Origin of the sequence: Micromonospora sp. WMMD956, from assembly GCF_029626125.1 — a bacterium.
In the GTDB taxonomy this organism is placed as follows: domain Bacteria; phylum Actinomycetota; class Actinomycetes; order Mycobacteriales; family Micromonosporaceae; genus Micromonospora; species Micromonospora carbonacea.
This window is the reverse complement of sequence record NZ_JARUBI010000005.1, coordinates 5,336,438-5,394,108: the sequence shown is the minus strand read 5'-3', so window position 1 is coordinate 5,394,108 and position 57,671 is coordinate 5,336,438. Positions and strand designations below refer to the sequence as shown.

Sequence of the window (57,671 nt, the reverse complement as noted above, 5' to 3'; positions counted from 1 at the left end):
GGACGCCACCGCCCCCACCACCGACGCCGTTGCTGCTGCTGACAAGGACGAGGCCCGATGGACGAGCTGATCGCCGGCACCGCGCACGACCCGCACGCCGTGCTCGGCGCGCACCCCGCCGACGGGCGCACCACCATCCGCACCCTGCGCCGGGGCGCCCGGCGGGTGAGCGCCGTCGTCGGCGGTCAGCGCTACCCGATGACCCGCGTCCACGACGCGGGCGTGTTCGAGGTCGTGTTGCCGGGCACCGTGCTGGACTACCGGCTCGACGTCGACGGCGCGCTGCGCGACGACCCGTACCGGCACCTGCCCAGCCTCGGCGAGCTGGACCTGCACCTGATCGGCGAGGGCCGGCACGAGCGGCTGTGGGAGGCCCTCGGCGCGCGGGTGCTCGACGCGGGCGTCGCGTTCGCCGTGTGGGCGCCCAACGCGCGCGGCGTGCGGGTCGTCGGCGACTTCACCGGCTGGAACCCCGACGACGGCTGGCCGATGCGGTCGCTGGGCTCCAGCGGCGTGTGGGAGATCCTGGTGCCCGACGTGCCGGCCGGCGCGAAGTACAAGTACCGGGTGCTGGGCGCCGACGGGCGGTGGCGGGACAAGGCCGACCCCCTCGCCGCGTACGCGGAGGTGCCGCCGGCCACCGCCTCGGTGGTGCACCGTTCGGCGTACGAGTGGACCGACGCCGACTGGCTCGCCCGCCGGGCGCGGCGGCAGCCCCACCAGGAGCCGATGAGCGTGTACGAGGTGCACCTCGGCTCGTGGCGGCCCGGCCTCGGCTACCGGGAGCTGGCCGAGCAGCTCACCGCGTACGTGACGGAGCTGGGCTTCACCCACGTGGAGTTCCTGCCCGTGATGGAGCACCCGTTCGGCGGCTCGTGGGGCTACCAGGTCACCGGCTACTACGCGCCGACGTCCCGGTTCGGCGACCCCGACGACTTCCGGCACCTCGTGGACACGCTGCACAACGCCGGCGTCGGGGTGATCCTGGACTGGGTGCCCGCGCACTTCCCCAAGGACGAGTGGGCCCTCGCCCGCTTCGACGGCACCCCGCTCTACGAGCACCCCGACCCGCGCCGCGGCGAGCACCCCGACTGGGGCACGTACGTCTTCGACTTCGGCCGCCGCGAGGTGCGCAACTTCCTGGTCGCCAACGCGCTGTACTGGTGCGACGAGTTCCACGTCGACGGGCTGCGGGTCGACGCGGTGGCGTCGATGCTCTATCTCGACTACTCCCGGCCGGAGGGGCAGTGGGCCCCCAACGTGCACGGCGGCCGGGAGAACCTGGAGGCGATCGCCTTCATGCAGGAGGTCAACGCCACCGTCTACAAGCACCACGCCGGGGTGGTGATGATCGCCGAGGAGTCGACGGCGTGGCCCGGGGTGACCCGGTCCACCGCCGACGGCGGGCTCGGCTTCGGGTTCAAGTGGAACATGGGCTGGATGCACGACACCCTGCTCTACACGTCGAAGGACCCGGTCTACCGCCAGCACCACCACCACCAGCTCACCTTCTCCCTGGCGTACGCGTGGAGCGAGAACTACGTGCTGCCGATCAGCCACGACGAGGTGGTGCACGGCAAGGGCTCCCTGGTGGCGAAGATGCCCAGGGACACCTGGCAGCGGCTGGCCAACACGCGGGCGCTGCTGGCGTACATGTGGGCCCACCCGGGCAAGCAACTGCTGTTCATGGGCTGCGAGCTGGGCGACGACCGGGAGTGGAGCGAGGAGCGCGGCCTCGACTGGTACCTGCTGCACGACCCGGCGCGGGCCGGCGTGCAGCGCCTCGTCGGCGACCTCAACCGCGTCTACCGGGACACCCCGGCGCTGTGGGCGCAGGACACCACGCCGGCCGGGTTCCGCTGGATCGCCGGCGACGACGTCGCCCACAACACGGTGTCGTTCGTGCGGATCGCCCCCGACGGCGCGACGCTGGTGTGCGTGGCGAACTTCTCGGCCCTGCCGCTGGAGGACTACCGGGTCGGGCTGCCCGCCGCCGGGACGTGGACGGAGGTGCTCAACACCGACGCCCACCACTACGGGGGCTCCGGGGTGGGCAACCTCGGCGAGGTGCACGCGCAGGGCGTGCCGTGGCACGGGCTGCCGGCGTCGGTGGCGCTGCGGGTGCCGCCGCTGGGCGTGCTCTGGCTGCGCCGCGACTGATCCCGCGCTCAGCCAGAGCGGCGGGCGGGCCGCGGCCCGGCGGGGATCTGGCCGCGTCCGCCCGGGGCGCGAACGTGACGTCCAGTCTCATGTTCAGCGCCTGGCGGCGATTCCGGTGCGACCCGTCACGCGGATCCTGCCCGAGAGGCCGAGCACCGTCGGGGCCACGTACTCCAGGTCGATGGTCTCGCCCACGCCGACCGTGACCTCGTGTTCGGCCACGGCGAAGTCGTCGGTGCCGCCGAAGGGCACGACGACCCGCACGCTGCTCGGGCCGGCGGGCACCGCAAACTCGTGGCTGCCCCAGCCGGGCACGGGCACCTCGACACCGTCGAGCAGCAGCCGCGGCCCGGTCGACCGGTACACCTCCGCGAAGGGACCGTCGGGATAGGAGAAGGTGATCCGCAGGGATGGGCTCATCGGCCCAGGGTAGGGGTGGCTCGTCGGGCGGACCGGCAGCGGCCGGTTCGGGTTTCGCCGCGCCTCGCGGCGGTGCAGCCGGACGTAGTAGCGCGGAACGCCGAGGACCGATCGGAGCAGGGAGTACCAGACGCCGAAGATCAGCAAGATGGTCAGCCCAATCCGCACCATGCCCAGGCTCGTCACGGCCAGCGCCCACACCCGGGACACCGGCCGGCCGTACCGGCAGTCGGTGTTGCCCCTGCCAAAGCACGCCTCCCGGAAGTCGACCGGCCGACCCCGGTCGGCCGGGGTGACGACTGAGTTGCCGGTGACGATCCGCGCCTCGCGCCCGTCGCCGGTCCGGACGGTCACCGCGCAACGCCACCAGTAGCCGAAGCCGTCCCCGCTGACCGGCCCGACCCGCCGGCACTCCCCCACCGTGGCCTGCGCCGGACGCTCCTTCGAGGTGGGCTTCACCACCCCCGTGCCCGGATAGAAGCCCGCCACCGTGTCGAACACCAGCCACGAGACGACGATGGCCACGGCGCAGCCGACCGCCACCCCGAACTGCGTGAGGCGACCCCAGAACGGCCCGCGTCGCTCGTACGCGGCGATCTGCTCGCGCTGCCTCGCCGCGGTCTCCTCGGGAGAGGTCCGGCTCACCGTGGTCCCCCTGTCCGGCCGCCGCCATCGGACGGTCGACCCGCCGCCTTCCCCGCGACTGCCCGCGCGCTCTCACCCTCGTCGACGAAAACCGCCAGGAGCCAGGTGATAGCCGAGGACGGCCTCCCCCGACTGGGCACGCTCATACCTGCGACGCGAGCAGGTACGCGCCGCCAGTCAGGGCCACCACACCCAGCAGCACCATCAACATCCCGAACGCCCGGTCGAACAGGATGAAGCGATCCCGAGATTGCTCGTCGGCTCGACTCGTCCTGCCGCCGAGACCGATCGGGCGCACGAGGTGTTGGCAAGCTCGATGTGCCGGGCCGCGATGCCCCGGTAGTCGGCCGCGAGAGCCAGACCCGTCACGATCAGGAGCAGCCCGAAGGAGACTGCCACAACCGCTCGACCCACGATGACACCTCCGTGTACGTGGGCGGGCTCCGGTGCCGGCCCCACATCGATCGACTCGTCAGGTTGAGCACGGCACAAGGCACCCGTCGCTCTACCCGGCGGACCCGTCTGCTTTGCGGGGGAACAGGCAGCCGTGCAGCCGAAGGTAACTGGGCGCACCAAGGACAGCCCTGACGACGACGGCGCTCCCGCCAAGGATGATCACCAGAAACCAGCCCGGCTTGCCGACGGCCAGCAGCAGGCCCTCCAGCCACTGGTTGGCGGACCTGCCGTACCCGCAGTCGCCGTCGCGGCAGCTTTCCCTGATCGCCACAGTCCGGCCCAGGGCGTCAGGGGTCAGGACGGAGGGACCCACCCGGACCATGCGCGTTTTCTCCGTCACCGTCCCGCAGGATGGCATTGCAGTCCCACGAGTACCCGAAGCCGTACCCGCTGACCGGGCCGACCCGCGCGCACGCCCCGCCCGTGGCCTGCACGGCCCGGTCGCCCGGCCCGCGAACCACCGTCCCGGTGCCCGGATAGAGACTGACCAGGGCGGACAGCAGCAGGAGCGTTCCCGCCGCCGCCATCATCAGCAGGATCGAAACGACCACGTTCCGCACGCGATACCCGACAGGACCCAGACCCGCCGACATCCGCAGCTCGCACTCACGGATGTCGGCGCTCCAGAAGCTCGTGTCGAACACCGCCCGGATCAAGCGCACAGCACCCCGGACGCCCGCCGGCCACGCCGATCTCGTCGAACGAACGCGCCGCATGTCGACAGTCCGGATGTCAGCACTCGAGGAACCTCACGGTATAGCCCTCGTCGGGGTCGCTCTCGTACCCGAAGAGCCCGACCTCCCCTTCATCCGTCCGACGAACGATCAGCTCACCGGACGGCGGACGCACGGATGATCCGAGCTTGTCGAACTCCAGGCGGAGCCGGGGCGACGTCGCAGTCTCGCCGAAGGTCCAACTGCCATGACCTTCTTCGGGTTGCACGCCCCCGTAGTCCCGGTCAAGGAGGTAGCCCTCGACGAACTCGTCATCCTCGTGCAGGACCGCGAAGAAGTCACGCGACAACCTGACGAGATCGAATCTCCCGCCAGCCTCGACGGTCAGACGATCGCCACCGCCCGAGCACCATTCTCCGGTCACTTCCTCCACCAGGATCGGCGGCGACGCCTGGCTGCAGGCACTGGCAAGGGCACCCACGGCCAAACAAGCCACCGACATGAGTGAGAGAGCGTTTCGCATGTCTGTCAGTCGGGTGTGTTGAAGGTGCGGCGTTGTTGGCGGGTGGCGGGTCCGCCTCGGGTGAGACGGGCGAGCATGCCGGCGATCGCGGCCCAGCGGATCATGGCCTCCGAGGTCGCGGGGCGTGTTTCGTAGTCGCGGGCCAGGCGGCGGTGGGCGGTGAGCCAGGCCAGGGTCCTCTCCACCACCCAGCGGCGGCGGTGCACGACGAATCCTTGCTGGTCGGCGGGTTTGCGGACGATCTCCAGGGTGGTGCGCAGGATGTCGCGGGCCCAGTCGACCAGACGCCCGGCGAACCCGGAGTCGGCGAACACATGCCGGATCGGCGTCGCCGCATAGGTGGCGAGCAGGGCGCCCTTCGCGCCGTCGCGGTCCTGCCAGGATGCGGCCAGGACCCAGACGGTGACCAGCAGGCCCAGGGTGTCGGTCACGATGAACCGTTTACGACCGTTGACCTTCTTCCCGCTGTCGTAGCCGCGGGTGTCGGAGTGCACGGTGTCCGCGGCCCGCACGCTCTGGGAGTCGATGATCCCGGCGGTGGGCTGCGGCTGCCGGTCGTGGGCCAGGCGGACCTGCTCCCGCAGCTCGGTGAGGATCCGCTCGGTCACACCCCGGCGGTTCCACCGCTGGAAGTGGGAGTACACCGTCTGCCAGGGCGGGAAGTCGCTCGGCAGGTACCGCCACGCGCAGCCGGTACGCACCACGTACAGGATGCCGTCGACGATCGCCCGACGAGGATGCTTCTCCGGTCTACCCATCCACTGCGGCGACGGCAGCATCGGCTCAACGATCTCCCACTCGCCATCGGTCAGGTCAGACGGGTACCGCCGCACACGATCCACACCCGTCTACCGACCGAGCCCGGCCCATCGATCGCACCCACTGTGCGACACACCCGACGAGCACACATCCCAAACGCTCTCTGAGGCACTGATCTTGCCGTGGTCATCACCTGCTTCGCCCGCCGCGACGGTGCATCAGCCCTCGATCGCGCGGAAGCCAACCTCCGCCGCAAACTCGAATTAGTTGCATCTCAAACCTCGGATGTTTCTCTGATGCTCGGCTAAGTACGCCGGGCCCTCGAAACCGCAGGGACGATGGTGCGGGCCACCCTGGGGTGGCCCGCACCATCGTGTAGTGGTCAGTTCGTTACGTCCCCGGCCCGTGCACGGGCCTCCCTGGTCCGTCTTATTGCCTCGTCCCGAGCAGGCACGACCTGCTGCCGAGCCGACCAGACGAAGCCAGGCCCGTAGGGGGACAGGATCCGCACAGTCAAGCGGCCTCCGGACGTCGTCCTGACCTCGATTGTTCTCTCGCCAACCGGCTCCACATCGCCGATTTCCCGCAGCGCAACCGCCCTGCGGTGCAACGCAGGCTCCCCGAGCCCAGGAATGCCCAGGATCCGCCGAGGGGCGAAGAGCAGCCGGACGTCGATGAGGACGAAAGGCACCCCGGCTGCGGGCAGCCGGGGTGCCCGGAACGGGAGGTAGGCCCGCTGGGTATAGAGCAGCTTCTCGTCAGCGCCAGTCCCGGCACCGCGTACCTTCCCACGCGAGTCCATCTCCTTGGCAGCAGTCGCTGACAACGCTGTCACATCCGTGCCACTTCGACGCACTCCGGGTCGTCCAGATGCCCTTCCAAAGGTCCGCAAGAAACCAGATCCACCAATGCCCGGGTGACACGGCGCGAGGCACCAGAGACACCTCGCACCGCCTTCCCGGACCACCCAAGCGGGCCCCGAATATCGCCTTGACCTCAAGCCTGCTAGCACCGAGAACAGCACAAACTGACGATCGCAGCGGCGTTCCTGGTTAGCAGGCAGGAATGCGGATCAGACCCTTTCAAGAACAACCCGACGACCAAGGTCAGGGTCGCCAACGAACCAGAAGAGCACTACTTTCTCGTCGACATAGTCTGAGCGCAGGTTCACCGAATAGGGGGCCGGATACCCGTCAAGCATCTCAAAGACAAGGCCAACCTCAGTCATCCTCCCACTCGGATCATTTACCGCCGATCGAACGGACCACTTGCCAGCACCCGAAACGAAGGACGGCCCTAATGGCATCGACCCCAATAGGGACACGGGTATCCGCGTCGCCGCAAACGTCCCGTCAACATTGAAGACCAACTCGCCGGACCCTCGCCACACACCGACCACATCGTTATTGGATAGCGCGGGGCGGGAATCCTCGAACCATCTCGTCACTGCATGGATCGCGAACACCACCCCAAGGCCGAGAACGCAGGCAGCGCCAGCAGCAGCAAGCCAACTCCTCGCTCCTGCGGTCACTGGGGGCATGCCGAGTTGACGCATGTAGTAATTCTGAAGCGGTAACTTTGAATCATGTAGTTTTCGAGCGGATAGGCATCCGCCCCACTCCCCGCGTTCCCGTCACCCCGCGGTGGCGTCACGCCAGGAATGCGAGTACCGGAGTAGAGGGTCGTGGCGTTCTGCACATGATACTCAACGACAGGATTGTCATTCTCGTGCCCCACGACTTTCCAATCGACATCGTAGGAACCCGTGATCGCCATAAACCGACTACTACCCAAGGAGCCCTTGGTCGCGTTACTCAGCATATCCCCGAACAGATGCTTGTAGTTCTCACTCTTTGGCATGTCGGAATAGTGGAAATCCTGACGACCGCCCAGCTCACCAGCGGCAGCACGCCGGTCAATTTCAAGATAGATGTTGGCGAATTCGGAGGTCATCCAGAGCTCCCTGGTCATCCGATCTCCCCAGCGGAAGTACTCATAGGCAGCACACTGCTGCGTTGAGCCCACGATGCCACAGTCGAGATTAGGCGACTTGAACCCATTGACCATGTTCTGGAACCACTTCTTCACGATGTAATCCGGGGTTTCGTGACGAGTGCCTCCGACATGACAATATTCAGGGGTAGCGGGCATGCACTTCTCGGGCTGCGGCTTCGGCCTACCGCCACCTTTCCCCCCGCCCCCCTTGGGGTAAGTGGTCTTCTTTCCGCCCGGCTCATGGATCGTGACACCGCCGCCGGGCGCTGGCGTGGAATACGTGGTGCAGGCGTCGTCGGCACAGTCTTTCATCCCAGTCGGGTCGCTGTAGCGAACGGGACTGTTGTGTCCGTATGCGTAGGGGTTCCACTGTTGCGCGTCGGCCACATCGATGATCGGGTCAACGGAGATGAACCTACCGATGACGGGGTCGTAGGCGCGGGCGCCGACGATGGTGAGCCCGGTCGGGCTGATCGGCTTGTTGAGGAAGCCGCGGTTGTCGGGAACGGTGACCGCCGCGCCCCGGGCCGCCCCGTACGGCGTGTACTGCCGCCAGGTGGGGTTCTGCGCGGTGTTGTCGAGGTAGAGGGTGGGGGTGCCCTGGTGATCGGCGATGGCAAAGGTGTAGGCCGTGCCGTTGCCGGAGCGGATGCAACTGCCGCCGCCCGGCAGGTCGAGATAGCGGTTTCCGTCGATGGCGTTGGTGGCCGTGTTAAGGGTGAGCTGCTGCCCCGGCAGGTAGAGGGTGGTCTTGCCGGGTTCCTTCTGGAGCAACAGGTTGCCGTCGGCGTCGTAGGTGAAGGTGTTGTTGCCGCTGGTGCCGCCGGTCACGCTGGTCAGCTTGCCGGCGTCGTCCCAGGCGAGGGTCTGGTTGCCCTGGGCGGCGTTACGGCCGATGGTGTTGCCGGCGGCGTCGTACGTGTAGGAGGTGCTCCCGGTCGCCCCTCCGCTGGTGGCGGTGGAGGTCAGGGTGTGGGGCTTGTTCTGCCCGTTGCCGTCGTAGGTGTAGGTGGTGGTCGTGTCGGTGCCACCGGTCAGGTTGTGCTCGACCTGCTGGGTGCGGTTGCCGATCGGATCGATGGTCCAGGTGGTCCAGTAGGCGCTGCCGGCACCGATGGTGTTGCCGACCATGGTCTTGTCGGCGTTGGTCGGCGTGGTGGCGCAGGCGTCGGTGGCGGTCCACGCGTCGGTGAGGCGGGCGAGGCCGTCGTAGCCGTAGCACTGGGTCTCCGCCGGGGTGGTGACCCCGAGGCGCTTGCTGGTCTTGCGGGTGATGTTGCCGACCAGGTCGTACTTGTACTCCTGCTCGTCCACCGCCGCCGGGGTGGCCGTGGAGCGGGTGACGAGCTGGTTGGTCAGCCGGCTGGTGTGGGTGTCGTAGGTGTTGGTGACGTAGGCGGCGCTGGTGGCGGTGCCGATACTCTGCTGGTTGACCCGGCCCCAGGCGTCGTAGGTGACGCCGGTGGTGTAGGCGGCGAGGCCCGCGAGGGTGGTGGGCAGGTCCAGCACGCCGGAGTAGCCGTGCAGCACGGTCTCGGCGGGCAGGCTGCCCTTGGCCGGGTACGTGTCGGTCAGCGGCAGGCCCAGCACCGACGTGTACGAGTGCCCGAAGACGTACGAACCGGCGAGGGTGCCCTCGGTGGCGGGGATGGTGACGGTCTGCCCGAGGCTGGCGCCGAAGACGTTGAATGCCTTCTGCTGGGTCGTGACGGGCTGGCCGTCGCGGTAGGCGATGGTGGTGGTGAGCTTGCCGACGGCGTTGGTGACCCCGGCGACGGCGTTGCTGTTGTCGTACACCCAGGCGGCGCGCTGATTCGCCGACGACTGGCTGGCCACGGTGGCAGCGTACTCGCCGGTCTTACGGTCGAGGGCGTCGAAGGTGAACGACAGGGTCTTGGCACGGCCGTCGGTGGACTGGACGACGTTGCCGTTGGCGTCGTAGACCATGCTGCTGGTGCCGGCGTCGGGGTCGGACTTCGTCACGACCTGGCCGAGCAGGTTGTAGGTCGAGGTCCACACGTTGTTGTCGGCGTCGGTGAGCGTCGCCTGGTTGCCGCGGCTGTCGTAGCCGTACGTGCTGGTCGTGGCGGTGCCGCCGGTGACGGTGAAGTCGCCGGTGAAGGTGTCCGCCGGGGTGGTCACCGTCGGGCGGGCCTGGTATTCGTGCAGCTCCTTCTTCCGGCCCAGCGGGTCGGTGACGGTGGTCGTGACCACGCCACCCGCGGGCGGCACGACCGTGGTGCGGTCCCCGGCGTGGACCGTCGTGGTGGTGGAGACGGTGACGCCGTTCTTCGCCGCCGTGGTGACGATGGCGCGGCCGAGGCCGTCGTAGGTGGTGAAGGTCTGGTTGGGCACCTGCTTGCCGAGGGTCGCCGCCGACACCGGCGTGGTGACCGTGGGCGTGGTCGCGTCGTCCCACCACCCGTTGTACGACGCCCTGGTCCAGCCCCGGGTGTCGTAGAACGTGTCGGTGATCATCCGGCCGCCCTGCGGGGTGACCGTCTGCGTCTGCCGGCTCCGCAGCAGGGCGTCGTAGAGCGTCACCGAGGTCTGGTAGCCGTTGGAGTTGTTGAGCTTCTGACTGGTCACCGCCGTGACGCCGGTCTTGGACACCGTGTAGGTGAACTTCTGGTTGGCGTTGCTGCTGGTCGCCCGGTTGTACAACCAGACGGCGGAGGCGCGGCCCAGGGCGTCGTAGTGCTGCCGGGTCACCACGTTGTTGGCGTCGGTGCTGGTGAGCATGCCGCCGCGCTTCGGGTTGATCGTGGCCGACGACGTCTGGAGCAGCGCGTTGGTCGTCGACGTCCCGGTGACCAGGTTCGCGGCGTTCATGGTGTAGCCGGTGCTGGTCTTGTTGTTCTTGGCGTCGTACTCGTCGACGACGCGGCCGTACGTGTCGTAGGTGGTCTTCCCGCTGGTCTGCCAGACGTAGGCGCCGGCGGTGTGGTCCCTGGCGACCTGGGTGAGGGTGACGTCGCCCTTGGTCGGGGCGGCGGCCTGCGGGAACGTGGTGGCGAACGTCGGGTCGTCGTAGAAGTTCCGCTCGACCTTGACCACCTGCGCCGGCCGGCTCACCGTCGCCGGGGCGGTCAGCGTGTTGACGCTGCCCGGTTCGGAGACGGGGCTGCCCTGGGTGAACCCGCCGCACGCCACCGACACCGTCTCGGTCTGGCTGACCAGCCCGGCCAGGTTCGCGCCGGCGTTGACCGGGGCGTACGTGTAGCTGGTGCACTGGTCGTACGCGGTGTTGACCGGCACCGTGTAGGTGTAGCTGTGCTTCAGCTCGCCGAAGGTGGCGCTGGCGGTGTTCGCGTCGTAGCTGTTGTCGCTGGCCGTGTAGCGCCAGGTCAGCGACGCGCCGCTGGTCACCGCCTGCCGCGCGTACGTCTTGATCGGCGCGACCCACTGCGCGGTCAGGGCCGACAGGCCGGTGCGCGAGCGGGTGGCGGTGGCCCCGGACACCCAGTAGGAGGTGATGGTGGAGGAGTCGACCCGGCCGCCCTCACCGAGATACTGGGTCGTCTCCAGCTCCCTGCCGGCGAGTTCGTCGACGTCCTCGTGCACGCCGCCGGCCGAGTCGGTCAGGTTGACCACGGTGGTGGAGTTGTTCTTGCTCATGCCGCGGTGGTAGGCGACCTCGGACTGGGTGCGGCGGTCGTTGACGCCGTCGCCGCTGAAGGTGCGCACCTTGGCGTAGCCACGGAACTGCCCGTAGGTGCGGTACTTGGCCTTGACGACCTCGTTCTCGTCGTAGCGCCAGGCCGCCCCGCCGAGGTAGCTGTAGCTGGTCGACAGCGCCGGTGCCCCGCCGGTCGGGTCGGTGGACGTGACCCGGGTGACCGCGTACTTGTGGAACCAGTCCAGCTTCGGGTTCACGAACCCGTCGGGGGTCCAGTAGACCGGGTAGCACGACTTGGTGTTGGTGGCCGGGGCGGTCGTCACCGGGGCGGTGCACGGCACCGGCAGCTCGTAGCTCGGGGAGATCACCGAGCCGGTCTCGGTGGTGATCGTGGCGATGCGCTGCCGGTAGAAGTTCGGCAGCCCGCCGGTGGTGTCGACCCGGTTGGCCAGCTTGACCCCGGTGAACGACACCGACGGCAGGGTGATCGCCGCCGTCGAGCCGCCCGCGCCCGTGTCGTGGCCGGTGCGGGCGACCGACGTCAGCCACAGCGTCGGCGACGTGCCGTCGCCGGTGGCCGGCATGGTGTGCGACAGGTCGTACGAGTCGACCGGCTCGTACGCCGACGTGGCCGTGTCGTACTGCTGCGCCTCGATCGACGTCAGCCGGACCGTCGAGAAGAACGACGGGCTCCAGTCGTCGCAGTCGGTGCCGGAGTTGCAGATCAGGTCGAACGGCACGTCCGGCCAGTTCGCCTTGTTCGCCGAGTTCAGCGGCTGGCAGGTGCCCGACAGGCAGCGGTCGCCGGTGGTGAACACCACCCGGTTCGGCACGGTGCCGTAGGCGTTGCCGTCGGTGAAGCCGTAGTCGATGCGCGCCAGGTTGCTGTCCCGCACGTACGACACGTCGGTGGCGCCCTTGTTGCGGCCGTAGAAGTTGGTGGCCTGCTGGTAGTAGTAGGCCATCGCGTTGCCGTGGACGTCCTTGACGTAGTCGAGGTTCCACCGGTAGGCCATCGTGCATACCGACGAGGAGAACCCGGCCGAGTTGTAGCACGGGTCGCCCGAGTGCGGCGAGTAGACGGGGGTGTGGTCGACCGACTTCGTCTCGGCCTTGCCCGACGTCCAGCCCGGCAGGCGGTTACGGCCGAACTCGTACATCGTGCCGTCGCGCAGCGTCACCCGCCAGTAGTCGGTGTTGTAGGTTTCGGTGCCATTGTTCGAGTCGACCACGTGGGTGACCACCTCGCCGTTGTCCGACTCCGGCTTCCACTTGCTGCTGCCCGCGTCCCACACCAGCGACGTCGACGACCCGTTGAGCGACAGGGTCAGGATCGGCCCGTCGTAGCACCGGTCGTAGGTCTTGACCGGCGAGGCGCTGCCGCCCGGGTCGTCCATGCAGGAGGCGAAGGTCTGCTCCACGTACGACCGGGGCGTCGACCACCCGTCGCCCACCCACGACGACTGGGCGTTGGTCGAGGCGGTCTGCCCGTCGACGCTGCCCGAGTCGTAGGACAGCGCCACCGTGGGCACCAGGTCCGACGCCGCCGGCGGCACCGTCACCGGATACGAGTACGTGAACGAGCCGGTGCTCCCGCCGCCGGTCCACGAGCCGGACGGCTTGAGGTCGGTGGCCGCGTAGGTGCCGCCGTTACCGCCCTCCTCGCCGGCCGAGGCCACCGCCGCCAGCACCACGCGCGCGCCGGACGCCGACGCGGTCATCGGCACCTCGGCCGAGACGGTCCGCGCCGCCGGGTCGTTGGTGGACGCCAGCGGCTGCGCCGTGCGGCATTCCGCCGCCTTCGGCGTGGTCAGTGCGCACTCGGGCAGTCGGACCAGCCGCAGCCGCGACCCGTAGTTGCCGCCGTACGCCTCGGCGAAGCCCGCGTAGTCCACGCCGATCCGCGCCGCGCCCGACGCCCGGTCCGGCGTCACCGACAGCAGCACGCCGTCGACGCCGGCGGCTTCGGCGGCCTTGCGGTCGGCCACCGTCACCGCGAGCCGCTTCGGCCCGGCGGGTTGTCCGCTTTTGACCAACACCGGCTGCGCCCACACCGGGGTGCCCGCCGCCCGCGCCTTCGGCGACCCCGCCGACAGTGCCTGCGGCGCACCCAGCTCGACCTGCGCCGACGCGGCGCTGGGCCACACCGTCCTCGACGGCCGGTGGATCGACTTCGCGTCGTCGCGCGGCGTCACGAACCGTGTCGGCAACGGCTTGACGCCCTTTACCGACGGACCCGGTGACGGCACGGGAGGCCTTGCCGGCTCCGCGCCCCTGGGCTTCGCCGATGCCGGCGCGCCCGACCACAATCCCGCTACCAGAGCCGCCGACGCGATCGCCGCGACCAACCGTCTCGGACGTGCCGACAGACGTGTTCCCCCGTGCCCGAACATGCCCACCCCGTTTCGTGAGACAACCGGAACGACACGCAGGGTGGTGGGATGCGCACCCCCGTGACGCGCCGTCAATGTTTCACGTCCCGGGACGCAAAAGGTCACGCATCGATAACGATGGCGAAGGTCACGACGGCCATATGGGCCGCACTGAGTCCGAAAGGGACAAGGCGACGCGGCCTACGGCACCCCTGTCGCCGCGCGGGCTGATTCACTGTGGCCGCCCACCGGACGCGAAACCGCGTCCGCCGGACACGAACACGGGGGAGATACCACTCCATGTCCAGGAACAGCCCTCCTGTCAGGACAATCAGGTCGAGGGCCCTCGGCTCGGTCGTCGCGCTGAGCCTCGCCGCGGCGGGCGCCGCGACCGGCCTGACGCCCGCGCCTGCCGCCGAGGCGGCGTCGTCGGCACCCGCCGCGAAGCCGGCCACCGGCCCGCTCGGCGTGGACCGCGCCATGACCGAGGCCCGCCGCACCGGCCGACCCGTCGAGGCCACCGCCGCCGGCACCTCCACCTCCACCATGACCGCCCGACCCGACGGCACCGTCGAGCTGACCCAGACCGCCGTGCCCACCCGCACCCGCGTCGACGGGAAGTGGCGCAGCCTCGACCCGACCCTGGTCCGCCACGCCGACGGGAGCATCACCCCGACCGTCACCACCAACCAGGTCCGGCTCTCCCCCGGCGGCACCGGCCCCCTCGCCCAACTGACGAGCGGCGACCGCGCGCTGTCGCTCACCGCGCCGATGGCGCTGCCCGCGCCCACGTTGTCCGGGCCCACCGCCACCTACCCCGAGGTGCTGCCCGGCGTCGACCTCACCGTCCGCGTCACCGGCGAGGGCGGCTTCTCCCACGTCTTCGTCGTCAAGAACCGCCAGGCCGCCCGACACCCGAAGCTGGCCACCCTCGACCTGACCACGTCGACCAGTGGCGTCACCCTCACCGCCGACACCACCGGCAACATCACCGGCCGCGACCGCGCCGGACAGGCCGTCCTCACCGCACCCGCCCCGACCATGTGGGATTCCGCCACCGGCCGCAACGAGCGGCCCACCGCCGCATCGAGTGCCGCCGCGCCGGGCCGGACCGCGAGGAGCGCCCCCATCGGCGTGCGGATGGCCCCCGGCACGCTGCGCCTGTCCCCCGACCGGAAGCTGTTCGACGACCCGAAGACCGTCTACCCCGTCTACGTCGACCCCACGTTCAACTGGACCCCCGTCGGGCCCAAGATGTCCGGCTGGGCCACCATCTCCTACCAGCACCAGTCCACCAACTTCTGGAAGGACACCCCCGACCCGGTCGGGCGGATGCAGGTCGGCAACTCCGGCGTCCAACGCTCCCAGACCCTGGTCAACTTCCCGGTGCCGTACAGCACCCTGACCGGGGCCGAGATCTACGACGCCATCTTCAAGATCACCAACACCCGGTCCTGGAACTGCACCGCCAAGACGGTCAACATCTACGCCCCCGCAACCACCCTGAGCTCGTCCAACGCCACCTGGAACCACTGGGAGGTCGTCACCAAGGGCAGCGTCGTGGCCGCCAAGAGCTTCGCCTACGGCTACAGCGGCTGCGACGCCGACGCCGCCTCCTTCGACGTCACCAACCAGATCGAAGCCGACGTCACCGCCAAGAAGCCCACCCGCACCCTGTGGATGGTCGCCGCCAACGAGGCCAGCGACACCCAGAGCTGGAAGGAGTTCCTCGAAACCAGCCCCACCCTCACCATCCGCTACAACCACAAGCCCAACACCCCGACGGGGATGACCACCTCGCCCACCACGTCCTGCGCGGCCGCCAGCCCCACCGTCGTCGGCGACACCTCGGTCTCGCTCTACGCCCCGGTCTCCGACACCAACCGCGGCACCCTCGGCGTGACCTTCAAGCTGTGGAAGGCCAGCGCCCCCGGGACGCTGCTGGTCAACACCAACCCGAACCTGCTGACGTACTCGTCCGGCAGCACCGCCGTGTACGTCGTGCCCCGCGCGACCCTCGCCGCCGCCGCCGGCGTCACCGGGAGCAGCAACGGCGCGCCGACCACCTTCGCCTGGCAGGTCCAGGCCACCGACTTCCGCACCCCGAGCAACTGGTCGGCCACCTGCCGGTTCACCTTCGACGCGACCCGCGCCGGACCGCCGCGGATCACGCCGCCCGCCCAGACCACCGTCGGCGTCCAGGCCAGCTTCACCGTCGCGCCGCCGGAGAGCGGCACGCTGCCCACCGCCTACAACTACCAGCTGAACGCCGCGCCGCCGGTGACCGTCACCGCCGACGCCAGCGGCAACGCGACGATCCCCGTCCGGCCCACCCGGCTGACGAACACGCTCTCCGTCACCAGCGTCACGGCGGCGGGCCAGAACTTCGGCGAGACGGACACCCTGACCTTCAACGCCGTCCCCCCGGCCACTCCGGCCGCCGACGGCGACCTCACCGGTGACGGCCGGGCCGACCTGCTGAACGTGGGCTCCACCAACAACCTCGCGGCGGGGATCTGGCTGGCGGAGAACAACGGCGCGGCCGGCGTCAACCCGAACATCAGCAACATCGGCGCCCGCGGCAACGGCGTCTCCGGGACGAACTCGCCGTCCGACTTCGACAACACCCAGGTCGTCAGCGGTCGCTTCCTCGGCGGCAGCTTCCAGGACGTCCTGGTCTACTACCCGGCCGCCGACCCCGTCCGCGCGGAGCTCATCGCCGGCAACGGCGACGGCTCGGTGCTGCGCCCGGAGCGGGTCGAGAACCAGTTCGCCATCGAGGGTTCGCTGCTCAACGACCCGAACGGCACACCGCCGATCCAGCTCGCCAACGCCGGCGACAGCCGGCAGGCCGGCACCGGCTACCCCGACCTGATCGGCACCAGCGGGGACGCCGCCAACGGCTACTTCCTCACCTACTATCCCAACTTCGGCATCCCCGGCGGCTACCTCGGCACCCAGCACACCACCGCGTCGACCCCGACGGGTGGCACGGACTGGAACAACTGGCGCATCGCCACCGCCGAGGCGTCGGACGGCACCGCCATGTTCCTGTGGAACCGGACCACCGGCGCGCTGCACCTGTGGACCGGCCTCGCGTTCAGCCAGGACATCGGGCAGCTCACCTACACCGCCCGTACCCTCGCGGCGTCCGGCTGGAACACCGGCGGCAACCTGAGCCTGCGCGCGGGTGACATCAACGGCGACGGCACCGTGGACCTGTGGACCGTGGGCGCCGACGCCACCACGACCGCCTGGCTGGTGACCGGCCTCCAGGCCGGCAGCGCCACCGTCACGGCGCAGCCGAAGCAGACCCTGATCACCTCGGACCACACCTGGAAGTTCGACGACACCGGCGACGGGGCGGTCACGACCGCGACGGACGTCACCGGCGGCAGCACGCTGACCGCCTCCGGCGGCGACGCCTACTGGCGCAGCGACGACCTGTTCAGCCCGGCCCTCATCATGAACACCGACGCGACCGGCACCGCCGTGAACCCCACGGGCGACGGGGCGCTCACGGTCAACAGCCCGCTGATCGACACCACGAAGTCGTTCAGCATCTCGGTCTGGGCCAAGCCGACCGCGGCGGGCGGGGTCATCGCCAGCGAGGACGGCGCCAACGCGTCGCGCTTCCTGCTGTGGAACAACACGAGCGACAACACGTGGCGCTTCGGCATGGGCAACGCCGACAGCGGCTGGTCGTACACCCAGGTGGTGACCCCGGCCGGGACGGCGCTCGGCGTCTGGACGCACCTGGTGGCGACCTTCAACGCCAAGACCCGGACGATCTCGCTGTACGTCAACGGGGTGCTCAAGGGCAGCGCCCAGTTCACCGCGACGCCGACGTGGCCCAGCGGCGGCAAGTTCGTCGTCGGCCGCTACCTCTACCAGGGTCAGCCCACCGCCTACTACGCCGGGATGATCAGCAACCTCCAGGTGTGGAAGCGGGCGCTCACCCCGACCCAGGTGGGGGCCACCAACACCGTGCCGGCGACCGGGGCACGCACCCCGTTCGGCGCGACCACCTGGACGCCGCCCGGCACCGGGACCACCGAGACGGACATCTACACGGCCGACACCGACGGCAACCTGTGGCGGCACCGCAAGCAGAACGCGCAGTTGGGCGCCCCTCGGCTGATGTCGACCGGGTGGAACCAGTTCACCGTCTTCGGCATCGCCGACTGGGACCACGACGGCAACCAGGACATCGTGGTCCGCGACAACAGCTCCTGCGAGCTCCAGGTCTTCCTCGGCACGGCCGACGACCTGAGCGCCACGCCGACGTTCCTCGGCAACCAGTGGTGCAACTACCGCCCGTACGGGGTGGCCGACTGGAACCGCGACGGGTTCCAGGACGTGATCACGGCGGGGTCCACCAACGACCTGTGGGTGTATCCGGGCGACCTGGCCGGCGGCACGAGCGCCCGGGTGGACGTCGGCGACGGCTGGTCGACCGACTACGCCCCGTACGGCATCGCCAACGTCGTCGGCGATGCCACGCCGGACGTCTACGCCCGGGTGGCGAGCACCGGCCTCCTGCGGTTGTACGACTTCCCGGCGGCCAGCATCACCCAGGTCGGCGTGGGTTGGGCCGGCTACACCTCGTTCGGCCTGACCGACTTCAACCGCGACGGCAAGCCCGACGTCGTCGCCCGGGAGAACTCGACGGGGATTCTGTGGCTGTATCCCGGCGCGTCGGCGGGCATGCTGAGCGCCCGCAGCCAGCTCACCACCGGCTGGTGACGTAGGGCGACCGGCTGGCCCGGCCCACGGGCCGGGCCAGCCGCTGTCGGGTGGAGACGGTCGGACCAGCCCCGCGACGGTCAGACCAGGCCCGCGTCGCGCAGCAGCTTCCACAGGCCCGCGCCGTCCGGCGCGGAGAGCCACTTCTGCCCCACCGGGCCCGACGAGGAGCTGCCCGACGGGGTGGGCAGGCTGCCGGCGAGCACCGACTGGGTGGGCGACAGCCGGCGGATCGCCACGCCGGCCACGTTGTCGGGATGCCCGGCGGCGAACTCGCGGTAGATCTCCGGGTCGTGCTGGCCGTCGTCGCCGATGAGCAGCCAGCGCACGTCGGGGAACTCCCGGGACAGCCGGGCCAGGGTGGCCCGCTTGTGTTCCCGGCCGCTGCGGAACCACCGGTCGGCCGTCGGCCCCCAGTCGGTGAGCAGCAGCGGCCCGGCCGGGTAGAGGTGCCGGGACAGGAACCGGGTCAGCGTCGGCGCGACGTTCCACGCGCCGGTGGAGAGGTAGAACACGGGCGCGCCGGGGTGGGCGGTGACGAGGCGCTCGTAGAGCACCGCCATGCCGGGGACGGCGGCGCGGGCGTGCTCGTCGAGGACGAAGGTGTTCCACGCGGCGAGCAGCGGACGCGGCAGGGCCGTCACCATGACCGTGTCGTCGATGTCGGAGAGGATGCCGAACCGGACGGTCGGGTCGAGGACGCGGATCAGCGCCTCCACCGGCTCGGCGTCGGCCACGCCGAGGCGCACCGACGCCCAGCCGGGGGTCAGGTCGGCCTCGACGACGGTGTCGACGAAGCCGCTGCGGTCGGCCTTCGCCTCGTGCGTCACCCCGCCGGCCTCGATGGTGACCGTCACGTGCTTGGCGGGCAGGGTGGCGAAGCTGCGCCAGCCGCGCACCTTCTCCAGCCGCTGCCGGGACCGGGTGTCGGGGCGGCCGAGCAGCACCCGGCACAGCACCCGCGCCCAGCCGGGGGCGCCGTAACCGGCGTACGCGATGATGTTGGTCTGCCACCCGGTGCGCCGCAGCCGGCGCTCGACCAGGTTGTGCACGGCGTCCTCGAACCGCGCGGCCCGGTGCAGGTTCGGTACGGCCAGTTCGCCGGCGGGTGTCGGTGGCACACGGCAACCCTGCCACACGGCGGCGAGGTCGGCCACGCGAGCCGGTGGCCGCCGCCCGCCGCCGGTCTGCGCCGATCCGGCCCGGCCCGCCCCGGGCGCGTGACACACTCCGGTCGGGGCGACGACGGGGGCGTTGGTCGTGTCGACAGCTGTGCGGGACCGTGGGCGGTGGCGTCCGGCGCTCGACCGGCCGGCGCTGGCGGCGCTGCTGCTCGGGCTGGCCGGGTTCGGCTACCGGCTGGTCCTCACGCTGCTCACCGTGCCCGTGTCGAACAGCGACGAGGCCACGTTCGGCCTGGCCGCGCTGCACATCGCCGCCGGCCGGGAGCACCCCGTGTTCCTCTACGGGCAGCGCTACATGGGCATGGCGGAGGCGTACCTGGCGGCCCCGCTGGTCGCCGTCGCCGGGCCGAGCTGGCCGGTGCTGCGGCTGCCGGTGCTGGCGCTGTGGGCGCTGTTCGTGTTCCTCGCGTACCGGTTGACCCGCCGGATCTGCGCGCCGTGGTGCGCCGTGCTGGTCGTCGGCCTGCTCGCGCTCGGCCCGGAGCGGGTGCTGCGCGACCAGTTGCAGGCGGTCGGCGGGCGGCCCGAGGTGAAGCCGGCGGTGCTGGCGATCCTGCTGGTGGCGGTGGGGCTGGCCGACGGGCGGGTGCGGTCCCGGCCGCTGGCGGCGGGGGCGGCGGGGCTGCTGGCCGGGTTTGCCGTCTGGTCGGACTGGCTGATCGTGCCGTACCTGACGGCGGCCGTCCTGCTGCTGGCCTGGGTGCTGCGCCGGGAGCTGTTCGGCCGGTGCGGGGCGGCGCTGGCGGCCGGGGTCGCCCTCGGGGCGGCCCCGCTTGTCGTCGACAGCCTGCGCGCGCCGCCGGGGCAGGACTCGCTGTCGGTCGTCCGGCGGATCAGCGGGGAGGCCGGCGCGTCGCCGCCGCTGGGCGAGCGGCTGCACGGCGGGCTGCTGGAGGGGGTGCCGCTGGCCACCGGGCTGTGCCCGGCCGGTGGCTGCGCCCGGTGGCAGCAGTGGTTCGGGCTGTGCTATCCCCTGCTGCTGGCCGCCGCCGCGGTGCTCGCGCTGGTCGCGTACCGGCAGGCCGCCGCCGGGCCGGCCGGCGACCGGGTCGGGCCGGCCGCGCAGCTCGCCCTGGTCGCGGGCGCGGGGTTGACCCTCGCGGCGTACGTGCGCAGCCCGCTGGCCGCCACCGATCCGCTGAACAACGCCCGCTACCTGTCGGTGCTCCAGCTGTCGCTGCCGGTGGCGCTGTGGCCGCTGTGGGTGGCGGCGCGGCACGCCTGGCGGGGCACGACGGGCGCGGCGGGGCGGCTCGCCGGCGCGTCGGCGACGGCGGCGCTGGCCGGGCTGGCCGCCACCGCGCTGGCCGTCACCGGCCTGTTCGTGGCGGGCCTGGGGCCGCTGCGCGTCGAGGAGCGGCAGGCCCGCCAGCTCGCCGACGTCGTGCGCCGGGCGGGGCTGCGCGCGGTGTACGGCGAGTACTGGACGTGCAACCGGCTGGTCTTCCAGACGGCGGAGGAGGTGCGGTGCGGGGTGCTCGACGGGCGGCTGATGCCGGGGCAGAACCGGTACCGGCCGTACTGGCGGCAGGTGGCCCTCGCCGACCGGCCCGGGTACGTGCTGGTGGCCGACGGCCCGGCCGACCGGCGGCTGCGGGAGCTGCTCGGCCCGCGCCGCGGGGCGGCGCTGCTCGCCGAGGTCGGCCGCTATCGCGTGTACCACCCGGAGACGGCCGTGCGGCCGTGGCGCTGAGCGGGGTGCGTACGCTGGCCCGACCGGCGTGCACGACGCCGGGTGCGCGAGGAGTCGTGAGGCGATGCTCATCCTGCTGCCGCCCTCGGAGGGCAAGGCCGACGCCGGGACGGGCCGGCGGCTGGACCTGGCCCGGCTGTCCCTGCCCGAGCTGACCGACGCCCGCGCGCGGGTCCTGGCGGCGCTGGTGGGGCTCTGCGCGGGCGTGGACGAGGCGGCGGCGCTGGCGGCGCTGGGGCTGACCCCGGGGCTGGCCGGCGAGCTGCGCCGCAACGCGCGGCTGGAGCGGGCGGCCACCGCCGAGGCGGGCCGGCTCTACACGGGGGTGCTCTACGAGGCCCTCGACCTGGCCACGCTGCCGGCGGCGGCGCAGCGGGCGGCCCGCCGGTCGGTGCTGATCAGCTCCGGGCTGTGGGGCGCGGTGCGGCTCACCGACCGCGTCCCGCCGTACCGGTGCCCGATCGGGGCGCGGCTGCCCGGCGTGGGCGCGCTGTCGGCGTACTGGCGGCGGGAGCTGGGGCCGGCGCTGGAGGCGGCGGCCGGACGCGGCCCGGTGCTGGACCTGCGCTCCGGCGCGTACGCGGCGACGTGGACCCCGCGCGGCGAGCTGGCCGGGCGGACGGTGACCGTGCGGGTGCTGCACGAGCGGGACACCCCGGCCGGGCCGGTCCGCACGGTGGTGAGCCACTTCAACAAGGCGACGAAGGGGCGGCTGGTGCGCGACCTGCTCACCGCCGGGGCCCGCCCGCGCACCGCCGACGGGCTGGTGGCCGCCCTGCGCGAGGCGAAGTACACGGTGCTGGAGCAGCCGGTGGCGGCCGGGCGGCCCCGGGCGGTCGACGTCGTGGTGACGCAGCTGTGACGCTCCGAACTGTCGCAAGATTTCCTCAAGCCTGGCGGCCACGGGTACCACCGGGCCGTCCGGCGGGTCACGGTATGGGGTATCCGACGCCGACAAGGAGACCGTGGTGCCCCTCGAACCCATGTTGCTCGACCGGCCTCGTCTTCCGGCGGTCCCGGCCCCGCTGGACTGGGTGACCCTCGCCGACGCGTTCGAGGTGGCCTGCCTGTTGCGCTGCGTGTCCGCCCCGGCCGCCCCCGTCCGGGCCGGGCGGCGTCCGCCGGCACCCGCCCACCCGCACGCCGGCCCCGCCGCCGAGTTCAACCGGGAGGACGCGGCGCTGCGGATGCGTCAGCTCCTGGCCCGGCTGGAGATCCCGGTGCGGCACGAGGTGGCCACCGGTGGCCTGCGCCGCCGCTACGAGCTGCACCGCCTCCAGGTGGCCCGCGAGCACCGGGCGGCGTACGCGACGCTGGTGGAGGCCGGCTGGCGGCAGGGTCGCCGGGAGCTGCTCGGCGGGCCCGCGTCGGGGGCGTCGGCGCCGCGCCGCACGTGGCGGCCCCGGCTGGCCGCCGCGGCGTGGCGGGCGTCGCTGCTGGCCGGCGGCCGGCACGTGCGCCGGCACATCCTCGGGATCCGGCTGACCGACCGCGAGCTGGCCGCCGTGCTGGTCCGGGGGGCCGCCCTGCTGGAGGTGCCCGCCCTGCTCCGGCCCGGGGCCGGCTGCTTCGTGGTGAGCGTGGCCGACGGCCCGGACCGCGACCGCATCCTGCGCAGCGTCACCCTGGACCCGGCGACCGGGCCGGGGGTGGCCGCCGTCGGCTGATCCCCCGCGCACCGGCGCACGGCGCACCGGCGGCCGGCGGCGCACGACGGGCCGAGGCGGCCCGCGCGGGCGCGGACGGGCCCGGCCCGAGGGCTTGCGCGGGCGGTGGTGCACCCCGCAGAGTGCACCGGGTGAGCCGTAGCTGGACTGTGCCCCCGCGCGCCGCCGGCGTGGCCGCGCTGCTGCTGGTGCTGGTCGCGGCGGCACCCGGGCTCGCCGCCTGCCAGGACTCGCCGGGCGAACCCGTGCCGATCCGCATCGCCACCGGCAGCCCCACCGCCGTCTACCACGCGTTCGGCCGGTCGCTGGCCGGCATCCTCAACCGGGAGCTGCCCGGGGTGCGGGCGAGCGTGGTGGTGACGGCGGCCTCGGCGGAGAACATGCGCCTGGTGGGCGCGGGCCAGGCCGAGCTGGGCTTCACCCAGGCCGACGTGCTGCCCACCGACCGGGAGGAGCACCCGAGCGTCCTGGCGGTCGCGCGGGTCTACGACGACCTGCTGCACCTGGTGACCATGGCCGGCGGCCCGGTGCGCTCGGTGGCCGACCTGCGGGGCCGGCGGGTCTCCGTCGGCGCGCCCGGCTCCGGCACGGAGGTCACCGCCACCCGGCTGTTGGAGGTCGCCCACCTCGGCGGCGACGCCGTGCGCCGGGAACGGCTCGGCCTCGACGACTCGGTCGCCGCGCTGCGCGCCGGCCGCGTCGACGCGTTCTTCTTCTCCGGCGGGCTGCCGGTGCGCGGCGTCGGGGAGCTCGCCGCCGGCAGCGCCGTGCGGATCGTCGACCTGGGCGAGTGGACCGAGCCGCTGCGGCGCAGCTACCGCGAGGTCTACGTGTCCCGCGACATCCCCCGCTCCGTGTACGGGGTGGAGCCGGTCACGACCGTGGCGAACCCGAACTACCTGGTGGTCCGGGCGGACCTGCCGGAGCCGCTGGTGCGCGAGGTGACCCGGCTGCTGATGGAGCGCCGGGCGGAGCTGGCGGCGGCCCACCCGGCGGCCGGCCGGATGAGCCCCCGGTCGGCGATCGCCACCGCCCCGTTGCCGCTGCATCCGGGGGCCGCCGCCTGGTACCGGTCGGCCAAGCCCTGACCCCGGCCGGGGCGGTCGGCCGGCCGGGGGGCGGTCAGCCGGCACCCAGCGGGCCTCGGGCCGGTCAGCCGGCGTCGGCCGGGGCGGGCGCGGGTGCCGCGTCGGCGGCGTCGGCGGCGTCCGGGGCCGGAAACCACAGGCCGGCGACCAGCCCGCGCGGCCGCCCGGGCCGCATGGTGAGCCGGCCGTCGGAGGCGTCGACGAGGACCGCCACGATGGTCAGCCCGAGCCCCGCCCCGTCGACGTTCTGCACCTCCGGTGCCCGCCAGAACCGCTCGGTGGCCCGGTCGAGCTGGTCGAGGGTCATGCCCGGGCCGGTGTCCCGGACCTCCAGCGCGATGCCGCCGTCGGCGCGCCCGACGCTCACCGTCACCTCGCCGCCCGGGCCGCTGAACTTCACCGCGTTGTCGATCAGGGCGTCGAGCGCCTGGTCGACGGCGGTCGGCACGGTCCGGGCGTGCGCCGGGCCGTCGGCGCCGGCCAGGCGGAGGGTGACCGACCGGTGCCGGGCCAGCGGCTGCCAGGCGGCGACCCGGGACGCGGCCACGGCCGCCGCGTCGACGGTGACCCGCTGGTTCTCCTCGCGCTCGGCGCGGGCCAGGGTGAGCAGGGCGTCGAGCAGCAGCGCCAGCCGGTCGGTCTCCTCCAGCGCGAGCCGGTGCTCGGCCCGGCCCTGCGGATCGGCCAGGCTCGGCCCCAGCTCCTCCACCCGCAGCCGCAGGGCGGTCAGCGGGTTGCGCAGCTGGTGGCTGGCGTGCGCGACGAACGCCCGCTGCCGGTCCATCACGTCGGACACCACGTCGGCCATGTTGTTGAAGCTCGCCGCCAGGCGGCGCAGCTCCGGCGGGCCCAGCCGGTGCTGGACCCGGGCCCCCCGGTCCCCCTCGGCGATCTCGTGGGTGACGGCGTCCAGCTCGGTGACCGGGCGCAGCACCCACCCGGCCAGCCCGAACGCGGTGAGCACGCAGGCCAGCACGGCGACGGTGCCGATCGCCGCGAGCAGCAGCCACCACGCGGTGACGGTCCGGCGCAGCGCGCCGGCCGGGGTGGTGATGACGACCGCGCCGAGCACCTCGCCGCCGTCGTTGATCGGCACCGCCACCACGACGGGCCCGTCCGCCCACGGCCACACCGAGCCCGGGGCGCTGAACTGCTGCCCGGCCAGCGCGTTGTCCAGCGCCGACTCGGTGCCGGCCCCGGAGCGCCAGCTGCGCGACGCCACCACCGTGCGGCGGTCCCGGTCGACCACCGCCGCGCCGATGCCGTACAGCTCGTCGTAGCTGCCCAGCTCGCCGCCGATGGGCCCAGGCACGCCGCCGCGCAGCGCCGGCCCGGCGAGCGAGGCGAACCGGGTCGCGTCGGCGAGCCGGTCGGCGCGCACCAGGTCGGTCTCCCGGGTGGCCAGGGTCGCCGCGAGCGGGGTCTCCAGGGCGACGAGCACGAGCACCATCAGCAGCAGGTAGCTGATGACCAGCCGACGACGCACGGGGCTCCCCTCACTCCCCGCGCAGCCGGTAGCCGACCCCGCGCACCGTCTCCACCAGCCGGGGGTCGCCCAGCTTGCCGCGCAGCGACCCGACGTGCACCTCCACGGTGTGCCGGTCGGCCCAGGTGGTGCCCCACACGTCCAGCAGGATCCGGTCGCGGGACACCGCCACCCCGTGCTGCCGGGCCAGCGACACCAGGATGTCGAACTCCTTGCGGGTGAGGGTGACCTCCCGGCCGGCGACCGTGACGGTGCGGGCGGCGACGTCGATACGCACGGGTCCCGCCTCGATCACGTCCCGCTCCGGGGCGGCGTGCGCGGCCCGGCGCAGCACCGCCTCGATCCGCGCCTGGAGCTCGACCATGGAGAAGGGCTTCACCACGTAGTCGTCGGCGCCCAGCCGCAGGCCGAGGACGCGGTCGCGTTCCTCGCCCCGGGCGGTGACGGCGATGATGCCGAGCTGGGCGCTGCGCCGGCGCAGGGCGCGGCACAGGTCGGTGCCGTCGCCGTCGGGCAGGGTCAGGTCGAGCAGCACCAGGTCACACGGCGCGGCGCGCAGCGCCGCCGCGACGGTGGCGGCGTGCTCCACCTCGTAGCCGCGGCGGGTCAGGGCGGACGACAGGGCGGCGGCCACCCGACGGTCGTCCTCGACCAGCAGGATGCGCAACCCGCCTCCCCGGTTCCTCGTTCTCGACCGTGGAATGGTCGCAGACGTGCGGGCCGGGCGGGAGGGCCGCCCGGTCAGTCCCCGTGCGTCCGTGCCGCGCGGCCCACCGGTCGCGGCCCGCCGGGGCTGCCCCGGCCGTAGGCTGCCGGCATGATCTACAAACTGTTGACCGGCGCGGAGTGGGACGCCGCCCGCGCCGCCGGGCAGCTCGCCGGCTCGGCGGTGGACCGCCAGGACGGGTTCGTCCACCTCTCCGCCGCCGGCCAACTGGTCGAGACCGCCCGGCGGCACTTCGCCGGCGTCACCGGGCTGACCCTGCTCGCCGTCGACCCGGCGGCGCTCGGCGCGGCGCTGCGCTGGGAGCCGTCGCGCGGCGGCGAGCTCTTCCCCCACCTGTACGGTCCGCTGCCGCTCACCGCCGTGGTCGAGGCCCACACCCTGCCGGCCGACGTGCCGGCCGCCGACGCGGTCGCGCGTCTGCTGGGCTGACCGCTCGCTATGCTCACTCCCGGCCGACGCCCCGGCCGGGGCCGCCGAGCCCGCCGCCGGGCGCGGCAGCCCCGATCCGGCGCGGGCGGCGGCGCACCCGCCGCCGTCCCGCCGCGTCCACCGCCGGCGCCCGGCGCCCCGAGCGATGCGAGTTGAAGGATGACTGACACCACCGAACGGCCCGACCCCGTCTTCGTCCACCCGAGCGCCGACGTGGAGGAGGGCGCCCGGGTGGGCGACGGCACCAAGGTCTGGCACCTGGCCCACATCCGGTCCAGCGCCCGGATCGGCGCCGGCTGCGTGATCGGCCGCAACGTGTACGTCGACGCCGGCGTCACCGTCGGTGACCTCGTGAAGATCCAGAACAACGTCTCGGTGTACCAGGGGGTGACCATCGAGGACGAGGTCTTCGTCGGCCCGTGCGCCGTCTTCACCAACGACCTGCGCCCCCGGGCGCAGAACCCGGACTGGACCGTCACCCCGACGCTGGTCCGCCGGGGCGCGTCGATCGGGGCGAACGCCACCCTGGTCTGCGGGGTCGAGATCGGCGAGCACGCGATGGTCGCCGCCGGTGCGGTGGTCACCCGGGACGTGGCGCCCTACCAGCTCGTCGCCGGCAACCCGGCGCGGCCGAAGGGATGGGTCGACGAGAAGGGCGAGGTCGTCTCCCGCGACGTGACCAGCCCACGCCGCCCCGACTGACCGCCGGCACGACGAAAGGGGGCGGCAGGTGCCGCCCCCTTTCACGTGGCGTCGCCGGTCAGCCGCAGAGGCGGCCGATCTCCTGCCGGAACCGGTCCATCGAGTTCGGCTCGTCCGGGCCGAGCAGGTAGACCTTCAGGTCCCGGCGCGCCTCGGTCATCGGGTCGTCGCCGGCCCGGGTGACCGCGACGATCTTCTCCAGCTCGCCGCAGTCCCGCGACAGCAGGTACGCCCCCCGCGCGGTGGGGAAGTTGCGGCGGAAGTCGTCCTCGGGCAGCCCGCTCGGGTTCGCCACCACGTACGGGCGCTGGCTCTGCACGAAGTCGGAGACCACGCTGGAGATGTCGCTGATCAGCAGGTCCGTCTGGTTGAAGCAGTCGAACAGGGCGGGGACCCGGCCGGTCACGACCCGGTGCCGGGGGCCGTCGAGGGAGGTCGCGGCGACGTCGCCGCCGGCCGCGCCGATCAGCTGCACCACCCGCTCGTGGACGGCCTTCGCCTCCTTGGACCGGGTGCCGGTCAGCGGGTGCGGCTTGTAGATCAGCCGCAGCGACGGGCGGGAGGCCAGCAGGCCCCGGACGATCCGCTCCCCCATCAGCACCAGCGACGTGTGGTACGGGTCGTCGTCGAGCCACCCCTCCCAGGTGGGCGCGTAGAGCACGGTGAAGGGCCGGTCGGGCGACTCCGAGCCGAACGTGTGCACGCCCGCGAGCTGCGGCCGTCCGATCTCGACGATGTCGGCGTCCAGCACGCCGACGCCGGCCCGCGCGTACCGCTCCCGGCCGGCCAGGCCGGCGACCCACACCTCGTCGTACACCTTGCTGTACGGGTTGACGCTGGCCTGCTTGTCACTGTCGCCGTGCCCCACGAAGACGTGCTTCATGCCCGGCTCCCGGAGCATGTGGATGTTCGCGCCGACGTTCGCCGCGTACATGGTGGCGCGGATGCTGCCCAGCTCCAGGTTCATGAAGTCCACCCCGGCCGGCACGCAGATCACCGGCAGCCGGGTGTCGGCCAGCTCGTTGAACGCCTCCCGGCTGCGCATCAGCACCACGGCCCGCCGTTCGAGGGCCTCGGTCGGGGCCAGCCACATGTTTGCCTGGTAGACGTCCTTCGCCGGCCCGGCGAAGTAGAGGGCGACCTCGGGCCGGTAGGAGTCCAGCCACTTCTGCACCGCCGGCAGCACCGTGCTCTTGCCGGTGCCCCGGCCCCGCAGCCAGGTCAGCGCGACGATGCCGCCGGCCACGGCGGCGGCGAGCACGGCGGCGGCCCCGCCGGCCAGCATCGGCGCGGCGTCGTCCCACACCGCCGAGAGCACGGCCGCCGGGACCAGCAGCATGTTGACCATGGCGAGTCGCTCGCCGGCGACCCCGGCCGCCCACTCGGGCGGGCGCGGCGCGGAGCGCATCGGGCCGAGGTCGATGTTGCGCACCAGCGCGGAGACCGGGTTACGCCGGTCGATCATGCGGTTCAGCGCCCCGGCGAAGACCGCGATCACCCAGGTCACGGCGGGCAGCAGCAGGATCGTGGTCAGCTCGACCGAGCCGGGCCGGATGGCCGAGACCACGAGCAGCACGGCCGAGAGGTCGCGGGTGAGCTGCCGGTAGCCGCGGCCGAGGCCGACCTTCTCCAGCAGCGTCACGGTGGGCGCCGACCAGCGGGCGAGGGCGAACTCACCGGCGATCGCGGCGATCCCGCCCACCGCGAACACCCAGACCGCGCCGAGGGCGCCCGCGGCGAGCGCGATCAGGTAGAAGAGCAGCAGCACGGCCCCGCGAGCGGCCACGCCCGCCGGTCCCATCAACTTGCCGAACAACGGTTACTCTCCCCCAACGAGATCGGCGACGAGGCCGGGCCCCGTGCGGGACCGGCCTCCTCGTTCAGTGCGGCTAGCGGCGGGAACCCCCCGTGCGTCGTCCTGGTCCCACTCGCCCTCAGACCTTAACGCGAGACGAACGGCGAGCCATATTCGGGTATTACGGGCTTCGTCCCGTTGCTACCCGATCGGCCCCCGACCGCGCCGTCGGACGGGTCGGGGACCGGCCGTTCAGGGCTGGCGGAAGCAGCGGACCGAGCCGGGGGCGAACCGCCGGGCGTACATCTCGTAGCCGAGCCGCTTGAGGGTCGCCTTGGCCTCGAGGTTGACCCAGTAGACGCAGATGGTAGTCACGTCGAGCCGCTCGATGGACGCTTTCACCTCCGCGTCGGGGGCGATCGCCGTGCCGTCGGCGAACGCGGCCAACCGCAGCCGGTCGCGGACGAAGTCGGAGTTCTGGTCGTACTCGACGAGGTAGCCGTCGCGGGGCATGACGACCCGCAGCCGGCTGCTGACGACGGGGGCGACCCGCATCAGCGTCGACGGGGCGAGCAGCAGGCCCGGCTCGCGGGGCAGCCCCTCGATCCACCGGACGATCTCCAGGCGCTGCTGCGGCAGCTTCCACAGCGGGCGCGGCGCCACCTCCGTGAAACTGTCCCTGCTCCACATCGGCACGCCGAACGTCGCGAAGCAGAAGATCAGCGAGCTGGCGACGATGAGGCCGACCAGCCGGGACACCCACGGCAGCCGGGGCAGCCGGACGGTGCAGAGGATCCCGATCAGGCCGGGCAGGGCGAGGATCCAGGGCACCCGCCACAGCACCGCCGCCACGCCGCTGGCGTCGGCGAGCGCCTCCAGCACGCCCGGCACGAACAGCACGCTCATGGTCAGCGCCGCGCCGGCGGCGAGCAGCCGGGGCACCCGCCCCCGCACGAGCAGGGGCGCCAGCCACAGGGCGAGGCCGCCGATGACGCCGAGCACGCCCACCAGCAGGGTGCGGCGGTAGGTGCCCTCGGCGTCGAAGAACTGGGTCTCGCCCCCGGCGCTGGCGACCGGCCCGAGCACCAGCCGGGACACCAGCACCCCGCCGACCGGGTAGGCCAGCGCGGCGACGCCCGCCGCCAGCGCCGCTCCCCACCGACCCACCAGGAGCATCGCCAGGCCGGCCGAGCCGACCAGCAGCGGCAGGATGATCGCGGACGTCGTGGACAGGCCGGTCGCCACCACGGAGAGCGCGGCGATCAGGAACAGCTTCCACCTCGACCGGGACTCGAACCAGTCGGTCAGGTAGACCCACATCAGCGGGACGACCGCCGAGACGAACATGCCCTTGCCCTCGTAGAGCCGGGGCAGGTGGAAGGTGCCGAGCGCGGCGTCCGAGCCGACCACCAGGTAGAGGTAGGTGATGGCCACGACGAACGCCAGCACCGGGCGGCGGGGCGCCCAGCGGTGCACCAGCCGCCACAGCGCCAGCACCGCGAGCACGGCCAGGGCCGGCAGCAGCACGAACCAGGTGGCGTCGGCGGCGTGCAGGCCCAGGAACCGGGCCAGCGCGCCGGCGAAGACCTCGATCGAGGCGGTCGGCGGCTGGGTGCTCAGCGGGGCGGCCACGTTCTCGGTGAACAGGAAGTCCCGCACCGGGACGACGTCCCGCTCGGCCACCCACACCGACTTGCCGAGGTAGAAGACGTCGTCCTTGCTGTTGCGGGCCATGTAGAGCGAGGAGACCGCGACCCCGGCCGAGACGAGCAGCGCGAAGAGCGCCTGCCAGCCGGTGGCGGCGGGCTCCGGCGGGCCGGTGCGGGCCAGCCACGCCCGGCGGGCCAGCAGCGCCGCGCCGACGGACGCGGCGAGCCCCAGACCGGTCGGCACCCACCACGACGCGAGCCCGCCCATGCCGGCGGTGACGGCGGCGGCGATGCCGAGCCCGGCGGTGACCACGCCGACGGCGAGCCACCACCAGCGCCCCCTGCCCGCCGGCGCGGGACCGGCCGGGGCGGCCGGCGGCGTCGGCACGGCGCGGCGACGCCGTACGGCGCGGACCACCCCGAGCACCACGGCGAGGACGGCGAGCGCGGAGCAGCACCACAGCCAGCTCACGAACATCACCGACGGTCGCAGCTCGGCCAGGAAGCCCGCGTGGTAGATCACCGTGAACAGCGCGAACGCCAGCACGGCGGCGTCGGTGATCCGGCGCGGCAGGGCGCCGAAGGCGGCCCCGAACCGGCGCGGGAAGGACCGCCACGCGGAGGCGGTCGGTGCGTCGGGGGTCCCCTGCGGCGCGGACCGCTCCCCGGTCGGGTCGGCGGCCTCGTCGCGCGCGACCGGCTCGTCGCCCGGTGTCGCGGGCTCGTCGCGCGGTGTGCCCGGCGGATCCTGCGGTGTCGCGGGTTCGTCCTCCGGTGTGCCGGGCTCGTCCCGCGGCGCCGCAGGGCGGTCGTCGGGCGTTTCCGGCTGGGGCTCGCGCGTGCCGGGCGGGTCCTGCGGCGTCTCGGGCTGGTCGTCCGGGGCGCGGGGCAGGTCCTCCGGCGCGCGCTGGTCCTCCACTGCCAGGGCGTCGTCTGCGACGTTCGGCACAGGGGATTCCTTGATCTCTGTCGAGTGGGAAGGCGGGCCGCCGGGGCTCACCCTCGGCGGGCGGCGGCGGCCGGCCGGGCGCACGGTGGGCAAGCCTACCCGAACGTGATCGCCGGCCGGGCCGGCGACACGATGCCCTCCAGCCTGGCCCCGCAGGTCAGGCCTGGTCGGCGAAGAGCCGGCCGACGGCCCGGTGCGCCGGGAGGATCGAGCGCCGCTCGGCGTCGGCGTCGGCGACGCCGGCGAGCAGGTCGAGGAAGTGGTCGAGCTGGGCGGCCAGCGGCTCCCGGTTGGAGACCAGCTCCGGCACCTCCATGATGCTCTGCTGCCGGTAGCCCCGGCCGTCGGGCGTCGCCGCGTCCAGCGACACGTGCCGGTAGATGGTGACGTCCCGCCGGATCAGGTCCGCCTCGATCAGCCGGTCCACCTCGCTCACGACCAGCGTCCGCACCTTCCGCTGGCCGATCCGGCTCGCCGAGACGTTGGCCAGCGCCGCGCCGCCGAAGGTCAGCAGGGCCTCGGCGACGTCCTCCGCGCCGGGCAGCGAGGACGGGTGGAAGTGGCCCAGCACCCCGCGTACGTCGGTCGGCTCCTGCCCGCCGAACACCCGGACGGCCAGGTCCACGTCGTGGATCAGCAGGTCCCAGGCCACGCCGGTGCGGATCCGCGGCGCGTACGGTGAGTGCCGGGTGACGGTGAGGTGCACCGGGCTGTCGACGAGGGCGAGCGCGGTGAGCACCGCCGGGTTGAACCGCTCCAGCAGCCCGCACACCAGCGGGACCCCCCGCTTCTCGGCGGTGGCCACGATGTCCTCGGTCTCGGCGAGACTGCCGCAGACCGGCTTCTCGATCAGCAACGGCTTGTCGGCGGCGAGCACCTCACCGGCGAGCGCGTGGTGGAACTCGGTGGGGGCGGCGATCACGACCGCGTCGACGTCGGACAGGTCCGACCCGTCGGGCGCCCACCGCGCGCCGTACCGGTCGGCCACCGCCCGGCCGACGGACTCGCGGGGCTCGACGACCCGCACCAGCCGGGCCCGGTCGGACTGGGCGATGACCCGCGCGTGCAGGGCGCCCATCACGCCCGTGCCGACGAGGGCGAAGCGCACCGGGGCGGTCACGCGCCCACCGCCTTGCGCACGGCCTCGACGACGCGGTCGACGTCGCCGTCGGCGAGGTGGTGGTGCACCGGCAGGGACAGGCACTGCCGGGCCACCCGTTCGGCGACCGGGGCGGGGTCGGCGACCACCCGGGGGTGCTCCCGGTAGCAGTCGTAGTCGTAGACCGCCTTCGGGTAGTAGACGCCGCAGCCCACCCCCTGCTCGCCCAGCCGGGCGGCCACCTCGTCGCGGCTGGCCGGCGCGGCGTCGGTGACCAGGACGGTGTACTGGTGCCAGACGTGCGTCCGGCCCGGCAGCTCGGCCGGCAGGCGCAGGCCCGGCACGTCCGCCAGGCCGGCGTGCAGCCGGGCCGCGTTGTCCCGGCGGCGCGCGACGGTGTCGGCGTAGCCGGCGAGCTGCGGGATGCCGAGCGCGGCCTGCAGGTCGGTGAGCCGGTAGTTGTGGCCGGCGACCTCGTACTGGTAGCGCTGGCGCATGCCCTGGTTGCGCAGCACCCGCAGCCGGTCGGCGAGGACGGCGTCGTCGGTGGTGATCATGCCGCCCTCGCCGGTGGTGAGGTTCTTCGTGGCGTACAGGGAGAAGGCGCCCAGGCCGAAGCTGCCGGCCCCCCGCCCGCCGACCGTCGCTCCGAGTGACTGCGCGGCGTCCTCGACCAGGCCCAGGCCGTGCCGCTCGACCAGGGGCACGATCGCGCCCATGTCGGCCGGCTGGCCGTACAGGTGCACCGGCATGACGACCCGGGTACGCGCACCGAGCGTGGCGGCGAGGGCCGCCGGGTCCAGGCAGAAGTCGTCCTCGCGGATGTCGGCGAAGCGTGCGGTCGCCCCGGCCTCGAGGATCGCGTTGAGGGTGGCGACGAACGTGAACGGGCTCGTCACGACCTCGTCGCCGGGCCGCAGGTCGAGCACCTCCAGGGCGGCGACCAGCGCCGTCGTGCCGTTGTTGACCGCCACCGCGTGCCCCACCCCGACCAGGTCGGCGAACTCGCGTTCCAGCCGGGCCACCATCGGGCCCTGCGCCAGCACGCCGGAGCGGATCACCTCCACCGCCAGCTGTTCGGCCTTCTCGTCGAGTTTCACGACGGAAATGGGGATCACAGCACGTCTCCTCGGGGTCGGTGGCAGCGAGCACGGTAACAGCGGCGGAGGTCGACACGACGGGCGGTGGCCGGCGTCGGGGTAGGAATTCCGCGCGGGCGCGCCGAGCGAGTGGGGGCGCGGGGCCTGGGCTAGTGTAGTGCCCTGCCCGGTCCGTCCTCACTTTCCGCTACGGACGAAACGCGACGCGGAGGCACGTAACGCATGGTCCAGACCGTCCCGCGGAAGGATGTCGTCACTTCCGGCGCCCCGGAGCCGGGCGACGACGGTCTTCCCGCCGCACCGACCGGCCCGCTGAGGCGGTGGCTGTCGCTGGGTGTCCGCGTCGCCGTCGTCGTCGCCATCGCCGCCGGGATGGCCTGGAGCGTCGTCGACCAGTGGCCGCAGGTCCGGTCGACGTGGCTGGGCCTGGCCTGGCAGTCGGTGGTGCTGTCCGTCCTCGCGGCGCTCGCCGGGATGGTGGCCAACACGATGGCCTGGCGGGCCGCCGTGCGCGACCTGGAACACCGGGTGTCCGTGCCCGCCGCCCTGCGCATCTGCCTGGTGGGCCAGCTCGGCAAGTACATCCCCGGCAGCGTGTGGGCGTACGTGCTCCAGGTCGAGCTGAGCCGGCGGGCCGGCCTGCCCCGGGCCCGCGCCTTCCTGGCCACCCTGGTCTCCGTGGGCCTCGGCGTGACGGCCGCGCTGGGCCTCGGCCTGCTCAGCCTGCCGGCGCTGCGCGAGGCGGCCGGCGGCGGCGACTCCACGTACGCCGACTCGGTGCGGGTCGCGCTGTGGATCGTGGCGGCGCTGTTCCCGGTCGCGCTGGTCTGCGCGGTGCCGCGGGTGCTCACCGCGCTGGTGCAGCTCGCCCTGAAGGTGCTGCGCCGCCCGCCGCTGACGCACCGCCTCACCTGGCCGGGCGTGTCGCGGGTGGTGGGCTGGAGCGCGCTGGGCTACACCCTGTTCGGCGTGCACCTGTGGCTGCTCGCCAACGCCCAGGCCACCCCCGGCGTGGAGGGGCTGCTGCGCAGCGTCGGCTCGTTCGCCATCGCGATGACCGTCGGCATGTTCGCCTTCCTCTCCCCCTCCGGGCTCGGCGTGCGGGAGGCCGTGCTGGTCGCCGCGCTGGCCCCGTTCCTAAACGGCAACGGCGGCGTCGGCGCGGCGATGGGCATCGCGCTGGCGTCCCGGCTCATCTTCACCATCGCCGACGTGCTCGCCGCCGGCCTGGCCGCCCTGTCCGGGGTGCGTCAGCTCCGCCGGGACGCCCCGACGGAGACGTCCGCCACCCCCGCCGGTTAGGAGGCCGGGAGGTGCAGGTCAGCGGGTGACGACGCTGGTGATCCGGGTGAACTCGCGCATCAGGTCGTAGCCGTCCCAGGTGGCGGCGAAGCTCAACGCGTCGCCGACCGGCACGATCCGGTCGACCCCGCGCCCGGCCAGCGCGCGGGCGAAGGCGACCAGTTCGTCGGCGGCGAACCCGAAGTGGGTGACGGTCTGGTCACGGCGCACCACCACCGGCGCGAGGTCGGCCAGGCTGTCGACGCGGGCCTGCGGGAACGTGCCGACGCCGAGCCAGCGGCGCGGGAGGTCGCCCGGCCCGGCCAGCTCCACCGTCGCCAGGTCGTTGCCGTCGAAGTGGATGGCCGTGGCCGCCCCCTCGACGGCCAGGCCGTAGGTGGCGACCCGCTTCTCCACCGCCATCGCGGCGTCGACCTCGGGCCGCTTGCCGTCGAGCACCCTCCGTAGCCGGGACAGCAGGTCCGCGCGGGCGGCCCCGGTGCTGGCCGGGTCGCCGACCCAGTAGACGGCGCGGGGCGAGGCGCAGGCCGCCTGGTCGAACCAGTACGCGTCGTTGTAGAGGCCGAGGGCGGCGGCGTCGCGGTCGGCCTCGGCGGCGGCGAGCCAGCCGGCCGCCCCGATCACCGTGAACGACGAGCGGTCCGGGAAGGTCAGGTCCCGGGCGTGCGGGGCCAGCGGGTGCCGGCGGATCTCGCCGACGGACCGGTCGCCGCCCCAGATCACCCGCAGGTCCGCCGCGGCCGACAGCGCGGCGGTCACCGCGTCGTCGCGCCCGTACGTGACCATCCGCTGGGTCTGCCGCACCACGTCGTCGGCGTCGGCGAGGGTGTCGCCGAGCGCGTCGAGCACCGCGTCGGCCGCGCCCGCCGACCGGGACGAGATGCGCACCACGTTGGCGTTGCCGGCGAGCGCGGACAGCGCCCACGAGTAGACGAAGATGGTGTCGACGTTCGCCGGCGGCACGTGGAAGACCAGCCCCCGGGGGAAGCGGAGCTGGCCGGGCTCGTCCGCGACCCGGGCGAGGGTCTTGGCGATCTCGCCCCGGCGCAGGAAGAAGCCGAGGGAGGCCAGCTCCGGGTGCCGGCGGGCCACCGCCGGGCGCAGCAGCCGCCGGGCGAACGCCACCAGGAACTCCACGATCCGGTCGTCGCCGACGGTCAGCGGGCCGCCGGCCGGCACCGCGCGCAGCGCGGCGACGAGGTCGTCGACGGCGGTCGCGCCGCCGGCCGGGAACCGCTCGACGACCTTGCCGCTCATGCCCGCACCCCGCCGCGCCCGACGCCGGCCCGGGACGCCGACGCGCCCCGCCCGGCGATCCGCTCGTCGCACCCGCTCATGCCGCCGCCTCCGCGAACGTGTCGCTGCACCCGCGCGCCTCGGCGCGGGGCAGCCGGCCCAGGATGGAGAACCGCTTGCCCGGCCAGGCCCCGTCGTCGACGCCGTGCACGACGCCCCGGTCCTCGGTGAGCAGCAGGTGCCCCGGGTACGACCGGGGCATCGTGCTGACCACCTGCACCACCCCGGGGGTGCCGACGGGCACCTCCGCCCAGGTGTGCGGGTCGCGGACGATGACGTCGGCGAACTCGGGGCAGTAGAGGCCGCCGCCGTCCGGCCCCTCCAGGAACGTCGTGCCGATCTGCTCGACCATGCCGTAGAAGTTGTGGATGCGCGTCAGGCCCGTGTCGGCGGTGAAGCGGCGGCGGAACTCGGCGTTGTCGACCGCCCGGTCGACCAGCTTCTTCCAGCCGCCGCTGTGGATCAGGATGCCGTTGCTCAGGTCGAACCGGTGCTCGCGGGCCAGCTCGTAGAGGTAGAGCCAGGTCATGAACGTGAAGCCGAAGATGAGGAACGGCTGGTCGCCGTGGCGGCCCAGGAAGTCGCGCACGGCGTCGGGGTCGGGCCGCTCCTGCTCGTCGAGGACGAAGGTGTGGTCGCGGCCGAAGTTCATCAGGCCCAGCACCCCGGCGCCCCGGGCGGAGAACGACGTGCGGTTCTTGAACAGGGCCCTCGTGTCGACCAGCAACATCGGCAGCCGCTTCGTGCCGATCACCGCGCCCAGCGTGGCCGACAGCATCTTCTGCTGCACGCCCGCCGCCTCCCGGTCCAGGTAGATCCGGCTGACGTCGCCGGTGGTGCCGGAGGAGGTGAGGACCTTGAAGACCTCGTCGTCGCCGATGCTCTTGAGGACGTGGTGCTTGAACAGCCGCACCGGCAGCCAGGGCAGGTCGGCGACGCGGTCGTAGCGGCGGCCGGGCAGGTGGCCGAGGGAGGCGAGCAGGCGGGCGTACTCGGGGCTGCGGGCCCGGTGGTGCTCGGTCAGCTCGACCAGCTCCGGCAGGAGCCGGGCCTCGCGGGTCGCCTGGTCGAGGGCGAACAGGCTCATACCAGCGCCTCCAGGGAGCGGTAGTCGATCTTGCCGTTGGGCAGTTGCGGCAACCGCTCGACGGCCCGCACGTCGAAGCCGGACCGGTGCAGCCGCAGCCGCTCCGCCAGCCGCCCCGCCAGGGCCCGCGCGCCGTCGTCGGTGCCGCCCTCGACGAAGACCACGACCCGGTCCGGGCCGGACACGGCGACGACGGGCCCCTGGTCGCGGGCCAACTCCTCGATGTCGTGCAGGTTGACCCGGATGCCGAAGACCTTGCCGAACCGCTTGAGCCGGCCGCGCAGCCAGACGAACCCGTCGGCGTCGAGGCAGCCCAGGTCACCGGTGCGCAGCACCCCGCCCTGCTCGTCGCCGCGGGTCAGGTCGGCGGCGCTCTCCGCGTACCCCATCATGACGTTGGGGCCGCGGTAGACCAGCTCGCCGACCACGCCGGGACGGTCGGTCTCCGCGCCGTCGGGGCCGAGCACCGTGAACGAGCCGCCGGGCAGGGCCGGGCCGACCGAGCCGACCCGGTCGGGCAGCGCGTCGGCCGGCAGGGTGCTCATCCGGGGGCCCGCCTCGGTGCAGCCCCACATGACGTGGAACCGGCCGCCCGCCTCGGCGATCCTGGCGTGGAAGGCGAGGATCGTCTCGTCGCGCAGCTTGCCGCCGGCCTGGGTGAGGGTGCGCAGCGTCGGGTACTTCGCGGGGCTCCACCGGATCTTGTGCAGCATCTCGTAGTTGTGCGGCACCCCGGCCAGCGACGTCGCGCCGTAGGTCGAGACGGCCTGCCAGAACTCGCGGGCCAGCACGCCGCCGTCGACCACGAGGACGGTCGCCCCGGCGGCGAGGTGACTGTTGAGCACGGACATGCCGAAGCTGTAGTAGAGCGGCAGGCTGGTCGGGGCGATCTCGTCCGGGCCGATGGCCAGCACCCGCGCGATGGCCGCCGCGTTGGACTCCACGGCGGCGCGGGAGAGCCGGACGAACTTCGGGTCCCCCGTCGAGCCGGACGTGGCCAGCAGCACCGCGAGATCCGGGTGCGGCCGGTCGGCGCAGGCCCGCTCGCGGACCCACACCGGGCCGAGCACCCCGTCGTCGACCGCGCGGTAGTCCCCGGGCCGCTCGCCGGGGTCCGCGCCCGCGCCGCCCTCGGCGAGGCCCACCACCACGGCCGGGGAGAACCGCCGGACGAAGTCGGCCAGCACCGCCGGGTCCAGCGCCGGGTCGAGCAGCGCCACCGGGCGCTGCGCGCGCAGCGCGCCCAAGTAGCGCAGCACCGCCGGCACCGACGTGCCGCTGCGGGCGAAGACCACCCCGGGCGGGAACCCGGCGTACGCGGCGGCGTGCCGACCCACCTCGGCGGCGAGGTCGGCGCCGCCGAGGACGACGCCCGTGGCGGCGTCGATCAGCCGGGCGCTCGGGGCGACCAGGTTCATGCGGGCCTTTCCTCCGGCCTGGGCGGGTCGAGTTGGGGCAGCGGGGCTCCGGTCATCCGGGCGAACGCCTCAAGGTGCCGCCGGGCCACCACGTCGAGGGTGAAGTTGGCGTGCACGAGCTCCCGCTGCGCCTTCGCGATCCACTCCCGCTCCTGCGGATCGTCGAGCAGCCGGATCACCACCTCGGCCAGGTCTGGCCCGTCGTTCGGCCGGGCGAGCACGAAGTTCTCCCAGTTGCGCAGCTCGACGGCCGGGAAGTTGGTCTCGGTGATGGTGCCGATGGTCGCCCGACCGGCCGCCATCGCCTCCAGGCTGGCCGTGCCGAAGCCGGTGCCCTGGAGGTCGTGGGTGACGATGTCGGCGGCGGCGAAGAAGGACGGCACGTCCGCCGGTGGCACCACGCCCGTGGTGACGATCGCGTCGGTCACCCCCAGCTCGGCCGCCCGCTTCACGAAGGCGTCGTAGTAGATCCGGCCGACGATCATCACCTTGGTCTGCGGGTGCTTGTCGAGGATCGTCGGCAGCGCCTCGATCAGGGGCAGCCGGTGGCGCAGCGGGATGACGTGCCCAAGCGAGACGATCAGCGGCTGGTCACCGATGCCGTACTCGGCCCGGACGTCGCGCGTCGGGGGCGCCTCGAACCGACTCGGCTCCACCGCGACGGGGATGTACTCGAACTCGTCGGGGGTGGCGAGGTACCGCTGCTCGCAGTACGCCCCGCAGAGCTCGTCCATGATGACGTAGCGCGGGCGGTAGCTGCGCAGGATCGGCTTGACCAGGAACCGGTCCAGGGCCTTGAACAGCGCCGTGTACTTGGGGTCAGGGCTCTCCAACCGAGTGTGCACCGACAGCAGCACGGGAATCTTGTTCCGCCGGGCGTACCAGCCGGAGAGCCAGGTCAGGTCGAAGAACTGACCGTGCTGGTGGATCACGTCCGGCTGGAAACCGTCCAGCAGCCTGCGCACGCGGCGCAGGTTGGCCGGGCGCGCCAGCGCGAAGGCCATGTCGAAGTCGATCGACAGGCCGAGCTGCGGCATCGGCATCGCGGGCAGCCGGACCACCCGGTATCCGTCGCGCTCCTCCTCGGCGGGCGCGTCCTGGTACGCCGCTGTCAGCACCAGCACCTCGTGACCGGCTGCCACGTACCGGGCGGCCAGTGATGCGGACAGGTGGGAACTGCCACCCGGCCGGGGCGGGAAGAAGTTGTTGACAACAGCGATCCGCACGGTGGTGGCTCCTGTCAGCTCCGGTGGGGGACGGCGTGACCGGAGGAAGACCTGGACACGTGTGGGTATCGGTCGGGACGGTTCCGGCGCACCGCGCCACGCTACCGCAACCCCGGGCGGGTCACCGTGGACCGACCCGGTGCCCCGGCGTGGCCGAACCGTCCCCGCAACGAGAGTGGCCGACTCCGCCGGCACCGTCGATGACGTGCGGAAGAACGTTGGGCGAACGCCTGTGGGCAGCGCGTCTGGCAGCCGTTGGTCGGCCGGTCCCTCCAGTAGGCTGGCCGACCGTAACCAGACCGGTCCAGGCGGTGGCGAGCCGCCGGACCACGCCTGGGCCACAGTCACCGCTGCTGAGTAGGGAGCAACCCGTGCCGCTGTCCGACCGGCTCCGCGCCGTCTTCGTCGAGGCTCTGGAACTGGGCGGGGAGGTGGACGTGGAGAACCTCAGGTACCGCGAGATCGAACAGTGGGACTCGTTGGGCCACATGACCCTCGTGGCAGCGATCGAGGAGGAGTTCGACGTCCAGCTCGACACCGAACAGGTCATCGAGATGAGCAGCTTCAAGGTCGCCCTGGACATGCTGGCCGGGATGGGCGTCCGTGCCTGAGTCTGCGCACGCCCTCGACGGGCGGGTGGCAGTGGTGACGGGTGCCGCCCGAGGAATCGGCCGGGCCACCGCCGAAGCGCTGGTCGCCGCCGGGTCCTCGGTGATCGTCACCAGCCGCGCCGGCGACGTGGCACAGCGTGCGGCGAAGGAGATCGGCGCCGTCGAGGGCCTCGCCCTCGACGTCACCGATCCTGGGCAGGTCGGCGCGGTGTTCCGGACGATCGCGTCCGGGCACGGCCGGATCGACGCGCTGGTGGCCAACGCGGGCGTGCTGGAGAACGCGCCGATCGGCATGATCAAACCGGACCTGGTCGCCCGGATGCTGGACACCAACGTGGCCGGCACGATCTCCACCGTGCAGGCCGCCGCCCGGGTGATGCTGCGCAAGAAGGGCGGCTCGATCGTCCTGCTCGCGTCCATCCTGGGCGAACGCGGCAGCGCAGGCCAAACCGCGTACGCGGCGTCGAAGGCGGCGGTGGCCGCGATCGCCAGGTCGGCGGCGAAGGAGCTCGGGCCGCGCGGCATCCGGGTCAACGCCGTCGCGCCCGGGCTCATCGACACCGACCTGATTCGCGACCTGCCGGCTGAGCTGATCGAGCAGCGGGTGGCAGACACCGCACTACGCCGGCTGGGGCGCCCGGAGGATGTCGCCCGGGTCATCCGGTTTCTGCTCAGCGACGATGCCGCGTTCGTCACCGGACAGGTCCTCGGCGTCGACGGCGGCCTGGTGCTCTGACCCGGTCGGTCGGCCCGCGTCAGCCGGCTGCCGCGCCGTCGATGGCCACGAAGTCTGGCGTGCCGTCGGCGGCGAACTCGACCCGGGCAACCGGACGGGCGGGAACCCCGGCGACCACCGTCCGGGCGGGCACGTCCCGGGTGACCACGGCACCGGCCGCGACCACGGCCGAGTCGCCGATGGTCACGCCCATCATCACCGTGGCGTTCGCCCCGATGAACACCCGGTCGCCGATGGTGACCGGAGCACGGTCGACCGTGGCGTAGGCCCGGCCCGACACGCAGCGCCTGGCCGACGAGTGGGTGTAGATCTGCGCCCCGCTGGAGATGTCACAGCCGGCCCCGATGGTCAACCCACCGGAGCCGTCCACGACGGTGAAGGCGCCGATCCAGGTTCCCTCGCCGACGACCGGGTCGCCAACGACCCAGGCGTGCGCATGCCACCGGTTGGGCGGCAGTTCTGCGGCAGGCACGCGCGTCAGGCCACCTCGACCTTGATCAGGTCGGTCATCCCGTCCTCGACTGCGATGGTCGGCTCCCAGCCCAGCACCTCGCGGGCCCGGGTGATGTCCGCCGCCCGGCGGCTGACCAGCACCTCGCGCGGGTTGAACTGCGGTTCGACGTCCACCCCGACGGCCTTGATGAGGATCTCGGCGAGGGTGGCGACCGAGGTGTCGATGCCGGTGCCGATGTTGACCGGCACGTTGCCCTGCTCGGCCTCCAGCGCGGCGACCACCGAGCGGGCGATGTCGTGGACGTGGATGAAGTCCATCGACTGCTCGCCCCGACCGTCGATGACCGGCGGCTGGCCGGTCTTCAGCCGCTTCACGAAGTGGTTGATGACGGAGGTGTAGTACGCGGTCGGCTTCTGGCCGGGGCCGTACACGTTGAAGAAGCGCAGGGCGATCCAGTTGAGGCCCTTGCTGCGCTGGTAGAAGGCGAGCAGGTCCTCGCCGGCCCGCTTCGAGATGCAGTACGGGGTGAGCGGGTCGAGCCGGTCGTCCTCGTGCATCGGCAGCTTCTTCGGATCGCCGTACACGGAGGCGGAGGAGGCGAACACGAGCCGCTTCACGCCATGGTCGGCGGCGGCGGCGAAGACGTTGTGGTTGCCGACCATGTTGATGTCGATCGACTCGTACGGGTCGGCCTGGCTCTTGTTGATGGAGACCGCCGCGAGGTGGACGACGAGGTCGCAGCCCTTCATGGCCGCGTGCACCGCGCCGCCGTAGCGCACGTCCTGGTCGACGAGCTCGACGTCGCCGGTGGCCGCCAGCTTGGCGACCTGGTCCCGGTCGCCGCGGAACATGTTGTCGAAGATGCGGACCCGGTAGCCCTTGTCCAGCAGGAGCGGCACCACGTGCAGGCCGATGAAGCCCGCACCCCCGGTGATGAAGACGGTCTGCTTCGACATGTCGTGCGATGTCCTTCCTGAAGGAGATCAGCGGCCGGTGGCGGCGCTGGCGACGACGTCGACCAGAGTGGCGACGACGGTCTCGACCTGGGCGTCGGTGAGGTTGGCGTGCATCGGGATGGCCAGGTGCCGGGCGAACAGGTCCGCCGAGACCGGGCACGGCGTCGTCTGGCCGTAGAGCGGCTGCGCGTGCGAGGCGTACGTGCCGAAGGTGCACTGCACGCCGCGCCGGCGCAGCCCGAGGGCGACCGCGCCACGGTCGATCGAGGGATCGAGGGTCACCACGTACGACTGCCAGGGGTGCTCGCGGTCCGGCGCCTCGTGGGGGGTGACGATCAGCTCGTGGTCCTTGAGCAGCTCGCCGTAGCGGGCGGCGGTGCGCCGCTTGGCGGCGAGCAGGTCGGGCAGCCGGTCGAGCTGGGCGAGCATGATGGCCGCCGCCACGTCGGAGAGCCGGTAGTTGTAGCCCAGCTCGGTGAAGGCCGGAATCGGCAGGTCGGACAGCTCGGCCCGGGTCAGCGCGCCCTCCACGCCGTACGTGTGCAGCTTGCGGGCGTGCGCGGCGAGGTCGTCGCGGTCGGTGACGTAGGCCCCGCCCTCGCCGGCGGTGATGCCCTTGCGGCCGTGGAAGCTGAAGGTGGCGACGTCGGCCAGGCTGCCGGCGGGGCGGCCCTTGTAGGTGGCGCCCGCCGCACACGCGGCGTCCTCGACCAGGAACAGCCCGTGCCGGTCGGCGACGGCCCGCAGCTCGTCGTAGTCGGCGGGCTGGCCGAAGGCGTCGACGGCGACGACGCCGACGGTGCGGGGGGTGATGGCGGCCTCGACGGCGGCCGGGTCCACCGTCCAGATGTCGGGCCGCACGTCGGCGAAGACGGGCTTCGCGCCGGCCCACATCACGGCGTGGCCGGTGGCCGGGAAGGTGTAGTCGGCGACGACGACCTCGTCGCCGGGCTGGACCCCGAGGGTGAGCAGCGCCAGGTGCAGGGCGGAGCCGCAGTTGGCGGTGGTCAACGCGTGCCGGGTGCCCGTCGCGGCGGCGAAGCGCTCCTCGAAGCGGCGGCAGGTGGGCCCGGCGCCGGCCAGCCAGCCGGAGGCGAAGACCTCGGCGATCGCCGCGAGCTCCGCCTCACCGACGGTGGGCTGGCCGAGCGCGATGACGTCGTCTGACATGAGGCTCCCTAGAAGACGGACCCGGTGAGTGTAGGCACCCCCGGCCGGCAGCGACGAATCGGGCACGCCGGGCGCTGGTTACCATCGGTGGTCGCCCGGCGGAGGTGACGACCGGGCAGGGGAGAGCGAGATGACGAGGTTCGTGGTCGTCGGCGGCGGCATCGTCGGCCTGGCGGTCGCCCACCGGCTGGTGACCGACCGGCCGGGCGACTCCGTCACCGTGCTGGAGAAGGAGGCCGGCTGGGCGGCGCACCAGACCGGCCACAACTCCGGCGTGATCCACGCCGGGGTCTACTACCGGCCGGGCAGCCTCAAGGCCACCCTGTGCCGGGCCGGCAGCGCGTCGATGGTCGAGTTCTGCGCGGCGCACGGGCTGGCGTACGAGGTCTGCGGCAAGCTGATCGTCGCCACCGACGAAGCGGAGCTGCCCCGGCTGCGGGCGTTGCACGAGCGGGCCGAGGCCAACGGCCTGCCGGTGCGGCTGGTCGGTGCGGCCGAGGCCGCCGAGCACGAGCCGCACGTGGCGGCCGTCGCCGCGCTGCACGTGGCCTCGACGGGCATCGTCGACTACGGCGCGGTCTGCCGGAAGCTGGCGGAGCTGCTCGCCGCCGCCGGGGCGGACCTGCGCACCCGCGCCGAGGTGACGGGGGTGGCCGACCGGCCGGCGGGGGTGGTGGTCACCACCACGGCCGGCGAGGTGGTCGCGGACGTGCTGATCAACTGCGCGGGCCTGCACGCCGACCGGATCGCCCGGCTGGCCGGGGTGCCGACGCCGGTGCGGATCGTGCCGTTCCGGGGCGAGTACTACGAGCTGACCCCGCAGCGGCGGGGCCTGGTGCGGGGGCTGATCTATCCGGTGCCGGACCCGCAGTTCCCGTTCCTCGGGGTGCACCTGACGAAGATGATCGACGGCACGGTGCACGCCGGCCCGAACGCGGTGCTGGCCACCGCGCGGGAGGGCTACTCGTGGGGGCGGTTCAGCCCGCGCGACGTGTGGGACGAGCTGACCTACCGGGGGCTGTGGGCGCTGGGCCGGCGGCACTTCCGGTACGGGCTGACCGAGGTGGCCCGGTCGCTGTCGAAGGCGCGGTTCGCGGCGAGCCTGGCGCGGCTGGTGCCGGAGCTGACGCCGGCCGACATCGTCCGGGCCGGCGCGGGGGTGCGGGCGCAGGCGATCCTGCCCGACGGCGGCCTGGTCGACGACTTCCTGATCGTCGAGGCGGCCCGGCAGGTGCACGTGCTGAACGCGCCCTCCCCCGCCGCGACGAGCTCGCTGGAGATCGCCCGGCACATCGTGTCCCGGCTGCCGGTGGACACGGCCCGCTGAGGCGCTCGGGGGGCCGCGGGCGCGGGCGGGACAACGGGACGACGGGGTCGGCGGGCGGGACGACGGGTCGGCGGGCGGGCGCTCAGGCGGGGGCGGCGTCGCGCTGCCAGGGCACGACGCCGGCCGCGCCGAGGCCGGTGGCCACGGCCTCCACCAGCGCGTCGAGGTACGCCTCGGTCGGCATGGTGCGGGTGATGGCCAGCCGCCAGTACAGCGGCCCGACGATCAGGTCCACGGCGGCGCCGGGCTCGGTGTCGGCGGGCAGCTCGCCCCGGGCGACGGCGCGGGCGACGAGCGACCCGCCGACCTCCTGCTGCTGGGCCCGCAGCGCCGCCTGGAGGGTGGCGTCGATCTCGGGGTTGCGGGCCGCCTCGGCCAGCAGGTCGGGCACGATCTGCGCGGCCAGGGGGTGACTCAGGGCGTGCGCGAGCACCCGCAGCAGCAGGCCGAGGTCGCCGCGCAGGCTGCCGGTGTCCAGCGCCGGCAGCCTGCTGCCGGCGGCGGCGCCGACGACCTCGACGACCAGCTCCAGCTTGGAGCTCCACCGCCGGTAGATCGCGGTCTTGCTGACCCCGGCCCGGCGGGCGACGGCCTCGATGGAGAGCCGGCCGTAGCCGACGGCGGCCAGCTCCTGCATGAGCGCGCGCCGGATGGCCGTGGTGATCTCACCCCGCAGCACCGCCGCGCCGGCCGGCGCGCGCCTCTTCTCGGTGGTCACGGCAGACTCTTCTCGGGCGTCACGGCAGACCCTCCTCGGCTGTCACGTGGGACAATGTACCGCAACGACGGTACGGTTGCGTCCCGACGTGGTTATGGACTACCTTCCACGCAGCGACGAGGCGGCGCTCCACGCACCGGCCACCGGCGAACCCGTCGTCGCGCCCATCCCGTTGGTACAACAGACGCACCCCGCTGGCACGACAAGATCGGAGCGCCCATCCCATGGCCAACACCGCGCTGGCCGACCCCGACGCCGGCCTGTCCCAGGCGCAACTGGCCGCCCGGTACGGGCTGCGGGTCGCCGGCGAGCGGCCGTCCCTGGCGGAGTACACCCGCCGCCTGTGGGCATACCGGCACTTCATCGCCGCGTACTCGAGCGCCAAGCTGGTCGCCTCGTTCAGCAACGCCCGGCTCGGGCAGCTCTGGCAGGTGCTCACCCCGCTGACGAACGCGGCGGTCTACTACCTGATCTTCGGCCTGGTGCTGAAGCAGAACAGCATCCCGAACTTCATCGCGTACCTGACCGCCGGGCTGTTCATCTTCAACTTCACCCAGACCGCGGTGCAGAACGGCACCCAGTCGATCACCGGCAACCTGGGGCTGATCCGGGCGCTGCACTTCCCCCGGGCCTGCCTGCCGCTGGCCGTCATGCTCACCCAGTTCCAGCAGCTGATGGCCTCGCTGGTGGTGCTGATGGGCATCGTGCTGGTCACCGGCGAACCGCTCACGGTCGAGTGGCTGCTGCTCGTCCCGGTGGTGCTGCTCCAGGCGCTGTTCAACGCCGGGCTCACCATGGCCGTGGCCCGGATGGGCTCGAAGGTCGCCGACCTCAAGCAGGTGATGCCGTTCCTGGTGCGCACCTGGATGTACGGCTCCGGCGTGCTCTACAACGTCGCGCTGTTCGAGGAGAACCTGCCGGGCTGGGCGACCCGGATCGTCGAGGCGAACCCGATGCTGGTCTACATCGAGCTGGCCCGGCACGCGCTCCTGGAGGGCGCGCCGCTGCTCAACTCCTCCATGGTCCAGGCGTGGTCGTACGCGGTGGGCTGGGCGGTCGTGATGGGCGTGGGTGGTTTCATCTACTTCTGGCGGGGCGAACAGGAGTACGGCCGTGGCTGAGCACATCGAGGCGTCCAACGACGTCACCGTGACGCTGCCCAGGATCGTCGAGCGCATCCCGACCGTGGTGGTCGACGACGCGCACGTGATCTACCGGGTGCACAAGGGCGCGGCTGGCGGCACCAGCCCGGTGGCCGCCCTGAAGCGGATCGTGTCCCGCACGTCCGCGCCGAACATCCGGGAGGTGCACGCGGTCAAGGGGGTCAGCTTCACCGCGTACCGGGGCGAGGCGATCGGGCTGATCGGCAGCAACGGCTCCGGCAAGTCCACCCTGCTGCGGGCCATCGCCGGGCTGCTGCCGGTCAACCGGGGCGCGGTCTACACCCAGGGGCAGCCGTCGCTGCTGGGCGTCAACGCCGCCCTGCTCAACGACCTGCCGGGCGAGCGCAACGTCACCCTGGGCTGCCTCGCCATGGGCATGCAGCCGGCCGACGTGGCCCGGCTCGCCCCGGAGATCATCGAGTTCTCCGGGATCAACGAGCGCGGCGACTTCGCCTCGCTGCCCATGCGGACGTACTCCTCCGGCATGGCCGCCCGGCTGCGCTTCTCCATCGCGGCGGCCAAGAAGCACGACGTGCTGCTGATCGACGAGGCCCTGGCCACCGGCGACAAGGGCTTCCGCAAGCGCAGCGAGCAGCGGGTGCGGGAGCTGCGGGAGGACGCGGGCACGGTGTTCCTGGTCAGCCACCAGCTCTCCTCGGTGCGGGACACCTGCGAACGGACGATCTGGCTGGAATCGGGCGTGCTGCGGATGGACGGCCCGACCGACGAGGTGCTGCGCGCGTACGAGGACTTCTCCAACAAGAAGTAAGGTTGCGGCTTCCGTACGGTGTCGTGCGGGTGTCTTCCCCACCGCGTCGTCCCTGGGGGGCGGCGCGGTGGTTGCGTTATGGTTCACCCGGCCGCCGTGCGGCCGTCACCCCCTGTTCGCAAACCGTGAGAGTGAGGATCGGCAATGACGCAGGACCACACCACTGGCCCGGACGCCACACCGGAGACCCCGGCGCCGTGGCGGCCCTCGCGGACGGTGGCGGTGGTGCTGGCGGGCGGGACCGGGACCCGGCTCGGCCTCGGCATCCCCAAGCAGCTGCTGAAGATCGCCGGCAAGCCGATCATCGAGCACACCCTGGCGGTCTTCGAGGCGGCCCCCGAGATCGACGAGATCATCGTGCTGATGGCCGACGGGCACGTCCCCGACGCCCAGCGGATCGTCGACAAGGCCGGCTTCCGCAAGGTCAGCAAGGTCATCGCCGGCGGCGACACGCGCAACGCCACCACCCGCATCGCGCTCGACGCGGTCGGCGAGGGCGACGTCAACATCCTCTTCCACGACGCGGTGCGCCCGCTGCTCAGCGGCCGGATCGTCCGGGAGTGCGTCAACGCGCTCTGGACCTACTCGGCGGTCGACGTGGCGATCCCGTCGGCCGACACGATCATCCAGGTCGACGACGACGACTGCATCACCGACATCCCGGTGCGCTCCACGCTGCGCCGGGGGCAGACCCCGCAGGCGTTCCGGTCCGGCACGATCCGCGAGGCGTACCGGATCGCCGCCGGCGACCCCGACTTCGCCGCCACCGACGACTGCGGCGTCGTGCTGCGCTACCTGCCGGGCACCCCGATCAAGGTGATCGACGGCTCGGACGAGAACATCAAGGTCACCCACCCGGTCGACGTGCACCTGGCGGACAAGCTGTTCCAGCTCGCCGCCGCGCAGGCCCCCCGGCTGACCGCCCGGGACTACACCGAGGAGCTGGCCGGCCGCACGATCGTCGTGTTCGGGGGCAGCTACGGCATCGGCCACGAGCTGACCGAGCTGGCCCGCCGCCACGGCGCGCAGGTCTTCCCGTTCAGCCGCTCCACCACCGGCACCCACGTGGAGCGCGCCGAGGACGTCGAGGCCGCGCTGAAGACCGCCTTCGAGGCCACCGGCCGGATCGACCACGTGGTCGTCACCGCCGGCATCCTGGAGAAGGGCGAGCTGGCCGAGATGGACCAGGAGACCATGGACCGGGTCCTGCACGTCAACTTCGTCGGCCCGGTCACCATCGCCCGGCAGTCGCTGCCGTACCTCCAGCAGACCAAGGGTCAGCTGCTGCTCTACACCTCCAGCTCGTACACCCGGGGCCGCGCCCGCTACGCGCTCTACTCGGCCACCAAGGCCGCCCTGGTCAACCTCACCCAGGCGCTGTCCGACGAGTGGGCCGAGTTCGGCGTGCGGGTCAACTGCATCAACCCGGAGCGCACCGCCACGCCGATGCGCACCAAGGCGTTCGGCGAGGAGCCGGAGCACACGCTGCTGGCCGCCGAGACCGTCGCCCAGTCGTCGCTGGACGTGCTGATCTCCGAGCTGACCGGGCAGGTCATCGACGTACGCCGGGCGCCGGGCGAGCTGCCCGCCGCGAGCGTGCCCGCCCAGGCCAGCCGGGCGTCCGCCCCGGCCACGGCCGGCTGACGGGTCGACGGCCACCGCGACGGGCGAAGGAAGCGAAGCGACATGCGTGGTGACCTGGTCAGGAAGCTGGCCGCCCGGGTGGCGGCCACCGGCCTGGCGGTGCTGGCATTCCTCACCCTCGCCCTGACCGGGGCGACCGGCTGGGGCCTGGCGCTCGCGGTGGCGGCCCTCGCCGCCGCCGGCTGGGAGCGCCGGGTCCGCCCGGCCGCCGACAGCACCGCCGAGGCGGTGCTGCTCGCCGCCGCCATCCTCGTCGGCTACGCGCGGCGGCTCGACGCCGGCTTCGACCCGGCGCTGGCGGCGACGGCCCTGGTGCTGCTGGGGCTGGCGCTGCTGGTGGGGCCGCTGCGGCAGGCCGGCGACCTGGAGATCCGGGCGGCGAACCTGCCGGTGCGGTCGTGGACCCCGCTGGTCGCGGCCCGGCTGGGCGACGCCCTGCTGGCGCTGCTCGCCGTGGTGGCGCTGGCCGCCGCCCTGGCGCTGCCGGCCTGGGTGGCCCTGCTGGCGGCCCTCGCCGTCGGCGCGGGGGCCGGTGCGGTCGCGGCGGACCTGGCGAAGCGGCGGTTCCGGCCCGGGGCGGGCGGCTCGGCGGCGGCCCGGGCGCTGCGGGCGCACCGGCCGGAGTTCCTGCTGCACTTCTCCGCCCCGCCCGGGTCGGAATACCAGGTCACCATGTGGCTGCCCTACCTGGAGCGGATCGGCCGGCCGTTCTTCGTGATGGTGCGGGAGCCGGAGTTCCTCGCCCCCATCGCGGCGGCCACCAGCGCCCCGGTGGTCTACTGCCCGACGCTGAAGGCGATGGACGAGGCGCTGGTGCCGGGCCTGAAGGTGGCGTTCTACGTCAACCACGGGGCGAAGAACAGCCACTGCATCCGGTTCTCGCAGCTCACCCACGTGCAGATCCACCACGGCGACAGCGACAAGGCCCCGAGCGCCAACCCGGTCACGGCGCTGTTCGACCGCAACTTCGTCGCCGGGCGGGCCGCGATCGACCGGTACGCCCGCGCCGGGGTGGACATCCCGGCGGAGAAGTTCGTCGTGGTCGGCCGCCCCCAGGTCGAGTCGATCGAGGTACGCCGCGCGCCGGCCACCGGCCTGGCGAATCCGACGGTGCTCTACACCCCGACCTGGACGGGGCACCACGCCGACGCCAACTACTGCTCGCTGCCGGTGGGCGAGACGATCGTGCGGGGGCTGCTGGCCCGGGGCGCGACGGTGATCCTGCGCGCCCACCCGTACACGGGGCAGAACCCGGCGTCGGCGCGGCAGCTCGCCCGGCTCACGGAGCTGCTGGCGGCGGACCGGGCCCGCACCGGTCGGCAGCACGTCTTCGGCGCGGCGGCCAGCCGCGAGCTGTCCCTGGTCGACTGCGTCAACCGCTCCGACGCCCTCGTCTCGGACGTCTCCGGGGTCATCTCCGACTACCTCTACTCCGGCAAGCCGTACGCGGTGACCGACATGGCCGGCGACGGCGACCGGTTCGTCGAGCGGTTCCCGCTGGCCGGCTCGGGCTACGTGCTGCGGCGCGACGCGGGCAACCTCGACGAGGTGCTCGGCCTGCTGCTGGACACCGACCCGAAGGCGGCGGCCCGCTGGGGCACCCGGGCGCACTACCTGGGCGACTTCCCGGTCGAGTCGTACGCCGAGGCGTTCCTGGCGGCGGCCCGCCGGGAGCTGGAGCCGGGCTGGAACCCGCCGGCCCCGCGCGCCGCCGACGCGATGACCCCCTCCCCCACCGCCTGATCGTCCCGCCCGTCGGCTCCTGGACGGTTCCTGCGCGCTTGTGGCAGAAGCCGAGGCTTCGGCGGGCAGACGGGCACCGGCCCCGGCTCTCTTGCGAAGAGAGCCGGGGCCGGCGGGGGGAGGGTGCTGTCAGGCCGAGTAGCCCCGCGTCGCCGCCCAGTGGGCCAGCGCGGCGGTGCTGATCCAGTACGCCGGGACGGCCGGGTCCGCCGAGTCGGCGATCCGCACGGTGCGCCCGGAGTCGCGGTAGCCGACGACGGCGATGTAGTGGCCGCCGGGGAACGAGTGCCAGCCGCCGTCGACGTCGGTGGCGTCGCCGGCGATGTTGACCACGACGCCGCGCCCGGCGCTGACCGCCTGCACCACGTCGGCCCGCAGCCGCTCCGCCTCAGCCGGGGTGGCGGCGCCGCCGGGGATCAGCCGGGTCCGGTACGGCTCGCCCTTGACCATCTCGTTGAGCACCCGAGTGGTGTCGTAGGCGGAGTTGGTGCCCATCTCGGTGGTGCCGAGGCGGACGGCCAGGGCGTCCTGGGTGCCGTCGACCCCGGTGGCGGAGAGCGCGTTGCGCACCGCCGCCGGGCCGCAGTAGTAGTAGGTGGTCTGGGCCTCGTAGTCGTAGTCGAGGACCTTGGTCGACGGCGGCTTCGGGGCCGCCGGCTTCGGCGTCGTCTTCTTCGGCGTCGACCTGGCGGTCAGGTCGGGGTTCGGGGTGGTCGGGGTGGCGCTCGGCGACGGCGAGGCGCTGCCCGGGGCGGCGGTCGCGGGCGGCGCGGCGACCCGGGCCTGGGCGCGGCTGGCCGCGCCGTCGAGGCGGGGCGCGACCTCGGCCACGGCGGCGTTGGTGGTCCGCTGCGGGGCGGGGTCGTCGTTGACGGCGGTGAGCAGCGCGCCGGTGCCGGAGGCCAGCAGCAGCGCCGCGGCGGAGCCGGCGACGACCTGGTAGGGGCGTTCCGTGGCGAGTCGCCGCAGGTGCCGCTTGAGCTGATCGTTCACGTGTTCCTCCACGGGGCGGGGCGGAAGCGGGGGCGCCCGGGCGCGCGTCGGCGCACGGCGGCGCGGACGTGTCCGCGGCCGGTGGGGTCCGCTTTCTGGGGGGACGCCCGTTCAGGCGGGCGTACGCAGGGGTGCGACGGTCAGTGCGCCGGCTCGACGGCGACGGACGCGGGCACCGGGCTCCGTGGTGGAGGAACAACCCGGGGGGTGGGGTCAAACTGCACGAGGATGGAACTCCTTCCGACACCGCCTACCGGGTTAGCTGACGGATTCGGGCGGGAAGATCGCCCTACCGCAGGCCGTGGCCCGCGGATTCACCCCGGACGTGCAATGGGTCCCCGGTTCGTGATGATCACGATTGAGCGGGTCGGCGCGGCGTCGCCTCTTGCGATCGGGTACCGCACCGGACGGGCCGACACTACTGGCCGACGGAAGCCCTGCCAACCCCCTCCGAACTGCTTAAACGTCCCATCGTCGGTCGATTTACCGGTCAGAAGAGACTGACGCGCCTCAATGGGAGGATCGGCCCAGGCGACGCCACCGGCCTGCAACGGGACAACCTGCCGCGATTGTCGGCGCATTGCGTCAAGAGATCGGACCGAATGGACCGGTTGCCCGGATTCGGACGGCCGTGACCCGGCTCACGGCAAATCCCGGAAGCCACCCCGGCCCGCCTTACCAAAGAGCGAGGCCCGCCCCTCCCCCTCCCCCCTCCCCCCTCGCTCCGGTGATCAAGAGAAAAGCGTCAGAGTTGATCTCCACGATGACGCAAACTTCTTGATCACCGGGCCCGGGGCGGTGGGGGGTGGGGGGTGGGTGGGGTCAGCCGATTCGGGCCGGGCGCCAGCGGGCCGGCCGCCAGCCGAGGGCCGGGACGAGCCGGCCGGCCACCGCCGCGCGGGGAGCCGGCGCGGGGGCGGGGCGGACGCGCTCGGCGGCGGCGTACGCCTCGGCGGCCAGCGCCCGGGCGGCCACGGCGGCCAGTTCGGCGTCGTCCCACGCGGCCCGCTCCCGCGCGGCGGCGGCCCGGTAGCGGGCCAGTCTGCCGTCCCGGACGGCCCGGGCCAGGACGACCTCCTGCTCCACCGGGTGCCGCCGGGGGTCCCAGCCGCCCCGGCAGGCGAAGACGTCGCAGAGCTGCCCGATGGACAGCTCGCCCCGCAGGTGGGCCGCCGTGGCGGCGTGGTGCAGCCAGCGTTCCCGGGCCGCGTACTCGGTGGGGGTGCGCGGGGTGTGCGGCGTCGGCAGCGCCCCCGCGTCGCGGAAGCGCCGCGCGGCGGTCTCCGCCTCGTCGTACGCCTGCCAGGCCCGCTCGGCGGCGTCCTGGGCGGCCGTCCAGGCGGCCCGGCGGCGGCGGGCGTTCTGCGCGGCCCCGGCGGCGGCCACCGCCACCTCGTCGGCGTACCGGCGCAGGTCGGCGACCGCCGGGGCGGGCGGGGCGGCGGGCCCGGCGGGGGCCTCGACGGCGGGCGGGTGGTCCCGCTCGGGGCGGGCGACCAGCACCGCGAGCACGGTGAGCGCCAGCACGAGCAGCACGGACCAGATGGCGGCGGCCAGCGGCACCTCGGTCAGGAACTGGTAGAGCACGATGTCCATGGTCGGCACCTCACGACGGTGGAGGCGGAACGGGATCCACGCCGCCGGGCGGGGCGCGGGCGGCGGGGGGGGTGGGGCGGCCGGCCCGGCAGGCGGGTGGGCGGCGCGGTTCGTCGGCGGCGGCGGGCGGGCCCGCCGTGCTGCTCAGGCGGCCGGCGGCGCGCGGGGGCCGGCGGCGGCGGGGACGAAACCGGTCGGCACCCGCTGCGGGGCCGACGCGGCGGCGGGCGGGCGACCGGCCCCGGCGGGCGACGGCCACGGGCCGATGGTGGCGGCGGCGGTGGTCGCGGCCCCTGCGGATCCGGGTGCCGCCACCACGGCGGCGGAAGCGGCAAGATCGGCGGCGGCGGAAGCGGCGGCGACCGCGCCGGCCGGGCCGGGGTCGACGCCGCCGGGAACCACCGCGCCCGCCGGCAGCGCCGCGGCGCCGAGGGAGAACGCGACCACGACGGCGAGCGTCGCCAGCATCCGCGCCGTCCAGCGCGCGACCCACCACAGGGGACAGGTCAGCGCGACGGGAAGCACCCGTCCACGCTACCGCCACCGGTCGCGCGACGCGCCGCCGGCGGGCGGGTCAGCTGCTCGGCGCGGCGCGGCGCACCACCGGCGGGTGGGCGGCGGCCGGCGGGCGGGGGCGGCGCGGGGGCCCGAGCCGGCGGGTCAGCGGCATCTCGACCCAGCGGTGCAACAGCGCGGCCAGACCGAGGTTGACCAGCAGGAAGCCGACCGCCGCCAGGGGGCCCCACCAGCCCGGCAGGCCCGTGCCGAGCCGGTCGGCAAGCCGCAGGACGGTGATCATGACGAAGACGTGCACCAGATAGAAGGCGAAGGAGACCTCGCCGAGCCAGACCATCGGCCGGGACCGCCACGGCGTCCGCGCGCCGCGCACGTCCGCGTCGGCGGCGGCCACGATGACCAGCAGGTACGCCGCCGCGAGCAGCGCCGCCCACAGCTCGGCGCGGATCCACTGGGCGGCGACCACCCAGGTGACGACGAAGATGGCGCTGGCGGCGGTGAGCCCGGGCCCACGCCAGCGCCCCCTGCGCAGCAGCTCGGCGGCGGCCACCCCCATCCAGAACTCCAGCGACCGCACGACCGGGAAGATCTGGGTGAACCACCAGGTGCTCTCCTGCGGCACCAGGCGCTGCCCCGGCCAGAGCGCCACGATCAGCAGCGGCACGGCCGCCACCACCGCCCACAGCGCCCCGACGGGCGCCCGGCGCACCAGGGGCAGCGCGAACGGCAGGCAGACGTAGAAGAACAGCTCGCAGGAGAGCGACCAGCTCACCGAGTTGACGCTGTAGAAGTAGCCGGGCGTCGGGTCCCACGCCTGGACCAGGAACAGGTTCTCCAGCGCGGCGCGGACGTTGACCGGGTCGGCGAAGACCCACACCCCGGTCGCCAGCACCACCGCCCACATCAGCAGGTGGTTCGGGTAGATCTTGGCGAGCCGGCGGCGCAGGAAGTCGCGACGGCGGTCCCCGTCGCGGGCCGACCAGACCAGCACGAAGCCGCTGAGGATGAAGAAGAACTCGACGCCGGACAGGCCCAGCGTGAACAGCCAGTCGACGACGGCCTTGGCCTCGGGCTGGCCGACGATCCGCATGGTGCCGACGTGGTAGCCGAAGACGAGCAGGGCGGCCACCCAGCGCAGCCCGGTCAACGAGGGCAGCCGGCTGGCCGGGCGGGCCGGCGCGTCGGCGCGTACGACGGTCGGGGCGCCGGGGAGGCCGACGGCCCGACCGTCGGCGGGGGTCACCAGCACCGCTCTCCTCCTCGCGGACGCCCGGGCCGAGGCCGCCGCCCGGGTGACGGCGGGCCGCGCGGTGCCGCCCCGCCGGCACCCTACCCGGTGCGGCAGGGCGCGCCGCCCGCCGTCGGGCGTCCCGTGACGCGCCTGGCGGCGGCCCGGGCGCGATGGCCTAATATCGCGGTCTCGGCCACGACGAGGGGACAACACGGATGCACCAGCGGATCCTGCTGCGGGCCAAGAAGGGGCCGTTCGACGTCTACTCCCCGGAGGAGACGTTCGAGCGCAACTGGATCGGCGAGAACGCCGGCAACCTCGTGTTCAGCCACGCGGCGCACAAGCTGTTGCGGACGTCGACGGCGGAGGTCACCTCGTCGGAGTTCCGGGTCAACCCGCGCGAGGCCGACGAGATCAACGAGCGGTTCGACGTGTTCGTGGTGCCGCTGGCCAACGCGTTCCGGCGCAGCTACGCACACCGCCTGGTCGCCATGACCCAGCTGATCGAGCGGCTGAAGATCCCGGTGGTGGTGTTCGGGGTCGGCGCGCAGACCAACGTCGACGCCGACCGGGAGTACCTGCGGCCGATCGACGACGCGGTGAAGGGGTTCGTCTCGGCGGTGCTGGACCGGTCGCACAGCATCGGGGTGCGGGGCGAGATCACCGAGGGGTACCTGCGGACCCTCGGCTTCTCCGCCGTCGACGTGATCGGCTGCCCGTCGATGTTCCTGCACGGCGACAGCCTGCGGGTCGACAAGCGCAAGACCACGCTCACCGTCGAGGACCGGGTGGCGCTGACCGTCTCCCCGTACGTCAAGTCGATGGCGAAGGTCATCGCCTCGCACCACCGGCGGTACCCGAACCTGCGCTACCTGCCGCAGGACCTGAAGACGCTCGGCACCCTGCTCTTCGGCGACGCGCCGGAGGACCGGGGCAAGAAGGCGGCCATCCCGATCCACACCTCCCACCCGCTGTTCACCGAGGACAAGGTGCGGATGTTCGTCGACCCGTGGACGTGGATGGACTACCTGTCGCGGTTCGACTTCAACTTCGGCACCCGCATCCACGGCACCATCACGGCGCTGGTGGCGGGCACGCCGGGCTATCTCTTCGCGCACGACTCGCGGACGCTGGAGCTGGCCCGGTACTTCGACATCCCGCACCGGCTGATGAAGGACGTCCCGCCGGACGTGGACGCCATAGAGCTCTACGACGAGGCCGACTACAGCGCGCTCAACAACGGGCACAAGGCCCGGTACGCGACGATGACGGCGTTCCTGGCCAAGCACGACCTCGGGGTCTCCTTCGCCGACGGCGACAGCGCCGCCCGGTTCGACCGGCAGGTCGCCGAGACGACCTTCCCCCCGGCGGTACGCGCGCAGTCGGCCACCGACCCGGCGGAGCTGATCGCCCGCATCCAGTGGCTGCACGACCGCAACCAGGAGTTGAAGGAGACCGTCGCGGGGTTCGAGTCGCACCGGCTGCGGGCCCGGGTGCGGGCAGCCGGCGGCCGGATGAAGCGGATGCTCAAGCGTTAACCCTCCGTAGGGGGTCTGTTCAGCGAGCCCACCCCCGGCGGATACGTCAGGTTCCGGGGCCGTCCATCCGGGCGGTCGAGGGTGTCGGGCGTGGTCAATGAGCCGACGCGGAGCCCACTGCTGAGCATCGTCGTCCCGGTGCACGGGGTCGAGGCATACCTGTACCAGTGCCTGGAGTCGATCCTCGGCGGCCTGTCCGCCGCCGAGGCCGCCGAGGTCGAGCTGGTCGCCGTCGACGAC

45 protein-coding genes and 1 riboswitch (2 of these 46 running past the window's edge) are annotated in these 57,671 nt (G+C 73.0%); of the genes, 19 read left to right on the top strand and 26 right to left on the bottom strand.

The window, feature by feature from the left end:
* On the top strand, window positions 1-70 hold the 3' portion of the coding sequence (locus O7628_RS23625) for an alpha-1,4-glucan--maltose-1-phosphate maltosyltransferase (RefSeq protein WP_278133737.1). Its footprint begins 1,970 nt before the window's first position; only the last 70 of its 2,040 coding nucleotides appear in the window; its start codon lies beyond the left edge, outside the window; the stop codon is at window positions 68-70.
* Window positions 58-2,160 carry a 1,4-alpha-glucan branching protein GlgB gene (glgB, locus tag O7628_RS23620; RefSeq protein ID WP_278133736.1) on the top strand — a complete coding sequence of 701 codons (2,103 nt, stop codon included), beginning with the start codon at window positions 58-60 and terminating at the stop codon, window positions 2,158-2,160. Before O7628_RS23625 ends, glgB begins: the two co-directional genes overlap by 13 nt.
* Before the next feature lie 93 nt (window positions 2,161-2,253).
* On the opposite strand, the gene O7628_RS23615 is transcribed toward glgB, so the two are convergent.
* The 7 genes from O7628_RS23615 to O7628_RS23585 all read right to left on the bottom strand — a co-directional run bounded on the left by O7628_RS23615 (window position 2,254) and on the right by O7628_RS23585 (window position 13,461).
* Window positions 2,254-3,225 (bottom strand): DUF6346 domain-containing protein, encoded by a 972-nt coding sequence (locus O7628_RS23615; RefSeq protein ID WP_278133734.1) that lies wholly within the window; start codon window positions 3,223-3,225, stop codon window positions 2,254-2,256.
* 142 nt (window positions 3,226-3,367) lie between these two features.
* Window positions 3,368-3,523: a hypothetical protein gene (locus O7628_RS23610; protein WP_278133733.1), complete on the bottom strand. Its 156-nt coding sequence runs from the start codon at window positions 3,521-3,523 to the stop codon at window positions 3,368-3,370.
* Window positions 3,524-3,730: 207 nt separating this feature from the next.
* Window positions 3,731-3,952 (bottom strand): hypothetical protein, encoded by a 222-nt coding sequence (locus O7628_RS23605; RefSeq protein ID WP_278133731.1) that lies wholly within the window; start codon window positions 3,950-3,952, stop codon window positions 3,731-3,733.
* Between the two features lie 16 nt (window positions 3,953-3,968).
* Window positions 3,969-4,337, bottom strand: a complete 369-nt coding sequence (locus O7628_RS23600) for a DUF6346 domain-containing protein (RefSeq protein ID WP_278133729.1) — start codon at window positions 4,335-4,337, stop codon at window positions 3,969-3,971.
* 76 nt (window positions 4,338-4,413) lie between these two features.
* Entirely contained in the window at window positions 4,414-4,878 is a 465-nt protein-coding gene (locus O7628_RS23595; protein WP_278133727.1) for a hypothetical protein, read from the bottom strand.
* 5 nt (window positions 4,879-4,883) lie between these two features.
* Window positions 4,884-5,711 carry an IS5 family transposase gene (locus tag O7628_RS23590; protein WP_278132320.1) on the bottom strand — a complete coding sequence of 276 codons (828 nt, stop codon included), beginning with the start codon at window positions 5,709-5,711 and terminating at the stop codon, window positions 4,884-4,886.
* Window positions 5,712-7,164: 1,453 nt separating this feature from the next.
* A complete protein-coding gene (locus O7628_RS23585) occupies window positions 7,165-13,461 on the bottom strand; it encodes an RHS repeat-associated core domain-containing protein (RefSeq protein WP_278133726.1) in 6,297 nt (2,098 codons plus the stop codon).
* A 462-nt stretch (window positions 13,462-13,923) separates the two neighbouring features.
* Between O7628_RS23585 and O7628_RS23580 the strand changes: the two genes are divergently transcribed.
* Window positions 13,924-18,369 (top strand): LamG-like jellyroll fold domain-containing protein, encoded by a 4,446-nt coding sequence (locus tag O7628_RS23580; RefSeq protein ID WP_278133725.1) that lies wholly within the window; start codon window positions 13,924-13,926, stop codon window positions 18,367-18,369.
* An 80-nt stretch (window positions 18,370-18,449) separates the two neighbouring features.
* On the opposite strand, the gene O7628_RS23575 is transcribed toward O7628_RS23580, so the two are convergent.
* Entirely contained in the window at window positions 18,450-19,490 is a 1,041-nt protein-coding gene (locus O7628_RS23575; RefSeq protein ID WP_074476020.1) for a phosphatase domain-containing protein, read from the bottom strand.
* 139 nt (window positions 19,491-19,629) lie between these two features.
* Between O7628_RS23575 and O7628_RS23570 the strand changes: the two genes are divergently transcribed.
* The 4 genes from O7628_RS23570 to O7628_RS23555 all read left to right on the top strand — a co-directional run bounded on the left by O7628_RS23570 (window position 19,630) and on the right by O7628_RS23555 (window position 24,001).
* Window positions 19,630-21,246, top strand: a complete 1,617-nt coding sequence (locus O7628_RS23570; protein ID WP_278133723.1) for a hypothetical protein — start codon at window positions 19,630-19,632, stop codon at window positions 21,244-21,246.
* A 64-nt stretch (window positions 21,247-21,310) separates the two neighbouring features.
* The gene (yaaA, locus tag O7628_RS23565; RefSeq protein ID WP_278133721.1) at window positions 21,311-22,108 is read left to right on the top strand and encodes a peroxide stress protein YaaA; all 798 of its coding nucleotides are present in this window, start codon (window positions 21,311-21,313) and stop codon (window positions 22,106-22,108) included.
* A 121-nt stretch (window positions 22,109-22,229) separates the two neighbouring features.
* Window positions 22,230-22,913 carry a hypothetical protein gene (locus O7628_RS23560; protein ID WP_278136392.1) on the top strand — a complete coding sequence of 228 codons (684 nt, stop codon included), beginning with the start codon at window positions 22,230-22,232 and terminating at the stop codon, window positions 22,911-22,913.
* 131 nt (window positions 22,914-23,044) lie between these two features.
* Window positions 23,045-24,001: a TAXI family TRAP transporter solute-binding subunit gene (locus tag O7628_RS23555; protein ID WP_178064155.1), complete on the top strand. Its 957-nt coding sequence runs from the start codon at window positions 23,045-23,047 to the stop codon at window positions 23,999-24,001.
* A 64-nt stretch (window positions 24,002-24,065) separates the two neighbouring features.
* Here O7628_RS23555 and O7628_RS23550 read toward each other — a convergent pair whose 3' ends face one another.
* Entirely contained in the window at window positions 24,066-25,487 is a 1,422-nt protein-coding gene (locus tag O7628_RS23550; RefSeq protein WP_278133719.1) for a HAMP domain-containing sensor histidine kinase, read from the bottom strand.
* Between the two features lie 10 nt (window positions 25,488-25,497).
* Window positions 25,498-26,154, bottom strand: coding sequence for a response regulator transcription factor (locus O7628_RS23545; protein ID WP_074475831.1), 657 nt, complete (start codon window positions 26,152-26,154; stop codon window positions 25,498-25,500).
* 150 nt (window positions 26,155-26,304) lie between these two features.
* Here O7628_RS23545 and O7628_RS23540 point away from each other — a divergent pair, with 150 nt between their 5' ends.
* On the top strand, window positions 26,305-26,643 hold the full coding sequence (locus O7628_RS23540) for a DUF952 domain-containing protein (RefSeq protein WP_278133717.1): 339 nt from the start codon (window positions 26,305-26,307) through the stop codon (window positions 26,641-26,643).
* A 159-nt stretch (window positions 26,644-26,802) separates the two neighbouring features.
* Window positions 26,803-27,345, top strand: coding sequence for an acyltransferase (locus O7628_RS23535; protein ID WP_074475829.1), 543 nt, complete (start codon window positions 26,803-26,805; stop codon window positions 27,343-27,345).
* A gap of 58 nt (window positions 27,346-27,403) precedes the next feature.
* Here O7628_RS23535 and O7628_RS23530 read toward each other — a convergent pair whose 3' ends face one another.
* The 4 genes from O7628_RS23530 to O7628_RS23515 form a co-directional block, all read right to left on the bottom strand.
* Window positions 27,404-29,146, bottom strand: coding sequence for a CDP-glycerol glycerophosphotransferase family protein (locus O7628_RS23530; protein WP_278136391.1), 1,743 nt, complete (start codon window positions 29,144-29,146; stop codon window positions 27,404-27,406).
* 246 nt (window positions 29,147-29,392) lie between these two features.
* Complete coding sequence (locus O7628_RS23525; protein WP_278133716.1) at window positions 29,393-31,738, bottom strand: DUF6077 domain-containing protein; 2,346 nt, start codon at window positions 31,736-31,738, stop codon at window positions 29,393-29,395.
* A gap of 157 nt (window positions 31,739-31,895) precedes the next feature.
* The gene (locus O7628_RS23520; protein ID WP_278133714.1) at window positions 31,896-32,858 is read right to left on the bottom strand and encodes a Gfo/Idh/MocA family oxidoreductase; all 963 of its coding nucleotides are present in this window, start codon (window positions 32,856-32,858) and stop codon (window positions 31,896-31,898) included.
* A complete protein-coding gene (locus tag O7628_RS23515; protein ID WP_278133713.1) occupies window positions 32,855-33,955 on the bottom strand; it encodes a DegT/DnrJ/EryC1/StrS family aminotransferase in 1,101 nt (366 codons plus the stop codon). The genes O7628_RS23520 and O7628_RS23515 overlap by 4 nt, the downstream gene beginning before the upstream one ends.
* Before the next feature lie 204 nt (window positions 33,956-34,159).
* Here O7628_RS23515 and O7628_RS23510 point away from each other — a divergent pair, with 204 nt between their 5' ends.
* A complete protein-coding gene (locus O7628_RS23510) occupies window positions 34,160-35,239 on the top strand; it encodes a lysylphosphatidylglycerol synthase domain-containing protein (RefSeq protein ID WP_278133710.1) in 1,080 nt (359 codons plus the stop codon).
* 18 nt (window positions 35,240-35,257) lie between these two features.
* Here the strand turns inward: O7628_RS23510 and O7628_RS23505 are convergent, their stop codons facing one another.
* The 4 genes from O7628_RS23505 to O7628_RS23490 form a co-directional block, all read right to left on the bottom strand.
* Entirely contained in the window at window positions 35,258-36,496 is a 1,239-nt protein-coding gene (locus O7628_RS23505; RefSeq protein WP_278133709.1) for an acyl-CoA reductase, read from the bottom strand.
* Between the two features lie 76 nt (window positions 36,497-36,572).
* Entirely contained in the window at window positions 36,573-37,622 is a 1,050-nt protein-coding gene (locus tag O7628_RS23500) for an acyl-protein synthetase (RefSeq protein ID WP_278133707.1), read from the bottom strand.
* Window positions 37,619-39,040: an AMP-binding protein gene (locus O7628_RS23495; RefSeq protein WP_278133705.1), complete on the bottom strand. Its 1,422-nt coding sequence runs from the start codon at window positions 39,038-39,040 to the stop codon at window positions 37,619-37,621. Before O7628_RS23495 ends, O7628_RS23500 begins: the two co-directional genes overlap by 4 nt.
* Window positions 39,037-40,266, bottom strand: a complete 1,230-nt coding sequence (locus O7628_RS23490; RefSeq protein WP_178064144.1) for a glycosyltransferase family 4 protein — start codon at window positions 40,264-40,266, stop codon at window positions 39,037-39,039. Before O7628_RS23490 ends, O7628_RS23495 begins: the two co-directional genes overlap by 4 nt.
* Before the next feature lie 371 nt (window positions 40,267-40,637).
* On the opposite strand from O7628_RS23490, the gene O7628_RS23485 reads away from it, so the two are divergent.
* A complete protein-coding gene (locus tag O7628_RS23485) occupies window positions 40,638-40,877 on the top strand; it encodes an acyl carrier protein (protein WP_178064143.1) in 240 nt (79 codons plus the stop codon).
* Entirely contained in the window at window positions 40,870-41,613 is a 744-nt protein-coding gene (locus O7628_RS23480; protein WP_278133702.1) for an SDR family NAD(P)-dependent oxidoreductase, read from the top strand. Before O7628_RS23485 ends, O7628_RS23480 begins: the two co-directional genes overlap by 8 nt.
* 19 nt (window positions 41,614-41,632) lie before the next feature.
* On the opposite strand, the gene O7628_RS23475 is transcribed toward O7628_RS23480, so the two are convergent.
* From O7628_RS23475 to O7628_RS23465, 3 genes are read right to left on the bottom strand one after another with little or no spacing between them, the layout of a single operon-like run.
* A complete protein-coding gene (locus tag O7628_RS23475) occupies window positions 41,633-42,085 on the bottom strand; it encodes an acyltransferase (RefSeq protein WP_178064141.1) in 453 nt (150 codons plus the stop codon).
* A 5-nt stretch (window positions 42,086-42,090) separates the two neighbouring features.
* Window positions 42,091-43,023, bottom strand: a complete 933-nt coding sequence (locus tag O7628_RS23470) for an NAD-dependent epimerase/dehydratase family protein (RefSeq protein ID WP_278133700.1) — start codon at window positions 43,021-43,023, stop codon at window positions 42,091-42,093.
* 27 nt (window positions 43,024-43,050) lie between these two features.
* Window positions 43,051-44,193 carry a DegT/DnrJ/EryC1/StrS family aminotransferase gene (locus O7628_RS23465; RefSeq protein WP_278133698.1) on the bottom strand — a complete coding sequence of 381 codons (1,143 nt, stop codon included), beginning with the start codon at window positions 44,191-44,193 and terminating at the stop codon, window positions 43,051-43,053.
* Window positions 44,194-44,323: 130 nt separating this feature from the next.
* Here O7628_RS23465 and lhgO point away from each other — a divergent pair, with 130 nt between their 5' ends.
* The gene (gene lhgO / locus O7628_RS23460) at window positions 44,324-45,520 is read left to right on the top strand and encodes an L-2-hydroxyglutarate oxidase (protein WP_278133696.1); all 1,197 of its coding nucleotides are present in this window, start codon (window positions 44,324-44,326) and stop codon (window positions 45,518-45,520) included.
* A gap of 82 nt (window positions 45,521-45,602) precedes the next feature.
* Here the strand turns inward: lhgO and O7628_RS23455 are convergent, their stop codons facing one another.
* Entirely contained in the window at window positions 45,603-46,238 is a 636-nt protein-coding gene (locus tag O7628_RS23455) for a TetR/AcrR family transcriptional regulator (protein ID WP_278133693.1), read from the bottom strand.
* A gap of 224 nt (window positions 46,239-46,462) precedes the next feature.
* Here O7628_RS23455 and O7628_RS23450 point away from each other — a divergent pair, with 224 nt between their 5' ends.
* The 4 genes from O7628_RS23450 to O7628_RS23435 all read left to right on the top strand — a co-directional run bounded on the left by O7628_RS23450 (window position 46,463) and on the right by O7628_RS23435 (window position 51,557).
* On the top strand, window positions 46,463-47,359 hold the full coding sequence (locus O7628_RS23450) for an ABC transporter permease (RefSeq protein WP_074475813.1): 897 nt from the start codon (window positions 46,463-46,465) through the stop codon (window positions 47,357-47,359).
* Complete coding sequence (locus O7628_RS23445; protein WP_074475812.1) at window positions 47,352-48,170, top strand: ABC transporter ATP-binding protein; 819 nt, start codon at window positions 47,352-47,354, stop codon at window positions 48,168-48,170. The genes O7628_RS23450 and O7628_RS23445 overlap by 8 nt, the downstream gene beginning before the upstream one ends.
* Window positions 48,171-48,314: 144 nt before the next feature.
* Window positions 48,315-49,814: a bifunctional cytidylyltransferase/SDR family oxidoreductase gene (locus tag O7628_RS23440; protein WP_278133689.1), complete on the top strand. Its 1,500-nt coding sequence runs from the start codon at window positions 48,315-48,317 to the stop codon at window positions 49,812-49,814.
* Between the two features lie 42 nt (window positions 49,815-49,856).
* On the top strand, window positions 49,857-51,557 hold the full coding sequence (locus tag O7628_RS23435) for a CDP-glycerol glycerophosphotransferase family protein (protein ID WP_278133687.1): 1,701 nt from the start codon (window positions 49,857-49,859) through the stop codon (window positions 51,555-51,557).
* Between the two features lie 129 nt (window positions 51,558-51,686).
* Here O7628_RS23435 and O7628_RS23430 read toward each other — a convergent pair whose 3' ends face one another.
* From O7628_RS23430 to O7628_RS23415, 4 genes are all read right to left on the bottom strand, one after another.
* Window positions 51,687-52,562 carry a C39 family peptidase gene (locus O7628_RS23430; protein WP_278133685.1) on the bottom strand — a complete coding sequence of 292 codons (876 nt, stop codon included), beginning with the start codon at window positions 52,560-52,562 and terminating at the stop codon, window positions 51,687-51,689.
* 220 nt (window positions 52,563-52,782) lie between these two features.
* Window positions 52,783-52,925, bottom strand: a riboswitch (cyclic di-AMP (ydaO/yuaA leader).
* A gap of 447 nt (window positions 52,926-53,372) precedes the next feature.
* Window positions 53,373-54,146 (bottom strand): hypothetical protein, encoded by a 774-nt coding sequence (locus O7628_RS23425; protein ID WP_278133683.1) that lies wholly within the window; start codon window positions 54,144-54,146, stop codon window positions 53,373-53,375.
* 144 nt (window positions 54,147-54,290) lie between these two features.
* Entirely contained in the window at window positions 54,291-54,671 is a 381-nt protein-coding gene (locus O7628_RS23420) for a hypothetical protein (RefSeq protein ID WP_278133681.1), read from the bottom strand.
* A gap of 49 nt (window positions 54,672-54,720) precedes the next feature.
* The gene (locus tag O7628_RS23415; RefSeq protein WP_278133679.1) at window positions 54,721-55,911 is read right to left on the bottom strand and encodes an acyltransferase; all 1,191 of its coding nucleotides are present in this window, start codon (window positions 55,909-55,911) and stop codon (window positions 54,721-54,723) included.
* 197 nt (window positions 55,912-56,108) lie between these two features.
* On the opposite strand from O7628_RS23415, the gene O7628_RS23410 reads away from it, so the two are divergent.
* Together O7628_RS23410 and O7628_RS23405 are read left to right on the top strand one after the other, a co-directional pair.
* On the top strand, window positions 56,109-57,431 hold the full coding sequence (locus O7628_RS23410) for a polysaccharide pyruvyl transferase family protein (RefSeq protein ID WP_178064132.1): 1,323 nt from the start codon (window positions 56,109-56,111) through the stop codon (window positions 57,429-57,431).
* Between the two features lie 90 nt (window positions 57,432-57,521).
* Window positions 57,522-57,671, top strand: partial view of a glycosyltransferase gene (locus O7628_RS23405; protein WP_278133676.1) — the start only. Its footprint extends 993 nt past the window's final position; 150 of the gene's 1,143 nt are visible here — the first part of the coding sequence; its start codon is at window positions 57,522-57,524; the stop codon falls past the right edge of the window.

What these genes read in the sequence shown, in the direction of transcription:
- glgB (WP_278133736.1), top strand. Translation starts at nt 58, where the DNA reads ATGGACGAGCTGATCGCCGGCACCGCGCACGACCCGCACGCCGTGCTC.
- O7628_RS23595 (WP_278133727.1), bottom strand. Translation starts at nt 4,878, where the DNA reads ATGCGAAACGCTCTCTCACTCATGTCGGTGGCTTGTTTGGCCGTGGGT.
- O7628_RS23580 (WP_278133725.1), top strand. Translation starts at nt 13,924, where the DNA reads ATGTCCAGGAACAGCCCTCCTGTCAGGACAATCAGGTCGAGGGCCCTC.
- yaaA (WP_278133721.1), top strand. Translation starts at nt 21,311, where the DNA reads ATGCTCATCCTGCTGCCGCCCTCGGAGGGCAAGGCCGACGCCGGGACG.
- O7628_RS23560 (WP_278136392.1), top strand. Translation starts at nt 22,230, where the DNA reads ATGTTGCTCGACCGGCCTCGTCTTCCGGCGGTCCCGGCCCCGCTGGAC.
- O7628_RS23540 (WP_278133717.1), top strand. Translation starts at nt 26,305, where the DNA reads ATGATCTACAAACTGTTGACCGGCGCGGAGTGGGACGCCGCCCGCGCC.
- O7628_RS23535 (WP_074475829.1), top strand. Translation starts at nt 26,803, where the DNA reads ATGACTGACACCACCGAACGGCCCGACCCCGTCTTCGTCCACCCGAGC.
- O7628_RS23530 (WP_278136391.1), bottom strand. Translation starts at nt 29,146, where the DNA reads ATGGGACCGGCGGGCGTGGCCGCTCGCGGGGCCGTGCTGCTGCTCTTC.
- O7628_RS23510 (WP_278133710.1), top strand. Translation starts at nt 34,160, where the DNA reads ATGGTCCAGACCGTCCCGCGGAAGGATGTCGTCACTTCCGGCGCCCCG.
- O7628_RS23505 (WP_278133709.1), bottom strand. Translation starts at nt 36,496, where the DNA reads ATGAGCGGCAAGGTCGTCGAGCGGTTCCCGGCCGGCGGCGCGACCGCC.
- O7628_RS23500 (WP_278133707.1), bottom strand. Translation starts at nt 37,622, where the DNA reads ATGAGCCTGTTCGCCCTCGACCAGGCGACCCGCGAGGCCCGGCTCCTG.
- O7628_RS23495 (WP_278133705.1), bottom strand. Translation starts at nt 39,040, where the DNA reads ATGAACCTGGTCGCCCCGAGCGCCCGGCTGATCGACGCCGCCACGGGC.
- O7628_RS23470 (WP_278133700.1), bottom strand. Translation starts at nt 43,023, where the DNA reads ATGTCGAAGCAGACCGTCTTCATCACCGGGGGTGCGGGCTTCATCGGC.
- O7628_RS23465 (WP_278133698.1), bottom strand. Translation starts at nt 44,193, where the DNA reads ATGTCAGACGACGTCATCGCGCTCGGCCAGCCCACCGTCGGTGAGGCG.
- lhgO (WP_278133696.1), top strand. Translation starts at nt 44,324, where the DNA reads ATGACGAGGTTCGTGGTCGTCGGCGGCGGCATCGTCGGCCTGGCGGTC.
- O7628_RS23450 (WP_074475813.1), top strand. Translation starts at nt 46,463, where the DNA reads ATGGCCAACACCGCGCTGGCCGACCCCGACGCCGGCCTGTCCCAGGCG.
- O7628_RS23440 (WP_278133689.1), top strand. Translation starts at nt 48,315, where the DNA reads ATGACGCAGGACCACACCACTGGCCCGGACGCCACACCGGAGACCCCG.
- O7628_RS23435 (WP_278133687.1), top strand. Translation starts at nt 49,857, where the DNA reads ATGCGTGGTGACCTGGTCAGGAAGCTGGCCGCCCGGGTGGCGGCCACC.
- O7628_RS23425 (WP_278133683.1), bottom strand. Translation starts at nt 54,146, where the DNA reads ATGGACATCGTGCTCTACCAGTTCCTGACCGAGGTGCCGCTGGCCGCC.
- O7628_RS23410 (WP_178064132.1), top strand. Translation starts at nt 56,109, where the DNA reads ATGCACCAGCGGATCCTGCTGCGGGCCAAGAAGGGGCCGTTCGACGTC.